Genomic DNA, 57,671 nt, shown 5'->3' with positions numbered 1-57,671 from the left:
TTCTGTATATTTTAAAAACAAGAAAACCTCCCGCCGTTCCAATAAAACCAATGCATATCAAGGAAGGCACTCCAATTATATACAGGGCAGCAAACAGAATCATAAGACCTACAACACCTCCGCCCAAATACCAGATGTACTGCGCTTTAAGTCCCTTAAATTCTATACTCTGATTGATTCCTTTATTGATCGAATAAACGCTGTTACTCATCTTCTCTATCGTTTAAACCCCGAAAAAGGATTTAATTACAGTAGCGACTACCACCAGAAACACACAGCTTCCAAACCATGCTGCCGCCACTTTTCCTGTATCAGGATCTCCGGCATTCCATTTCTGGTATACTTTTACTGCTCCTATCAGCCCGAGGATCGCTCCTACTGCATACATTAACTCAGTGCCGGCATCAAAGTAACTTCTCACTTTCTGGTTGGCTTCATTAATTCCCGCCACACCATCCTGGCTGTAAATAACATTACTAACCAGAATCATCAGGAGCGACGATCCCATAGTTCTAAATCTTCTAATAAGACTTTTTAATTTCCATCTGCATTTTTTCATCACAAATCATTTTTAAAGTTATTCTTTATAAAAAGAAGAGGAATACCACCGTTGCAGCTCTATTTTTCCTGTCACATAAAGCCATACCGCACCAGAGAGAACGGGGAATATTCCTCCTCTGAATTTTTTAAAATACCGGTCCTTCCCAAAGACTGTCTGCCTCACTGAGCGTTAAAAGCAGATCGGGATGCTTTTGAGATTCAAAGACCATTTGTTGGTTAATGTTTTCTTTGAGGGAGGAAATTTTGACATAAGGATATTCATCCAGAAGCATTCGCAGGTAGTTTTGAAACTGCTGTTTTGTTAGTCGTTTTTCTGCACTTTCTTTAACTGCTTCTTTGATACGCAGCGATAGATTTTCTGCATCTTCAAGGGTATCAAAAGATTTCGGAAATGAATCGGATATCGATTTTATTTCCTGTAAATTTTTAGAAGTTTTTTTTAGAAATGGTATTTGCAGTTTCTTTTCACCTGATAAGATTTTTTTTAAATCACGACTGTGAAATTTCAGTAAGATTATTAGATACCAGAAAAGTATAGCAATACCAGCCGCGGTCAGATAACTGCCCCATGAAATATTTGTAAACATAGCTCCTCATTTTATCGTTCAACATTTTATCCTCCTCTATGAAAATCACCATCCGTTAAATTTTGATGGGATTTATTCTACAGGTCAAAGGAACGATAAGAATAAATTTTCTACAAGTACAACTTTTCTGTACCCTTTTTGTACCCTTTCAAAATGCCCGAATTTAAAGGGTTGTCAGAATACACAAGACAATAAAATCTAGTACGTTTTTATCTTACGGATTATTTTTTCAAGACTTTCAATCGCAATTTCCTTATCACGCTCTTCTGCATTATATGATTTGCTTCTCACTGACTGGTAAGAAAGATTTCTTTTTACGGGAGTAGAAAGATAAGGCACTATACTTTTAAATAGGTAATTCATAGACTTGGCCTTAATAATTCTCGCCTCATCTGTAGCCCTTAAAATAAGTCCAATCTGATCTCCTGAAAGTATACATTCAAGTTTTGAATCGGCTTGCTCTACAAATTCACTCCCGACAGAAGCATCAATCTGTGCCTGTATTAGAATTGCAGCCTTTTTTTCAGCAAATCTGATTTCGCTGGAGAACCAGTATTCCAAAAATGAGATAAGATTCTGTTGAGATGGATTAAAGGTTAATTTTAAATCTGCGTTTATTTTAGACAGTTTCTTGCAGAAGTAGAGCAGCTTTTCAAGTCTTTCAGATAAATTCTCAAAACCTTCTAAATACATGCCTATTCTATTAACCAGTCTCTCGGTATATTCTCTGGAATTAAAATTCATTCTTATAAGCATACGATCAAGATTTGAAAAACCTTCAGATTCCGTAACTTGATCATTTAATTTTTCAAGTTCCATCATTATTTCTCGATAATACAAAATCTGGCGATAGGTATACTTGCTCTTTCTGCTGTTTTGAAGTGGCGCAGCAAGAAGATCGACAACAAACTCCAATTCTAAATCATTCTCCCCAGTATTTTCTTTTTTTTTAATCAGATTCTTTAAAACCTCGAGTGCTTCTTTTTTCCAAATTGAAAAATAGCTGTAAGACACCCTTTGGTCCAAACTCATAAAGGACGAATATCTGATTTCTACAAATGACAGCAAATCGTCCAGGGAACTAACGATCAGGTCAAATATTCTAAAAAATTCAGGAGAATTGAATTTTTCGATCATTCTTATTTCTACTACGCTGTCTATTAAAAAAACCAATGAAGAATGGTATTTTCTTACAAGAAGTCTAATCTGCCTTTTACTTTTCAGTTCGAAAAAAGAATCTTTAATATGAATTTTAATTTTTTTTGATTCAGATACTATTGTTTTTCTCAAATTCTCCAATTCATATTCCGATACTTTTACAGAAGAATTATCAGCATCAAATGAATTTATAATCAACGAATCAAACCATTCCAAAGGATACATTTTAATCATCGTCTTCTCGTTTTAATTAAACAATCTCTGGCAGAATAAGGAGCTGTGTTGGCAGTTTATTTTTTATTAGAACGAAATTCGGTTGGCAGCATACCAGTATGTCTTTTAAAAAATACGCCAAAGTTTTCAGCGCTGCTGAATTCTAATTCATCGGCAATATTAGCCACGGAATAGCTTGAGTCTGTAAGAAGATTTTTTGAAACATTGATAAGAGCTTCAATTATAAATGCTTTAGCTGTTTTACCTGTGCTTTCTTTTACCATCTTATTCAAATGTCCTGGAGTGATAAATAAAGCTCCTGCATAAAACTGAACATGATGTTGTTTTCTCAAATGTATTGATAATAGAGTCAGGAATTGTATTACAATGCTTTCCCTTCTTGAAAAGTCAAGATTTAAGTCGGGTTTATATTTCGAATGTATAAACCTGAGTTCATATATAAATAAATTAAAGCATATCCGGCGCAGCTTACTAATTACTTCCGGTTTGTCATTGCTGTTCTGCAATACATACATTAATTTGTAAATAAGTGACAAAACTTTAAAATCTGTTTCCTGAAGACTAATCTTTCGATCTGATTTTAACATTAGAAAACTAAAAGCATCCGAAAGCTCTTTCTCATAACAATTATTAAATGCAAAATCAAAATTTGTCCTTACAAGATATAGCTGGATATTATCCGTGGCTTCAAGTCTGGTGCAAATGGAATTAAATGGGATTATTAATAAATCTTTCCTATTAACTATATTAGTTTCGTCATGAAATCTGATATTCATTTTACCACTTTTGATTAAAAGCACTGAAAAATTTGAAACGGAAAATGGGACCGGTACAATATTTTTTGCCCTATAGTCTGTAATGTAGACTACATCAATACCATCATTTTCAATGCTTTTAATCTCAGTATTTAAGATTTCTCTAATCATTTTTGCTCTTTTAGTTTAGATCTCCTTTTAGATTTCATCCTTGAAAAAATATTCCATCCATGTAAAAAACTGGAAATATAAATTAGACAAACAGCAGACGTATAAGATATACGCCGTTAATCTCGGACTCTCAATTATATTGTCCTGGTAAAGTACGTACTGAACCAGCTGATCAGCAGCAAAAAGCTTCATTATAAAATAAAGGCTGCAAAGATTAAAAAGGAACAATAAAATATAAAACAAAGCTCTCTTTTTCATAAATCAGATAGATTAGAAAATTATTAATCAACTATATTAGTAGGAAGTAATTCAACTTCAATTACGTCGTTACGTCATTAATGTCTGGTACTCTTACTGGTGGTGGATGTCTCCCAATCTCTGTCCTTTCTGTCCTTTTCACTAAATAAAATTGCTTCCGAAATTGAGGAAATAGATAAAATGGATTCCTTTTCTCCTGTTAGAAGTGTTGAATCTTGTCGTTTTGAAATCTCATATTGAATTATAAAATCATCCACAATTTGGTACTGCTGGCCGCGAAGATTTCCAAGATTGACTATATACCCCTTCAGATCAAGTTTCAATGATGATCCCAGTATACTTTCATCAACAATAATAAATAATGTTGAGACAGGATCCTCCGTAGAAGAAATTGTATCTAAAGCAGAACTGCTTTTCTCAAAAGTCTTTAGTTCATTTCGCCCATGTTGGGCTTTTAATACTGAAATGATCCTTTCTTTTAATTGGGCAGGAACTAGAAGTACATAATCTCCGGCCGGAACTTCCTTAAAGTTTTCCTCTAAAGCAGACCCATTTTTAAAATCTGCAGTTTCCTCTTTGCTGATTGCTTGGCTGGAAACCAATCTTAAATCAGAATTGTCAAAATCGTCATTTGAACATGAACCTAAAAAAATAATTAAACCAGTTAATAGTAAATTTTTCATAATGCAAAATGGTTTGGTTAATTGAGAACTTGTCTCAGTCCATTTTACCCGGGCCAGCAGAACTTTTGCTCAGTACTTTACTGAATCTTTTGCTGTTGAATTCAAGGCAAATCTAAATTGCAAAAAATCATAAATCAAGAACATGTATGTGGATTTTCGGAAAATCCACTGTCGATTTCCATGAAATCAACAATGTATTTTTCTTACATTAAATATTGAAATTCAAATAATTACAGTATTTTTGAAAGCTGCTCTCCAATGGCCTCTACATTTTTTTTATTAATCTGATTTATGCTTTCATCAGAGCATAAACTCAAAATTTCTATGTATTATGAAATGTAATTTATCGGTACTGTTACTTCTATTTATAATTAAATCTTTAACTGCCCAGAATACTCAGAACAGAATTCCTGATTCCCTTATTTTTAAAAGTTATGGATATCTGGATGATAAAATTTATCAATACAAAAATGACAGCCTGAAAGCATCTCCATATTTATATGCCTATTTAAAAAAAGCGCGCAGGGAAAAGAATCATGAAGAGTTAGTTAATGCATATCAAAATATGCTGCATCAGTCACCTATGATTCTCCGTTTAAAATACGCAGACAGCATGATACAGACAGCTGTAAAGTCAAGAAGTAATGAACTGATCGGATCTGCTCAGCTATCCAAAGGAATAGTCTATTACAGCCAGAAAAACTATGTAAAAGCATATGATTGTTATATAACTGCAAATGAGAACATTTCTAAAACTGATAATGATTACCTGATCTATAAAACTAAATATCACATTGCCCAGATTAAATTTTACCTCGGATTTTATGATGAAGCCATTTCTCTTTTTAATGACTGCATTGAATATTTAAAAAAAAATCAGCCCCGCCCCTATTTAAATTCACTGCATTCACTTAGTGTTTGTTACAATAAGATTGGAGATTACAGTAAATGTTCCGAAACTAATGCATTTGGAATTAAAGAATGTGAACGGCTTAATATACCAGAAATGGAATTATTTTTTAAGCACTCCGAAGGAATCAACCAGTTCTTTCTAAATAATTATCATACTTCGATTCAATTGCTTCAGGAAGTCATGCCGCAGTTAAACAGCATGACAGAATTTGCAAATGAATCAATCGCTAATTTTTACATTGGAAAAAACTATTGGAAACTACAGCGTCAGGCAAAAGCAGTTCCTTACTTTAAAAAGGTGGAAAAAGTATTTATTGAGAAAGATTACATTCGTCCGGATTTAAGAGAAGTTTTTGAATTAATGATTAAATATTACAAGAAGGAAAATAACCTGAAATCCCAGCTTTATTACATAGACCAGCTTTTAAAAGCGGACTCTGTATTAACAGATGCAAATACGTATCTAATGGGAAAAATCCATAAGCAGTATGATACGAAGGAAATTCTCATTGAAAAAGAAAAAATACAGCAGCAGCTTGTAAAAGCGAAATATTATGATGTTATTTTGATCAGCGTTGTTGTCGTTCTATTCTCCGCTGTCATTTATGGGACCTATAACCACTTTGAAACTAAAAAGCGCAATAAGATCAAATTTGATCTGCTTCTGAAAAAAAATGAACAGAGCAGCTTACAGAAACAGGCAGCCGATAAATTCGAAATAACCGATATTTCGCCGGAAACTGTACAGCAGATAATAAGACACCTTGAAAGATTTGAAAGGGATAAAAAATTCCTGCAAAAAGAGGCAACACTAGCCACTTTAACCGTAAGGTTTAATACAAACAGCAAATACCTTTCAAAAGTGATATACCATCGCAGCGGCAAGCGTTTTGCCGATTATATCAATGACCTGAAAATTGATTATCTGGTGGAACTGCTGCGCAACTCAAGCATGCATAGAAATTACTCCATAGGATCTCTGGCGGAGGAAGCCGGTTTTACTTCCACTCCCCGATTCACAAATGCATTTCACTCCAAAACAGGAATTTCGTTCAGTTACTTTCTTAAAGAGCTGAAGAAAGAGAATTCATGAAAATATTTTTATAATAATACCGTTTTCATTTAAGGCAAAATTTTACTTTTGCCCGATTAATTTAAAAAAATTGTATAATGAAAGACCTAGTTGCAAAAATCAACGCTGAAATCGAAACATTTAAAACAGAATCTGAAGCTTTAGCGGAAAAAGGAGTTAAAGCTGCCGGTGCTAGAGCCAGAAAATCATCATTAGAAATTGAGAAACTTTTAAAAGAGTTTAGAAAAGTTTCTATTGAGGAGTCTAAGAAATAATTTTCGGCAGTCTTACTTACTTTTAAAAGAAGAGAATGGGGTTTTTAAGCCCCATTTTTTTAAGCTATTTTTTATAATGAATGCTAGTTTATACTTTGTAAAGGAACGATAGCATTGATTTTTTGAAGCAGGATCATGAGGCTTTTTCAGCAGGCAGCCTCTCCCGCTTTGCGCTGTAATCTTTTATGCCGAACCTTGGTAGAAAAGGATTTCCGCTTCAATCGGGGCGGGATAAAACATTCTGTTTTTTTTTATAGAATCTAAAAATAAGGATAATAGGACTGAACTTTACATAGTAAGCTGTAAACTTACCAGTACCGTTCTGGTAATCGGCGGGTGTCGTCATAGGTATACATCGCTGTTGCGATGAATTTGCATATAGATTTAACGTACGTTAAGTACTGGCGAGCATTTTAACCTTACATTTATTAATTCTGATGAAAGGTTAAGTTATAAGGACTTAATAGCTTAAATATGATCTATTATATCTATATTTATTTTTTAAAATAATCACAGTTTAATGACGACAACACAAATTATAGCAGCAATAATATCAAGTTCAGTTCTTTCGGCCGCATTGACTTCTTTTGTTAATTGGATACTGCATAATTCTAATTATAAAAAAGATTATTACAAGAAAATCTTGGAGAAAAGATTTAATGCATTTGAGAAAGTACAAGATCTAGCAGGAAAACTTAGCTTTCAAACTCAACTTGATAATAGTGTAATACCAACAATATTTTTTGATAAAGAATATTATGATCAATTTATAATTTCACTAGCAACAACAATCGACTCTTCATTTTGGTTGGACATTTCAACATCATCTAAACTAACAGAATTGAACGTTTTTCTTCTAAACAACATTACGAACAATATTAATTATGATTGGGATATTGATCAGATGAACCAAAAATATAATGAATTAGGTACTAATCATTTAGAAAACATTCGATTATTTCGGCAAGAGATACAAACCTTAGTTAATAAAGAACTAAAAAATCTTCATAAAGTAGAACGTTTCTTTAATAATAAAATCGAATTAGAAAAATCTTTCCCAGTTTTGAAATCAAAATTTACCAATAGTAATTAAAAGTTCTTTTTATATATAATAAAAAATCTTCTAATTGTGAAACCAACACAACATATTCAAGAAAGACTTAATAATTAATCTTTAAAGAAAGTTTTTGTAGAAAAACTACTTCAAGAAGAATTGGATGCTTTAAATCGTACATCTGCTACCGAGAAAGTTCCTAAAGCAGAGACAAGTTCGTTGGCAGATAAGACAATTAGCGGGAAACAAGAGAAAACATATTTAAATAGTAAAATAATCAGTTATTTCAATTGTAGAGAATGAAAAAATTGTGATTTTATATGGAAAATCCTTATGTTTGTGAACTAACAACTTTTCCATGAACGACTTTAAAACCGAATTAAATCAGTTTTTTGAATCAATTGAATCTATACCTGACAAGAAAAAGTATTGGTTAATAAGGACAGAAGGAGGTGAATATTTTGAAAGCTTTACAAATTTTAATTATGTAGCTTTAGGGTATGATGAAATATTGTATTCGAAAATATTCGATTTAAAGAAAACTGCTAAAAACCTAGAAGATTTTAAAGTTAAATTAAAAGCTCACATCGATACTATTCTTCCCGATCGAGCGCCCGGTTTAATAGCTAGTCAACTCACAAAATTTATATACGAAGTAAATAAGGGTGATTTAGTAATTGTTCCTTCCGAAAATTCAACGTACATTTCAATTGGGGAAGTTACAGATTCTAATTTAATGGAAGTTACAGATCTGATGGTCAATAGAACCGATTGTCCTTATAGAAAAAGAAAATCAGTGAGGTGGATAAAGACAATAGATAAAAAATCAACAGATTTATTACTTTATCGTGCTTTACAATCTCATCAAGCAATAACAGATGTTACAAAACATGCTAATATTATTGAAAGATCTATTGGAGATTTTTATAAGCTAGATGACGAAACTAACTTAATTATAAATGTCCAGAGGGAAACAAATGTTCCCGCTCCCGATTTAATGTTCTTCGGTAGCGATTTATTAAAGTTTACAAGAGACTTTATTGAGCACTACGATTTAGATTTTGACATTTCTGATATTGAGATTAAAATAAACGTTAATTCAAAGGGGAAAACACAATTTTTGTCGAAAAATGGAAGATTAATTCTTTTACTTGGTGTGATTTTTGTTGGTACATGTGGAGGTGGTTTCAAAGTAAAATGGGAAGGTTTCGATTTAGATTTATCCACTGATGGGATAATTTCTAAAGTGATTGATTATCAAAACAATTATCATGATAGAAAAGTTGTCGACGAATTTCTAAAAGCAAGAGACACATTAGAAATAGCAAATAACAAAGATTTGATTAGATATTTAAAACAATTTTCTACAAATAAGGACAAGCCTAAATAACAATTAATTAAATGAAATCATGAGCAATATTCTAAATGCAATGTCGGTTATTTCCACTTTCGCAATAGCACAGGTTCTAGTTTATTTATTTTTTAATATTTTTTTCTTCAAAATCTCAACGCTTAATAGATATGTAGTTTTTAATATTCAAATAAAACATATTTTATATTTTAGTATTACCTCTTTCTTATTATGGAAATATACTGAATTTTATCTTCCATACGGGAAATAACAAACTATGTAAAAATCCAGCTTATCAAGTTGGATTTTTTATTTTAATTTCTTCAATAAATTTTCTGTAGGCATAGACACGATGTATTCTACTAAGTTAATCATCGTAGACAATTCTTCTCGTGAATTAAATGTCATCTCTGAAACATTAATACAATTTGACATTAATATATTCAATTTTAACTAGCATAGTTGCGAATTCGTGAGTGATTTTATATTTAACAATATTTGGCTGTGTAGAATTTGCAATTAAGGAAATACTATAATCACTTTTATTTTCCAATTTTCCAATATAATCATTTTAATACCTATTCTAAATTTTTACTGAGTTAAAAAAGATGTCGAAGCATCTTTTATTTATTCCTTTTCTAAGTCAAACTTAAAATTGAACAATTCTTTAGGTTCAATATCAAGCCCCTTTGCTATTGATATTATTGTTCCTAAGGATGCTCCGTGTTCGCCGTTTAGAACTCTGTAAACCTGCTTAAGTTCAATTTTTCCAACAGAAGCAACAGTCATGACATCCTTTTTATTATCATCCATTACCCTTTGTAAATTCTGACCAAACGCTATATAATATTTTTTTCTAATCTCCTTCATAGAGTGAAATTGAGACAATTAGAACAAAAAAAATTGTCAAATTTGACAATTTTGTGATTTTTTTCATATATTTGAATTCTAAAAAATTATTTAAAGAAATTTTAAATAGGATTTTATTAATTTTGCGACTCTTCAATTAAAAATATTTGAAGCATTCGCTTTGAATCTCGAACAGAAAACTGGCGTTTTTTAAACCACGAGAGGATAAGTAAGATGCTCACGTCATTGGCGTGGGCTCACTTATTGTGGTTGGTGCCGCCAGTACCTCTGTTCGATAAGCTGAGTTCCATGCCTTTTTTATTACAGCAATCAGATAAAATTCATAGCAAATCTTTCCCTTATTATTTAAAGTCTCGCATTTAACGTCGAACCTTTAATCTATTTACACGTGAAGTAAAAACTGGTAATTATGACCATTAAGTCGTTTACTTGATGCAAAAAAATGGCCCTCTACCGCAGCGACTAAACTAGCATAGAGGGCCGTAGCTAATCAAATATCCATTTAACTAACCAATCCCAATATTATGAATTATTTTTCATTTTCTAAGGATGGAAGAGCACTTTATTGCCTGTTTTTTGCTGGCATTCTGTTGTCTTTTTCCACCGTTTATTCCAGAAATTTTCGAAATTATAAAATGCTATCCTACCAGCAACATGAGGTCCAGGGTATTATAAGTGATGGTTCTTCTCCTCTTCCAGGAGTCACGATCACGCTTAAAAGCAGAAAGAATACAACCGTAATCACAGATTACAATGGCCACTATTCTCTGCTAGCTTCCCCTATAGATACTTTGATAGTATCTTTTATTGGATTCAAAACTAAATTTATTCCAGTAAATGAGAGAGCTAAAATTGACATTAAGCTGGAATACGATACTACCACCCTGCAGGAGGTTCGGGTAAATGCTGGTTATTATTCCGTAAAAGAAAGTGACCGTACGGGGAGTATTGCCCGAATTACCTCTAAGGATATCGAAAATCAGCCTGTTACAAATGTACTCGCCACGATGCAGGGACGTATGGCTGGTGTAAATATTATTCAACGAACAGGTATTCCCGGGGGCAGTTTTGATATCAAAATCAGGGGACAGAACAGTATTCGGACCGATGGAAATTCACCGCTGTACATAGTAGATGGCGTTCCCTATTCGTCAGATGTCATTAGTTCAAGTCTCACGGCTACCGCTTTTCCTTCCGGTGTTAATCCACTTAACAATATTAATCCAGATAATATTGAAAGTATTGAAGTCCTCAAAGATGCTGATGCGACATCAATATACGGTTCTAGAGGAGCTAACGGTGTTGTGCTGATCACAACCAAAACAGGAAAAACAGGAAAAACATCCTTCAATTTGCAGACATCTACTGGTTTTGGAACAGTTACAAAACTTCCAAAACTGATGAATACAGAGCAATACCTTAAAATGAGAAAACAGGCATTCATAAATGACGGACTAACTGAGTATGGTCCTTATGATTATGATGTTAACGGGACTTGGGATCAGAACCGGTACACCGACTGGCAAAAAGAACTTCTTGGGCGCACATCCCAAACATCGGATTTTCAAGGAACAGTTAACGGAGGTTCTGAAAATACGCAATTCCTTATAAGCGGAAATTTTCACAGGGAAACAACCGTTTTTCCGGGTGATTTCTTATACAAAAGAGGCGGTGGCCATATTAACCTCAATCATCATTCAGACGACAATAAATTTAAGATACATTTTTCAGGATCATATAATGTCCAGGACAACAACCAGCCTTCTTTTGACTTTACTAATGAAGCTAGATATTTGGCACCAAATGCGCCTGCGCTATACACTGCAGATGGGCAGCTAAACTGGGAGAACTCTACATGGGATAATCCCCTTAGAAATCTTGATAGCAAATACGAGTCAAAGACTAATGATCTTCTGGCAAGTACCGTGATATCATATGAAATCTGGAAAGATTTTACAGTAAAGAGCAGTTTTGGTTGTACAAGTTTGGATACTAAAGAGACGAGAGTTATACCTTCAACTATGGCAGATCCTGCCTATGAAGCAACAAGCGATGATTCAGCGCTTTTTTTAAACAATACCAAACGAAGCTCATGGATTATCGAACCGCAGATAAACTGGTCAAAAAATCTTGGAGCTGGCAAAATAGATATTTTGACTGGAATGACTTTTCAAAGCCAGAAAACAGAGAGAATTAATCTATCAGGAATTGGATTTACCTCTAATAGTTTGATCTATAATATTGCTGCCGCAAAAAACATTAGAATATATACCGATGATGAGACAGTATATAAATATCAAGCATTCTTTGGTCGATTTAATTACAATTATAAACAGAGATATATTGTTAATCTCACAGGCCGTCGCGATGGTTCAAGCAGATTTGGACCTGGAAATCAATTTGCAAATTTTGGAGCTGCCGGTATTGCGTGGATTTTCTCTAAGGAAACTTTTCTGGAAAATAATCGATGGTTGAGTTATGGAAAAATAAGATCGAGCTATGGAGTAACTGGTAGTGATCAAATTGGCGATTATATGTATCTTGACACTTATACAACTTCAGGAAAAGTATATAATGGAGTAACAGGAGTTCAGCCCTCACGCCTCTTTAATAAAGATTTTGGATGGGAAACTAATAAAAAATTTGAACTTGCTCTTGAACTAGGTTTCTTACATGATAGAATATATGTTACAGGAGCCATTTATAAAAACCGTTCTTCAAATCAACTAGTAGGTATTCCGCTCCCAGCAACAACTGGCTTTACTTCATTGCAGTCTAATTTAGATGCTGTAGTAGAAAACACTGGACTTGAATTAACCTTTCGAACAGTAAATCTTAGAGGAAAAAACTTTAGCTGGTCTACAAATCTCAATTTGACATTTGCCCGAAATAAGTTGGTAGATTTTCCTGGTCTGCAAACGTCAACCTACAGTCAGCAGTATCGTATAGGCCAACCGCTAAATATTAATCTGCTTTACAATTTTAAAGGAGTCAATCCGCAGACTGGAATTTATGAATTTGAAGATCTAAATAATGATGGCAGAGTCACTTTTCCCGATGATAGACAAGCCGTAGTAGATTTAAATCCAAAATATTATGGGGGTATACAAAATCAAATCAGCTATAAAAATTTAACTCTGGATTTCCTGTTCCAGTTTTCAAAACAGAAAAACAGATCTTATCCTGTAAGCGGTGCCGGTCAGATGCTAAATCAGATAGACAGGCTTACTGACAGCTGGACACAGACGGGAGATAATTCACCCTATCAGATATATACCACTGGATATAATAACGATGCTCTAAATGCAGATTCCCTCTACTCACAAAGTACAGGTGCTATAACAGACGCATCTTTTGTTAGATTAAAAAATTTATCCCTCACCTATGATCTCCCATTAAGTCTAAAAGGGCTTAAATGTAAAATTATGCTGCAGGGCCAAAACCTGTTGACTTTTACAAAATATAAGGACGGAGATCCTGAATTTATTTCTTACGGTTATCTGCCACCATTAAAGATAATTAATACCGGAATTCAATTAACATTCTAAACTATCAAAGATGAAAACAACATATAAAGTACTTCCAAAGATATTTTACTTATTAATTATTGGTTTAGTATCATCATGCCAGTCATTTGTTGAGGTTGATCTGCCAAAATCACAATTGACCACAGAAAGTGTATTTGAGGATTATAATACCGCAGAAGCAGCCTTAACTAATATTTATACAAGTATTAGAGACAAAGGTATCTTAACAGGTGGCCAGCTTGGAATTTCAAATCAGCTCGGAAATTATGCCGATGAGATCACCTGTGTGGACAATCCTTCAAAGGCAAGCTATAATTTTTATCGCAACTCGCTCTTACCTACCAATACATATGTTACCGGATATTGGAATGCTGCCTACAATCAAATTTATGCCGCTAACCTTGTCATTCAGGGTGCCAAGTCTAGTAAAAATCTAACTGTTCAGCAAAAAGACCAACTCGAAGGAGAAGCATTATTTATTCGTGCTTTACTTCATTTTTATCTCACAAATATATTCGGAGATATTCCATATGCTACACAGACAGATTACAAACAAAACAGCATTATTTCTAAAACTTCAGTAGACCAAGTATATCGTTTAGTTGTTACTGATCTACAGGACGCTTCCGTACTTTTAAGCAGTAAAGATGACAATTCTGGTCGTTTACAGCCAAGTGTGAGCGCTGCGCAGGCATTGCTTTCAAGAGTCTATCTCTATCTAAAAGCTTATCCCGAAGCTTCAAATAGCGCATCTGCAGTTTTAAATCAGAGCAGCGAGTATAAATTAGAAAATATTTCAAATGTATTTTTAATTTCTTCCTCCGAGACTATTTGGCAATTACAATCTGAATTAACAGGACAAAACACAGAAGATGGAGCTTTTTTTATTTTTACTTCAGTGCCACCGCCATCTGTGTCATTGAATAGTCAGCTGGTAGGTTCATTTAACGCAGCTGATCTACGAAAAACAAACTGGATTAAATCCGTTACAAAAGGAAGCCAAACCTATTTTCATTCTTATAAATATAAAGAAAAAGATTTTACTGCGACATCTAAAGAATATGCAATAGTATTAAGACTTGCTGAACAATATCTTATCAGGGCAGAAGCTAGAGCCTACCAAGGCGACTTAATTGGGGCAAAAGAAGATCTAAACAAAATTAGAAACCGTGCAGGACTAAACAATGTCGCTGCTGTGACACAGCAGGAAATTTTAGACGCAATTCATTTAGAGCGTCGATGGGAACTCTTTACAGAATATGGACATCGCTTTTTCGATCTTAAGCGGTCAGGTAAATTAAATTCTTCACTAAACGGAATTAAGCCTGGCTGGAACAGCAGCGATGCTTTATTTCCGCTGCCACAAAATGAACTGACCGCTAACCCAAACTTAAGACCTCAAAATACTGGATACTAAATATTTTATTATGCCACTTATACATATGCACGTGTCAATCGGAAATTACAGCCAAAGACTAATACAGAAAAGATTTTTTTTAGTTTTATTTTTTATTTTGCCATTAGTGGCCTGTCCCTTATGGGGACAGGTGGTGCAAAAAAAGCAATTGGTTTCATCAGATTATTATGGTTGGGGGAAAATAATTATAGATAAAGTCTCCCCTGATGAGAAATGGGTTTGCTATAAAATGGAATATGAAAAAGGAGGTGACACTTTATTTATCCGTAATCATTTTTCGCACAAATCTTATAGTTTTCTTAAAGGCAGAAACGGCTTTTTTGCCGGAAATAAATTTATCTGTAAGATAGATAAAGGTATTACTATTGTAGACTTAAAAACAGCTTTCAGAGAAAATCTTTCCGACGTTGATCGCTATTCTTACAATCAACAAACAGAGCAGCTAATTTTTCTTCTTGCTGACAAAGAAGCAAAAAAGAAACTTGTAATACGCTCTTTTAAAAACAGCACAATAAGAGAAATTAAAGACGTAACTGATTTCAGTCTCAGTCCTTCTGGCAATCATCTTGCATATTTCAGCAACGATAACAATACATCTTTTGTTTCCCAAATTAACCTTAAAACACAAGAAGGACCTAAGCTGATTGCATTAAACAAAAAAGGGAATTTCATGGGGTTCACATGGAATAAAAACGGCAATGCATTGGCTTTCTATCAACAGGATCGAAATATGAAGATTAATGCTTTAATATATTATTTGTCCAAAGAGGATAAATTGTATAAACTCGACAGTGCTTCTGCTGTAGGCTTTCCAAAAAATACAGACATTATTTATGAAAATCTAAATGGAATTTTTATTTCTGATGATGCTGAAAAAGTTTTTTTTTCAATTAAAAATCAAGAAGAGATTATTTCTAAAAGCCATCAATCAGATGTGGAAATATGGAATGGAAATGACAAATGGACTTATTTACAGGAAAAAAACTTTGGCAACTTTGAAAATGGTCCTAAAACAGTAATGTGGATTCCTAAAACAAATTATTTTTCAGCAGTTACCTCAAATGAATTTCCAAAAGTAATACTCAGCGGTAATTATAAATATGCCATAATTTCTAATCCAAAGCAGTATGAACCGCAATTTGATTTCAACGGCCCTAGAGACTATTATCTTTTAGACCTCAGTACTTTTCAAAAGAGTCTTTTATTACAAAGACAGTCCTATGATCATAAAAACTTGATTGCTTCGCCAAAAGGAAAAAGCTTTGCTTACTTTAGCGAAAACAATTGGTGGGTTTACAATTTAGAAGAAAAAAAACACATCAATCTGACCACTTCTCTTGGAGTAAAATTCACAGCAAAGTTACATGACCTTAGAATAGAATCAATATGCGGCAGTCCCGGATGGACTGTTGACGATAATGAACTTGTAATCTATGATAAATATGATATCTGGGTGCTTTCAACCTCTGGTAATGAAGCGAGAAGATTAACACATGGTAAAGAAGAAAAAATCAGATTCCGTATTGCCGATATGGCTAGTAAAAATATTGATAATTATATTTATGACGGACTAACAAGCCGGGAAATTGATATCCGAAAAGACCTGATTCTTCAGGCCGAAGGAGAGGATGGAAAAACAGGATATTTCAGATGGAGTCCTGACGGTTCATTAAAACCTATAGTTTATAAGAACAGTTTTATTGATCAATTAAATTACGGTGTAGAAAAGAAGAATTTTTATTTCAGAGAGCAGAAATTTAATATATCTCCACAACTTGTTTTGAAGGAAAAAAATAAAGAATCGATAACAATTTTAAAAAGTAATCCTAAGCAGGAAAAGTTCTTTTGGGGTAAATCCGAATTAATTAACTACAGCATCAAAGGGCATTCTTTGAAAGCTGTTCTATATTACCCTGCACAGTATGACCCAAAAATAAAATACCCTATGATTGTAAAAATTTATGACAGGCAGTCTAATCAATTGCATAAATTTGAAAATCCAACTTATAAAAATGTAAACGGTTTTAATACAACTCTTTTTACATCTGAAAACTACTTTGTTTTGAAACCAGATTTATTGTTGGAGGCTAAAAATCCAGGGATCTCTGCATCATCCTGTGTCATATCGGCAGTAAACGAGGTAGTGGAAACAGGAATAGTTGATTCCTCTAAAATTGGTCTGGTGGGACATTCTTACGGAGGTTTTGAATCTTCTTTCATTATTACTCAAACTCAGCTGTTTTCTGCTGCAATAGCTAGTGGTGCAATTACGGATCTGAACAGCTACTATCATACTATAAATAGTAAATCTGGAAAACCTGAAATGTGGAGATTTGGAATTGAACAGTGGACAATGCTGGCAACACCTTATGAAGCACCAGAATCCTATTGGTCAAACTCACCTATTGCCCACATAAAGAATGTAAATACACCTGTATTGTTATGGACAGGTAAAGTCGACTCACAGGTAGATACGCACCAAAGTTTTGAATTTTATCTTGCACTTCGCAGACTTGGTAAAAAGTGTATCATGCTTCAGTATCCCGATGAGACACACCTATTAATAAATCCTTTAAATCAAAAAGACGTTACCGAGCGTACTATGGATTGGTTTCGTTATTTCTTAAAAAATGATCAATCTGCTCTTTGGGTCGAAAAGGGTACTAAATAAGAAATTAGAAAAAACAATGCAGTTCAAATTATGAACTGCATTGTCATTTTAATAATAGATTCAATTGTCATAACGATATAAAGGCGTTAGACAATTATTGTTTGTTGTTTTCTCATAGGCCAACGGTCCAGAGTCACCAGAAATATGACAGAAATTATCACTCTGAATATTGTCACAATCTACTGACACGTTACCACATTTGTTGTTTGACAAAGCATTATAGCCTTGTTGTAGAGAAGTTGTTTTTTTCGAAGCGCTCTGCATCGAAGTGGTTGCAAATGCACCACAGACTGCCAGAGCGATAACTCCTGCTGGCAGCAGATTTTTTAAACTTAAAGTTTTCATGATTTTAATTTTTAAATTATAGTGTGATCTACTTTTTTCTACAGGTTTTCGATCTTAATCCTGACACCGGCCGGTATATCTTAATGTTTTGATAAAATATTTAATGTAACAAGATTTCCTTTTTAATGATATCACTAAATTTATATACAACAAGAGTTTTGTCAATCAAAGCATATAAATTTTCTTCAGTTATAGTGAAAGAACGTAATCCTTTTTTTCCTGTATGATAAACTGGAAAGCTCAGGAGGTATTTGTTAGTTTTAATATCATACAAATCAATAACAGAGGAACGTTCCCAAAGCTTATCGATTTCATTTTTTCCTTTTATCTTTGAATTTACAAAAAGTAGATTTTGATAAACAGCAGAATGTGCATTTACAATATAAACAGGTGAAGAAATAGTTCTCTCTGTATCATTATTTAAAGATGCCGTTTTTATCTTGACATTCTTTATGGTATCGATAGTATGCCCTCTATAAGATAAATTTCCAAGTTTATCAGCAATTATAAATTCATTCCGGTAGTAATAGAGATACACGATTTTTTTCAGCTCTGAGCTGTATAATAACATCCCATCAGTATCAAAAATCCCATCTGTCTGTCGCTCTAATAAATCTCTTTTATATTTAATCCTGCCAGTCGTATCCGAAATGTTGTAAATTCCAAGTACGTTTGCTGCATTCTTTGCATTATTAGATCGAAATACTGCGCTAAAATCGTCTAGAGGCAATACTTTTGTAAAATAAGGAAATCCATTAAACTCATTATTAATTTTCCAATTTTTCAGACTTCCCTGAAAGTATTTTGGGACACTCCCGTCGAATAAATAAAACGAGGAATCACGCACCGCTATGATAACATTTTTAAATGGTATTTTGTTTGGAGTAAATGATATTCTAACGCTTTTAATCTGTTTGCTTTTATTATCAATTAATAAAACCTGTGAAGGATTGGTGTAATTACCGAGATATACTTTTTTCTCATCGGAACCAGCAAAATAATATGAATTGAATTTCAAATCAATCTCGTAAATAAATTCTGCTGCATGCACAGGATATCTTCTGATAAATGGATTGTTATAATGCATAATATTTTCTGAAGAAAGAAAAAGCAATGTGACGCTAGCTACACTAAAAACTAAGCAAAAGCAGATTAGTCTTATAGGTTTTAGATAACTTTTAAAAGTATACTTTCTTTCACCGCCATTGGAACTTAATAAAATTGTTAAAACCGCTAGAATAATAAATGTTAAATTGAAAACCAGGTGCACATTCCAGCTCATCTTTTCTAACACACCACCACACGAACAAGGAATAAAAGAACTAAAGTGAAGAATAATAAATATATAAACCGTAAACATTTCCATCAGTATAAGAGAAAAATAAAGTCCCCATAATCTAAATCTTGACGTAATTAACAATATAGCAGTAAGAAGTTCTGCAATTGGAACTAACACAGCTATCCATGATGAAAAAGCACTTAATAGAGGAGATTGTGACAACTGCACATGAAAGTTCTCAAAATCAAGCAGTTTACTTATTGCAGCATATACAAACAATAAAACATATAAATAAGAAACTAACTGTATTACAAGATTTTTTATCGATCGACGTGAATTCATAATCTGAAGATTTTAAGTTTATCTCATTTTTAAATCATATATTATTAGGTGATTATCTTATACAAATGTAAATACGAAATTTCGCATAAATACTTTAAAAATCAAGCCAAAAACTTTGAAAATCAGGCAGTTTTACATTTTAGCTGGCATAAAAAATAATGCCTGCACTTTGTAAGAATAGCGCAGGCATTAAATCATTGTAATTGTTTTTGAAATCAGCCTTTTATCGAGGCACTGATTCCGGCAAGTTTTTCATGCAGCTCTATAAGCCCTGCTTTTTGCAGGCACTCTTGAGAGAGACTCTCCAGTTCTGTCCTTCCCTGCTCACTTATGCTCTCCAATAGTACCGAAGATCCTTCTCTTATCTTCAGCCCGTCCTGTATCAAATGGCTTAAAAGCAGCACATTTTTTCGTGAAATTTTCAAATCCATTTTCACCGGCTCATTCATGCCAGGGATACTGAGCACCGTATCAAAAACCTTGGCCGCATCATTTGCTGTAATCATACTTCATCATTTTAAATTAATATTTCACTTACCGTAAAATTATAAAGTATCATCCCTATTTACCCTACTCAAAATTTGGGGAGGATTGCAGGGCTTGGAAGCCTTTTCTAATTTAGCCTTAGGCAAATACGCAGTACCTGTTCAATTGGTGCATTTAGATTTTTAAAGCAGATTCTGAAATGGATTTCCTTTAATTTTTAATAAGGATGACAGCTGCTTCTTAGCTGATTGCTGCAGCTGAAAAAAGTCTTTTAGAAGCTTTCGGACTGCGGTTTTTTTGGCAGTCAGCAAGATGTCTGGTTGTATCACAACCAAAAATCTTGCTGCCCCTCTGCTCGGAACTCGCTGGCAGTGAAACTTTTAATTTGAATGAAATTGAAACAATGAAAAAGAAAAGATCATGGAAGAAAAAAACAGCGGCAGAAACAGATGGCTGCACATCCGGCTGACCAAAGAAGAATTTGATTTTATTGATAAGAATTTCAAGGCATCAGCCTGCCGCAAACGCAGTGATTTCGTGCGTAGAAATCTGCTGAGAAAACCCATTGTTATGAGATATAGAAACGAGTCGCTGGATAAGCTGTTGCAGGAGCTTATCCAGCTCAGAACACAGCTTAATTTCATGGGAAATAATTTCAATCAGAGCGTTAAAAAACTCCACACCCTTTTTGAAATTTCTGATTTAAGAGTCTGGATTCTATCTTTTGCTTCCGACAGGAATAAATATTTTTCCCTGGTTGAAGAAATAAAAAAAAGCATTGAAAATCTCGCCCAAAAATGGTTGCAGTCATAAATACAGGGCACTCGATTAGAGGCATCTTCATGTACAATGAGAATAAAGTTTCTCAGGGTGCAGCTGTGTGTATCGGCGAGGGAAATTATCCCATCGATATTGAAAAAATGTCAGAATCTTTTAAGCTCGGCGTATTTCTAAAACAGCTCCATCTCAATGAAAATGTAAAGCGCGGCGCTGTGCACATCTCACTGAATTTTGACCGGTCCGATAAGGATTTATCAAAAGAGAAACTCATGGAGATTGCCTCTTCTTATATGGAGAAAATTGGATTCGGCGCACAGCCTTATCTGGTCTACCAGCACCACGATGCGGGACATCCACACCTTCATATCGCAGCCATAAATGTGAGGGCAGACGGATCCAGAATTAACATGCACAATATTGGAAGAAACCAGTCCGAAACTGCCCGCAAAGAATTGGAGATTCTTTTTAATCTGGTTCGGGCGGACTCGAGAAAAAAACAGAGTCCGGCGCTACTTAATGCCATTGATGCGGAAAAAATAAAATATGGAGCAATAGATTCCAAGAGAGCCATCGGCAGTGTACTCAATGCAGTTATTCCGCACTACAAATACACAACGCTGGGTGAGCTGAACGCAGTATTGAACCTGTATAACGTCAAGGCGGAAAGGGGAAAGGAAAATTCAAAAATGTTTCAGAATAAAGGCCTGATCTATCAGATTCTGGATGGGAATAAAAAGACTGTCGGGGTTCCTATAAAAGCCAGCAGTTTTTATTCCAAGCCTACCCTTTCCCGGCTTGAAATTAATTTTGCCGCCTCCAAAACTTCTCGCATGATAAACATGAAAAGAACCCGAAATGCGGTGGATCTGTTGCTTTTGAAATACCCATCCCTAACACTTTCGCAGCTTGAAACGCGGCTGGCGAACCAGGGCATTACGGCAGTTGTCAGAAAAAATGAACAGGGGCTGATATACGGCATGACCTACATAGATCATAACACTAAATGCGTTTTCAACGGAAGCAGTCTCGGACCTGAATATGCAGCCAAAGGGCTCCTGGAGCGTCTGGGCCATTCCTCCCATTATGAGAAGCAGTATACAGTTCCTGATGGTACCGCTCAGAAGCACGGCTCTTTAATTTCCGCAGGAGAAGTGCAGCGGATAATTGATGAAGTGCTTTACGCAGGAACGCCGTCAGATTACGTTCCCAGAGAGCTTAAAAACAAGCGAAAAAAAAGAAAAAGAAAAGGACAGTCCGATAATAATTAACACATAAAAATCAACAGTATGCAGACGGGAGAAAATGAACAGGCGCTTAGAAAAATTTTAGATATGACTAGACTGATGAGCATCGCACTGCTGCTCATCCATTTTTATTATTACTGCTTCGATTCCTTCAGGCATTGGAATCTTGCTCCGGATTTTGCCTGCAGGATACTGGAGAATATTTATCGTACGGGGCTTCTGGACAGCTTTCATAAATCTAAACTTTTTGCACTTGGACTCTTGGTTATTTCCCTTATGGGTGCCAGAGGAAGAAAAGATGAAAAGCTTCATTTTAGAACTGCTTTTAATTATATCTCATTGGGTCTCCTGCTTTACTTTGGATCCTATCTGGCTGTTCTAATCTTTTTGGATCCTGAGGTCTGCTCCGTACTATATATCTCACTGTGTTCTTTGGGCTATCTGATGACGCTTTCCGGGGGCACCCTGCTCTCCCGCATTATCCGCAGAAAGCTTAGTTCAGCAGATATTTTTAATAAGGAAAACGAAACTTTCCCTCAGGAGGAAAGGCTTATTGAAAACGAATATTCCGTTAACCTTCCTGCCCGTTATCACCTCAAAGACAAAGTGCGCAGCAGCTGGATTAACATTATAAATCCCTTCCGAGGCATTCTGGTTCCAGGCACGCCGGGTTCGGGAAAATCATACTTTGTAATCCGCCATATAATCACCCAGCATATTGCCAAGGGCTTTTCTATGTTCATTTATGATTTCAAGTTCGACGACCTCACTGTTATCGCCTATAATGCCTGGCTGAAATTCCGTCATCTTTATGCCGTGGAGCCAAAATTTTACATCATAAATTTTGACGACCTCTCCAGAACCCACCGTTGTAATCCTCTTGATCCTGCGGCAATGACAGACATTACCGATGCTGCGGAATCTGCCCGCACAATCCTTATGGGACTCAATCGGGAGTGGATTAAAAAACAGGGCGATTTCTTTGTGGAATCCCCTATAAATTTCCTGACAGCCGTCATCTGGTACCTTCGAAAATACAACGATGGCGAGTTCTGCACCCTGCCACATGTCATTGAAATGATACAGACCGATTATGAAAGCCTTTTCACGATTCTGAGAACAGAAAAAGAGATCGAAGTGCTTATCAATCCCTTTGTCAGTGCGTTCCTTCAAGAGGCAGTCGACCAGCTGGAGGGCCAGATCGCTTCTGCTAAAATCTCACTGGCAAAACTCTCCTCCCCGCAGCTTTACTACGTGCTATCGGGCAGTGATTTCACCCTTGACATTAATAATCCATCTGATCCGAAAATTGTTTCAATGGGAAATAATCCGCAGAAAATACAGACTTACGGAGCGGTGCTTTCCCTTTTTGTCAGCCGCCTTATAAAACAGGTAAACCAAAAGGGAAAACTTAAAAGTAGCCTTGTTTTTGATGAATTCCCCACTATCTATCTCAATAATATTGACAGTCTGATTGCAACGGCAAGAAGCAACAAAGTGAGTACCTGTCTGGGGATTCAAGACTTCAGCCAGCTCCGTAAGGACTACGGCCGCGAGCAGGCTGATGTGATCATTAATATAGTTGGAAATATTGTCTCCGGGCAGGTCAGCGGAGATACGGCAAAACAGCTCTCAGAACGTTTCGGAAAGATAATGCAGGATAGAGAAAGCCTTTCAATAAACAGCAGCGACACCTCCATCAGCCGTTCCCGACAGCTGGAATCCGCAGTGCCGCCTTCTAAGATTTCTTCGCTGAGTTCTGGTGAATTTGTTGGCATGACAGCCGATAATCCGGACTGCAGAATTGAGCTTAAAACCTTTCACTGCGAGATCATCAACGACCATGAAAAAATAAAAAAAGAAACAGATAATTACAAGGAAATTCCGATCATAAGGACAATTGATAATGTTATCATCCAGAAAAATTATCTGCAGATCAAAATTGAGATTCAGGAAATAATCCACAGCGAAATGGAACGGATAATCAAAAGCCCGGCACTTTCATCGCTGGTTCTCAAAAAAGAAAAATAACTTTTAATCCTAGATGTTTTCTTGAGGTAGTAAAAAAAGAAATGCTTTTTTTTAGTTGCCGGATTCTTTTATAAGCTGCAGTGTCCTTTCGTCCTGCTCTCCATTGTAATATTTCTCAAGCACCTGCCTGAAAAATTCAGGCGTTTCAGGCAGAAGTGCAAACAGGGTCATGCAGGATTTCAGTTTTCTTTCATCTGGCCTGCCCAGAATTTCCAGTGCCGTTTTATCTTCAATTTTTAGCATTGCCTGCGTAATTTCCACCAGACGTTTTCCCAGTATGGGGTGATTCAAATACAGTGAGGCTTCCGTTAGGTTTTCAATGCCGTAAAAGATGTTATAATCCGTGAATCCCAGTCCTCTGAGCTGCGGGAAAATAAACCACATCCAGTGGGTCTGTTTGCTGCCCTGTCTGATCTCGTGCAGTGCGTCCTCATACGTTTGTTGCTGTGCCTCTAAAAAACGGTCCAGATCATATTGCTTTTCCATTGCATTGCTTTTTTCTTACCTGAAATTACAAAATATTTCAATGCCGATCCCAAAACAGGCGTCTGAAATAGGGGTTCAGCCTGCTGCAAAGATTGATAAGGAAATTTTCAATAAAAACGGATTAAAAGAGCCGCGAAAATAGCACCCGCAGACTCCTGCATGCGCATAACGGCCTTGCCGCCCTTCGGGACTTATAGCACTCCGGATCCTTGATCGGGCGCTTGATTTTGTGCTTTCTTTTTTCCCGTTTTTTCTTTGAAAAATTTCATGCGGGCTTGAGGAAAAACAGAAAAAATACTCACTTAAAATTTTACATCATGGAAATCTCAGGACGAATTACAAAAGATGCCGTAACGGCAAAAGTTTCAAATGACAGGGAGGTGGTAAATTTCTCCATTGCCATAAACGACAGCTACAGGCCAAAAGGGGCTGACGAGCTTAAAAAGATTGTAACCTACATCGACTGTTCCTATTGGATGGGTTCAAAAATGGCGTTGTGGCTTAAAAAAGGCACTGTGGTTGAACTCTTCGGGCGTATAGGTCTGAATGTCTACAATAATGCCGAGGGCAAAGCGCTCGGTTCGCTGACCTTTCACACCAGTAATATTAAAATACTGGTTTTCCCGAAAGCAGAAAACACTGCTGAAGTTCCCGCAGTTCAAGAGAAAAATGCGTCAAAAGACGAACCCGACGACCTGCCTTTCTAATTGGAATAATACCGTTTCACATCAAAATTTATACGCCATGAAAGCCTTTGAAAAATCAGTCTACATAGAATATCCCGTATCCGCCCAGTTCAAAAAAATAGTCCGCTCCAATATGGAATCTTATGACGGGACAAAAAAACAGCAGTTAAAATCTTTTTTGGAAGACCTGCAGAAAAACGGATGCATCTGCGGGATGATTTCAGAGTTTGTCTACAACTCGGACTGCAGGAAATTCTATATACAGCATTTGGATGATTTGGAAAATATCCGATATGAAATTGAAGATTCCCTTGGGGAATCTGTCAAAAACCGCCACCGACTGCCCCATTACACATTTGTATGCTGGCTCTGCTTTGAAGAATACTGTTTTGACATTTACAGAAACAGTTTTGAATAACGCTTTTCAATCTTAAATCTTCCCTTATGAAAGCATCAGATAAATTTAAAACCGCTATAGAAAGCTACCTGAGCGAAAAAGCGCAGAACGATGCCGTTTTTTCAGCGGACTATAAAAAAGAGAGCAAAAACCTTGAAAGCTGTTTCCATTACATTTTCGGCGAGGTCAAAAAAACAGGGGAATGCGCCTTTGACAATCAGGAAATCTTTGACATGGCTGTAAAGTACTACACAGACGACACGATTGGAACGCCTGCCCCTGTTCAATGCAGAGTAGCAGTAAGCCCGCCTGTAAAACCTGATTTGTTCTCGACTGCTCCCGCAGTATCTCAAAGCACAGTTCAAAAAATAGAAAAAGTGCAACCCGTGAAGCCTGTACAAACCCTAACACTCTTTGACTTATGATACCCAAAACAGTTATAGAAAAAGAAATCAGCGCCTTAAGTACCTCCCTAGCCCCAATCACAGCGCAGATGCATCAGTGGGCAGAAAAAAATATTTTCCTGAAATGGGCGGTGCTCTCAAGGGGAAAGTTCCATTGTCTGGAATGCACCCATTCGTGGAAGCCTGACAGCGAAAGCCAGTCCTGCAAAAATTATATTAACTGCACCGCCTGTCAGGGGAAACTTAAAATGCATCAGCACAATCAGGTGCATTTCAAAGAAATCGAATATTTCGCCCTCACCGATACCTGCTCTGGGTATCAGGTGGTGCGCATCATCTGCTCGCATAAAAACATGAAAAAAAATGTTCTTCCCGCCTATTCGCACACGGAAGTCATGCAGCATTGGATAAATCCAAAAGGGGAAGTGCGCACCATCTCAAGAAGCACCAATGTTTTTTCCAATGCCTATGATGCATGGCAGTACTATTCCCCTTTAGAAATCCGTCCAAAGGATTTTCAGAACTCGCCAAAATACCGCATTAATCCCTACAAGGTATATACGCACATGAAAGTGATTCCGCTTTTGAAAAGAAACGGTTTTAAAACTTCCGTGCACGGCATTGCACCGCAGATACTCTTTACTGCTCTTCTAAAAGACCCCATTGCAGAAACCCTTTTTAAAAGTTCGCAGACCTCTCTGCTCAAGCATTATCTCACCTCCCATGAACAGCATCTGCGTGAAAACTGGCAGGCAGTAAAAACCTGCCTTAAACAGCGTTATCAGATTCAGGACATCAAAATTTGGGAGGATTATATTGCCCTGCTCCGATGGTTTAAAAAAGACCTCAGCTCCCCTGCTCTTGTCTGCCCTGAAAATTTAGACCAGGCGCATGACAGGCTTGTTGCCAAAAAAAGGGACATACAGCGCAGAAAGCATCTTGCGCAGATGCGTGCTGAAATACAGAAAGCAGAGCCGATTTATGAAAATGATAAAAAACAGTTCTTCGGACTTTCTTTTACCGATAATGACCTTACCGTAAAAGTCCTTGACCGTGTGCAGGATTTTCTCTATGAGGGCGACACGCTCCACCACTGCGTATTTACCAATGAGTATTATAAAAAGAAGGATTCCTTAATCCTTTCAGCGCAGATTGAAAACAGACCCGTGGAAACCATTGAAGTGTCCCTTTCAAGAATGGAAATTATCCAGTGCAGGGGACTTCGCAATAAAGCCACTAAATATCACAGCAGGATTCTTAGGATTATAAATAAAAACCTGCCTGAGATTGCCGGGCGGTTGAAAAAGCAGAAAAAGCAGACTGCTCCTGCTTAAACCATTTTACTATTGATACCGCAGATTTTACACTGCGGTATTTTTTTTGGCACGCAGACACTTTAAGGTTCACGGAGCAGTCCCGGCTTAGGGGCTATTGTGGAATGTTAAGTCAATTTCATCACAAAGTTCGGGCACGTCCTTCGGTTCTCCGCAAAAAATTCCCCCATAAATGCAGGGCTGCACTCCTGCTTTATTGCGTTGCTTTCTGCGTTCGCTCGTCCCTGCCCGGGCAGCGGTGCTGTAATTAATCTTAAAACTACAGCAATTATGAAAAATCAACATCAAAACACAGAATGGCAGAAAGTATCAGAAATAGAACTGATCTATAAAACCAAAGTAAAAAGCACTGAAAGACCGTGTATCACTTCTTCCAGAGATGCTTACCGCATACTGCTTGACAGCTGGGATCCCGGCAAAATAGAATTCTTTGAGCAGTTCAAAGTGCTGCTGCTCAGCCAGTCCAACAGGGTTCTGGGAATCTACGAGGTTTCCTCAGGAGGCATCTCGGGAACTGTGGTTGATATGCGCCTGCTTTTCGCGGCAGCCCTTAAAGCCGCCGCCGTCGGGATCATCATCACCCACAACCATCCATCAGGAAAAACATCACCTTCCGAGGCCGACAGAAATATGACCCGAAAAATCCGGGAAGCGGGAAAACTGCTGGATATTCCACTGCTCGACCACCTGATCGTAACACCCGAGACCTATTACTCTTTTGCAGATGAAGGCGCCCTTTAAGGGCGTTTTCATCTTTCATACCCTTGTGCTGTTCTGGTTTTTTAATTAATTTTTCCCTATGAATCATGAAGAAATAAAACGATATTTTGAGAACAATCCGCCGCCGAAGGAAGTAGTGTGGACCCAATGGGCGAAGATTACCGACACTCAGGTTTTCCTCAACAGCTGTTATACCACCATCAAAAATTTTAACGGCCCGATAGATCGGTGCCCGGCATGGTGGCATTTAAGGGATTTTTACATTCTGATGAAGAAAACAGCAGGCCAGCCGATCGGCGAAGAACCTGCTTCAGAATAATTCTGATCCTTCCGTAAATTCTTAATAAAGCAAAAAAGCACCGATTTGGGTGCTTTTTTTATACCCCGAAAAATAAGGCTTTTTTATTTTTGTTGTTATTTAGAACATTTTATTTTTAAAATTTATTACTGACTATGCTAATTTTGGTTTGTATAAAACGAAAATATATGGTATTAAATTAAAAAGTTTAACATTGCACCTGTTTGACTTTCCTTAGAATCTAAAATCAGGTGTTTATACGGACTTGTTTTTAATATTAAAAGTTGATTTTTGCTACAGTACGGAAATCCGTAATTTTTGCTTCCAAAAAGATACATATTCGCAACTAACTAATCTGCAATATGAAAATAGATGTAATCAAGAAAACAGAATATTTAGATCTTTCATCAGTCTGCAGTTGCGATATTAAATGTATTCACATAAAAATCAGTGATTACAAACCTATCATTAAGGAATTTGAAAAACAAATTACTGACACAAGCTCGTTGAAATTATTAAATACGAAAAAACGTAAAGAATGACAATAAACATATTTTATATTTGTAAGAACGATTTCATAAACCTAATTAAATTTAGATTCTAAAGTAGTAAGCTTCGCAACCTATTTTCTTATATTTACCATGTTTAAAAAAGATCAACAATAGCGGGATGTACTGGTATATCTAAATGACAAAATAGTATAGCAGTCACAACCAGTTAGCTACACTCAGTTCGATTTTTAAAAACATATCAAAAATTAATTGCCTATATTAATGAAATTACAATTTAAAGAGCAGGATTTTCAGATTGAAGCTGTAAAAGGTGTGGTAAAGTGTTTTGAAGGGCAGACTCTGAAAACAAATCGATTTACGCTCGAGAAAACAGCAGAGATTTTACGAAAAGCCAGAGAACAAGCAAAAGGTCTTGCAACATTAGAATATGATGTTGAAGAACTTATAGGTTATCGTAATAGTGCTATCCAAATTACAGCTTCTCAAGTTTTTGAAAATATCGTTGGCGTACAGCGTGAACATTACCTGATTGAAAATCAAAAAATTGATACTGTAAAAGGGGCAAATATTGGCTACAATTTTACGATTGAAATGGAAACAGGAACGGGTAAAACTTACACCTACGTCCGTACAATGTATGAATTGAATAAAAAATATGGCTGGAGCAAGTTTATTATTATCGTTCCAAGTATTGCCATCAGAGAAGGGGTTTTCAAAACTTTTGAACTGACGCAAGATCACTTTCAGGAAATTTATGGACATAAAATCAGTCCGTTTATATATAATTCTTCACGTCCGCAGGATATTGAAACTTTTGCATCTGACGGACGAATCAGCGTGATGGTCATCAATACTCAGGCTTTTGCCGCTAGAGGGGCTGATGCAAGACGTATTCATCAGGAATTGGATCACTTTGGTTCAAGACGACCAATTGATATCATTGCTCAAACCAGACCTATCATCATTATTGACGAACCTCAGTCTGTAGGTAAAGAAGGTTCTGTTACTTTAAAAAGTATGGAGGATTTTCAACCTCTTTTTACTTTGCGATATTCAGCTACACACGCTGAAGAGTACAATAAAATTTACCGATTGGATGCACTTGATGCGTACAATAAAAAACTTGTTAAGAAAATTCAAGTCAAAGGAATTAATCTAAAAGGCTCTACAGGAACGACCGGATATTTGTATCTGGAATATATTAGCCTTAGTGCCAACAAACCACCTTTGGCTTATTTAGAATATGAAAAACGCTCCAGCAATGGCTTGAAGCGTGTTCGTGAAAAAATTGCGCAAGGAACCGATTTGTATGAAATATCAGGAAACTTACCTGCGTATAAAAATTGTCTGGTAACTGAAGTCAATGGTTATCTAAACAAAATTATAGTTAATGGCCAAGATATTTATCCTGGAGATATTATTAATGATCAAGACGAATTGGTCTTTCGCAGAATTCAAATCAGAGAAACTATTCTTTCACATCTTCTGAAAGAAAAAGCATTGTTTGATAAAGGTATAAAAGTACTTTCTTTATTCTTCATTGACTCTGTTGAAAAGTACCGAAAGTATGATGAAATGGGTCAAGAAGTTTTGGGCGAATATTCTCAAATTTTTGAAGAAGAATATAAAAATGCTATCAACGATTTTGTTGACCTCTTTCATCAGGAATATACAGATTATGTGATTGAAACCGATGTAAACAAAACTTCCAAGGTATATGCCCCAGGAAGCTATTTGAATTATTTACAGCGTGATGATGCCGACCGTGTACATAATGGCTATTTTTCTATAGATAAAAAAGGGAAACCTGTTGACCCCAGCATCAAGCGTGGCAGTGAAGATTCTGATGATGTTTCTGCTTACGATTTGATTATGAAAGATAAAGAACGTTTGTTGAGTTTTGAAGAACCAACTCGTTTTATCTTTTCGCATTCGGCATTGAAGGAAGGATGGGATAATCCTAATGTTTTCCAGATTTGTGCTTTGAAAAATGCAGACGGTGGAAGCCAAACCCGAAGAAGACAAGAAGTAGGCCGTGGTATGCGTTTGTGTGTGGATAAAAATGGCGTTCGCCAAGATTTTGAACAAGTGGGTGAACAAGTTCATGACATTAATGTTTTGACGGTTATTGCTTCTGAGAGTTATGAAGATTTTGCGAAAGGATTGCAGACAGAAATTGCAAAATCACTGAAAGACCGTCCTGTAAAAGCAGATACCAAATTCTTCTTAGGAAAAATACTTAGTAATGAATTTGGAGATACGATTCGTTTGACAGAGGAAGATGCTAAAAAGCTGAACAAGTTTTTGTACAAACACGATATTCTGGATGAAGACGATAAAATTACAGATGAAGGAAAGAAACTCATTGAAAAAAATGCAGTTCCTGTTCCTGAGTATTTAGTTGCTTATGCTTCTGCTGTGAGTCAATTATTGGAGTCTGTTTACAATGGAGAAGGTGTCAAGCCTGAAAATGCAAATGACGTCGTTTCGCTTACAGTTAACACCAATTTTGCAAAAAAGGAATTTCAGGAACTGTGGAAAAAGATTAGCCTAAAAACCGTTTATGAAGTGAAATTTGACACGGATAAACTGATTGATGACAGTAAAATCCGTATCAATGCTGACTTGCATATTTCTGAACGACAATATGAAATCAAAACAGGTGAAATGCGTGAGGTTTCTAAAGAAGATTTGAAAGACGGCACTGCTTTCAACGTAACAAAAACTGATCCTAAGAAACTATCTTCTGACCTTTATACTGAAGTAGCTTATGATATTGTTGGAGAAATAGAAGCATTGACCAATTTGAAAAGAACGACCATCGTTGCTATTCTTAAAAAAATACACCAAGAGAAATTCTTCCTATTGAGAAAAAATCCGGAAGAGTTCATTGCCAAATGTGCCAAGCTGATCAATGAAACCAAAGCCTCGTTAATCATCAACAATATTGCGTATCACAAAACCCAAGAATCATTTGATGCAAAAACCGTTTTTACTAATGCAAGAAATGTATTGCGTACAGAAGAAATTCTGCAAAAACATATCTATGATTTCCTGGAAACGGATTCTAAAATAGAAAGAGATTTTACCAAAAATTTGGAGCAAGCCGTTGAGGTAGTAGTTTACGCAAAATTACCCAAAGGATTTTACATTGCAACACCTGTCGCCAATTACAGTCCCGACTGGGCAATTGTTTTGGATAACGAAAAAGTAAAACACATCTATTTTGTAGCCGAAACAAAAGGTTCTGAAAACGTAAATGACCTGAGAGGAATTGAACAATTAAAAATACATTGTGCACAGGAACACTTTAAAACCATCAGTAATGGCGAAGTGAAATTTGATGTCATTACCACTTACAGTAAACTCCTAGATATTGCCCAATTAAAATAAACCAAGATGAAAGATAATTTAGACCTACAATCTACCGATATAATCAGCCTGAATATAGAAAAAATCGCTACCCTTTTCCCCAATTGCCTTACCGAAACTGCAGAAGGTAAAAAGATAGATTTTGATTTGCTGAAACAGGAACTCTCTACCGAAATAGTAGAAGGCAACAAAGAACGCTACCGACTGGAATGGCCGGGAAAACGCGAATCTATTGTTACCGCCAATTTACCAACCAATAACACCTTGCGACCGGTGCGGGAAGATTCTGTAGATTTTGATACCACCGAAAACATCTATATAGAAGGTGACAACCTAGAAGTGCTAAAACTCTTGCAAGAAAGCTACCTGAACAAGATAAAAATGATATACATAGACCCGCCCTATAACACTGGGAAAGACTTTGTATATAAAGACAATTTTACCAAAGCTGGCGAAGAAGAACTTTTTGAAAGCGGACAAAAAGACGAATACAACCAACGTTTAGTAGCCAACCCCGAAACCAACGGACGTTACCATTCTGATTGGCTTTCTATGATGTACCCAAGATTAAAACTGGCAAGGAATCTTTTGACAGAAGATGGTATTTTATTTATTTCTATTGGTGATGATGAGGTTCATAATTTAAGAAAGATATGTGATGAAATTTTTGGTGAAGAAAATTTACTTAGTCAATTCATCTGGAAAACAGACGGCAATTTTGATAACCAAGCAAAGGTTAAATACTGTCACGAGTACATATTAGCTTATTGTAAATTTATCTCTTCTTTCCCATCTCCCCCAACAATTGATCCCAGTATTAAAAGAGATAGCAAACTTTACAGTGAGGAAATAAGGAATACGATTGTAAAAAATGGCGCTGCAAATCCAATAAGTACTATTACTTTACCAATTGGGTTTCCCGCTGATTTTGATAATGGAGTAATTGACGCTAGAGATAATTGTTGGCCAAGATATTTAAATGATGCTGAAATTTCCGAGAGTAAACTTATAAAAGAAGCGGTTGTTGAAAGCGGTTGGAGTTCAAAAGCATTAGTGCAAGAGTATATTAATAATAATTTTGAGTCAATTTTAGATGCTAAAGGACAAATAACAAGATTTGTATTAACAAAAACAGGAGCTATTGAAGTTATTAAAAAGCGAAGTGAACATCAAAGTCACGTAATATCTGTAATAAGTTCTGTTGGAAATACTCAAAGTACAAGTGCAAAATTAAAAACAGAAGGTATTCTATTTGATTATCCAAAGCCAGTTGGTCTTATAAAGTACCTCACATCTATGAATGAAGGGAATGATTTTACAGTATTAGATTTTTTTAGTGGGTCTGCAACGTCAGCTGAAGCTATTCTAGATTTGAATTCAGCAGAAAATGGAAAGCGCAAATACATTATGGTACAGCTACCCGAAGCCACCGATGAAAAAGGTGAAGCCTATAAAGCTGATTATAAAAACATTTGCGAAATAGGCAAAGAAAGAATTCGTCGTGCAGCCAATAAAATAAAAGAAGAGAAAATAGAAAAGGCCAAAAAAGACGGTCTGTTTTCAGATTTTAAAGATGCGCAGGATTATGGTTTCCGTGTATACCGCTTAGATTCTTCCAATATGCAGGATGTGTATTACAAACCGCAAGATTATAACCAAGGTACGCTAGACCTTTTTGCAGACAATGTAAAAGAAGGTCGCACCGCAGAAGATTTGCTCACTCAGGTAATGCTCGATTGGGGATTGCCGCTTTCCTTGCCTATTGAACGCAAAACCATTTCGGGTAAAGAAGTTTATGCTGTAGCCGGAGATTCTCTGTACTGCTGCTTTGATGATGGTATTGATGAAGCTTTTGCCAAAGAAATTGCCAAAGAAAAACCCTTGCGTATTGTTTTTAGAGATAAAGGTTTTAAAGATGATACGGCAAAGGAGAATGTGAAGCAGTTACTGAAGCAGTTGAGCGGTGGGACGGAGATGAGGGTGATATAATTCTTGTGATTCAAAATGCTGGATATAATTATTAAATCTATTAATGAAACTGCTAAAGGTATAAATGAACATATTGAATATCCGACTTGTCCCGGGATTTATGCCTTTATGTTAAAAGAAAAATCTAATTTGAATGAATTTGAGACATCAAACCAAGTACTTTATGTCGGCATTGCAAAGCAGAGCTTGAAGAAAAGGGATTTAGGAACTCATTTTAGGAATACGAAAACAGGAATTTCAACTTTAAGAAGGTCAATTGGAGCAATATTAAAACAAGAATTTAATCTAACAGCATTTTCTCGAAATGGAACAAATAGCAAGAAGGAAATTTTAAACTATAAGTTCAATTCAGACGGAGAGCAACTTTTGACAGATTGGATGACTGAAAATTTGATAGTTGGATATTGGAAAGATCAAGATTCAATTTCTTATTCAAAGTTGCGCAATTTGGAGGAAGAAGTGATTAAATTTTTGAAACCAACTTTAGATTTAGACAAACGGACAAAGAGATATAACATTTTTGCAGATAAACTTGATGGTTTAAGAATGATATGTAAAACTGAAGCTAGTAGCATATTTAAATAAAAAAACTAAAACTAATAACTTGGAGAAAATAACAGAAGCTCAAAGAAAAAGAGAATTACAGCGTAGTGATAGTGAGGCTAGAGATATCATTCATGACATTGATAAACTAAACACATTTCCTGAAAACAAAAAATCAAGGTGGGTATGGGAATTACTTCAAAATGCTAAAGATGTTGCTGCTGAAAATGGTGTTGACGTTATATATGAACTTAGGGATAATCAAATTATTTTTTCACACAATGGAACACCTTTCGAAACCGAACATCTGTTAGCAATATTATATAAAACATCAACAAAATCATTAGGTGGTGATGATGGAACGACTGGTAAATACGGTACCGGCTTTGTTACTACTCATATTTTAAGTAGAAAAATAGTGATAAACGGTGTACATAGAGGAGAAGATCTTTCTTTTCGGAGATTTTCACTAGATATTGATAGAACTGCTGCAGCATTAGACGAATCTGAGGCTTTAGAGGAAATGAGGAAGTCTTTATACAATGCATTTCAACAAATTGATAAAATTGCAGAGAATCCTTCACAACATATAAGCGATCTGTTTCACTCGTTTACATATTCCTTATCCATTTCCTCAAAAAAATATGCGATCAGCGGATTGGAAGAATTGGAAAAAAATATTCCATTTGTACTTTTAATAAATAAAAAGGAGAAAAAACATATCAACTCCGTAACAATTATTAGAGATGGAGTAAAGAATGTTTTTCAAATTAATCCTATCCAAAGCTCTATAGATGGATTAGATTACATTGAGATCGGAAATAATTCTGGTATTTTATACAAAGAATTAGAATCTATAATTTTTGGACTTCCTGTTATCAATCATAATGGAAGATATAGTTTAGAAAGTATTTATGGCAAGTCAGTATTGTACAAAGAGTTTCCGCTAATTGGTTCTGAAAACTTCCATTTACCTGTTTTTGTACAGCATAAAAAATTCAAGCCAACAGAAGAACGAGATGGTATCAGAACAAAAAAAGAGGATGAGAAAACTGCAGATTCGACAGCTGATAATAACCGTCGCCATCTGAAAGAATTTATTGATGAGTATTTGAAGTTTATTTCGATTTTAATTGAATCAAACTGTAATAATTTACATCACTTAGCGCTATCTGGATTACCTGAATTTATAGAGAAATATCATAATGAAGATTGGTATTTAGAAAATATACAGATGCCAATTAGAAGCTTAATATCAGAAAAAGCTATTGTTAAAAATGCAAACGGAAATTTCAGTCCAATTAAAGAAATTAGATTTCCAATAATTGACTTAGCGACTGACGGAGACTTTTTTGAATTATTAGAGGAATTAATGCCAAATAAAGTTCCATCTTCCGAAAGCTTAAACGACTGGAATAAAATTATCAATCAAGAGTATCATAATTGGAATGATGAAGTTACAATTTCATTAGAGCAATTGCTTGAAGGTTTACCTAATTCTATCGACTTGACAAATCCGGAAACGTATCGAAAACTAAAAAAAGTTTATCATTTTTTAGAAAGTAAGAATTCAAAATTAGGAGAATCTTATCCCATTTATCTAAATGAAAAAAATGAGTTTAAAACTAGACTTGATGTTTCTCAATATCCGGAGATTGATGATGAAATAAAGTTTGTTTCAAAGCAACTTGGAAAAGATTTAGATGATGAGTTTTTAAATAAACGATTAGGCAAAATAAATGATATTAAAGAATTTAATTTACCTGATTTTTATAAATCACTTAATTCAGATGTTATTAGTCCACTTAAAATTGAAGATGCGACCGACGAAAAGATTAAAGCGATTCTACACATCAATTCACTGTTTAAGACTGACAGGGCGACAAAAAGAGAAAACTGGTTAGATATAATAAAAGAACTAATTCCTGAAAAAATAAATGAAAAGAAAATAATTTCAATAGACTATGAAAACTATCATTATCCCGCAGAATTATGGACAGCAAAATATTTATGCTGGTTGATTGAGAAGGAAGTAACATTAAACTCATTTAATTCTACCTATTTCCAAGATGAAGATTCTGCGTATAATTGGTTAAATAAATTTATAAATTATATAAGTCAATCAAGAGATGATATTAAAGGGTTTTTGACTAAATATAAAATTATTCCTGTACAGGACGGTAATTTTGTAGCTGATTCAGAATCTATATTCAAAGAGGATGACTCCAGATATTTTGATGAAACCTTAAAGAGTATCGTTAAAGATAATTGTCAGTTTTCTGTGAAATCCTTTTTGATTTCCAATAAGTTAAATATTTTAAACTATAGAAAAGCTTCAGTTTCAATTATCACTGATAAAATAGATAACTTATTTCTTGATGTTAATATTCAAACAAAAGTTTCGAAAGATGGTGAGCTACATCAGGTTTTTTTAGAAATTAATAGCTGGTTTGAAAAACATTCAGACGCTTCATTTTACTTAAAAACATTTGCTTCAAAAAGAAATATGTTATATGTAATTTCTTTAGGAGATGGCTTTAGTAAGCAAATAATGGCTTTAAAAGAATCTGGTAAATCTATGGAAGATATTACTGAACTAGCTAAGATAAACCTGACCACAACAGAAATGCAAAATCTTGCTCATGTAGCAAACGAATTGGGAACTGCGGAGTTACTTCATAAGGCAAATGAACTTATAAAATTACGTGATCAAAGAGTAAGATGGAAGCAAATTGGCACATCAGCGGAAGTTGCATTCAAAAGTGTATTTGAAGGTTTAGAACTGAACATTGAACTTTCAAATCCAGATGTTGGAAAAGATTTTGAACTTATACTAAAAACTAATAATTATTCAATAGAGATTAAAAATGTGATTGAAGGTAAAGAAATTGTGAGAATGTCTATACTTCAAGGTAGAACTGCTGTTGAACAAAAGGAAAATTATGCTTTATGTGTCATGACAAGACCTAATGATGATATTGAAATAAGTCCAGAGTATTTTATTGAACATGCAATGTTTGTTACAGATATTGGAACACAGATCGGAGATAAAATTAAAAATTGGGATGAGGGCTTGATAAGTTTATTACAAAATGAAGATATCAAAGTAAACTTAGATAATAAAACAGAAACTGTTTATATTAACAGAAGTATTTGGAAAAAGGGAATTCCTTTTGGTGAATTTATTAAGATAATAGAAACTTTATTTGCAAATGAAACTCATTGACAACATCAACAATCGTCTCATAGATGACTTAAAAGAAAGCATCAAAAAGAAAAGCAAACTTTCAATTGCGGCTTCTTCGTTTTCGATCTATGCTTTTGAGGCTCTGCGAAAAGAATTGCAACACGTGGATGAACTGCGTTTTATTTTTACTTCGCCAACTTTCTTACAGGAAAATCTGAAAAAGGAAGTTCCGAAGTTTTTCATTCCGCATTTGTTTAAAGAAGCCGATTTGTGTGGAGGTGAGTTTGAATTGCGTTTGAGAAATCAATTGACCCAAAGAGCCATTGCCCAAGAGTGCAGCAAATGGGTAAAAGAAAAAGTAACTTTTAAATCTAATAAGCAGGCTGGTTATCCAATTCCCGGAATGATCCACACCCAAAATGATGGATCAGATTTTTCCTGGACCAATGTAAATAGTTTTACGACTGCTGATTTGGGTGTTACTCCCAAAAAAGGATTTCCAACATTGATTCAAAAAACAGATTTCCCAAACAGCCAAGAGTATCTGGATTGGTTTAACCAGATTTGGGAAAATAAAGAAGATTTGGAAGAAGTCACTAAAAAAGTGCAGGACTATTTTGAGAAAGCCTTTAAAGACAACAGTCCGGAATTCATTTATTTCATCACACTTTATAACATCTTCAGTGACTTTTTAGATGATCTGACTTTTGATAACTTGCCAGATGATAAAGTTGGTTTTAAAGATTCGGTGGTTTGGAACAAGCTTTTTAATTTTCAGAAAGATGCCGTCATTGGTGCTATCAACAAACTTGAAAAATACAAAGGCTGTATTTTGGCAGACAGTGTTGGGCTAGGAAAAACTTTTTCCGCATTGGGAGTGATTAAATATTATGAAATGCGTAACAAAGACGTACTTGTTTTGTGTCCCAAAAAGCTGGAAGCCAACTGGAATACCTACCGTCATAATGATAAAAATAACATTTTAGCAAAAGACCGCCTGAGGTATGATGTGCTGTTCCATACCGATTTATCTCGTGAAACGGGAAATAGCAACGGTCGAAATCTGGCAAATGTAAATTGGGGTGCATATAGTTTGGTTGTGATAGATGAGTCGCATAATTTCCGCAATGCAGGACTAACCTATTCGGAAAAAGAAAACCGTTATCAGGCCTTGTTAAGAAAAGTAATGCGCGAAGGTATTGAAACCAAAGTGCTGATGCTTTCAGCTACCCCAGTAAATAATAAGTTCAATGATCTGAAAAATCAATTGGCATTGGCGTATGAAGGCGATTCTGAGTTGATAGATGAAAAATTAGATACAGCTTTAGGAATCGACAGGATTTTTAAAAGGACTCAAAAAGCATTCAACGATTGGACAAAAATGGATTTGTCTGATAGAACCACAGAGAAATTATTGGATATGTTGGATTTTGATTTCTTCGAAATTTTAGATTCCTTGACCATAGCGCGTTCTCGAAAACATATTACTACCTATTATGATACCAGCGACATTGGTAAATTTCCAAAGCGAAATAAGCCTGTTTCAATTGAATGTCCCTTAACAGAAGATCAATCGTTGACTTATGTAGAAGTAGCTGAACTATTAAGCCGTTTAAATCTTTCTGTTTATACCCCGCTAAAATATATCTTGCCAAGTCAATTGCCAAAATATGAGGAACGATATGACAAAAAGACCAAAGGAGCAAAACTTACACAAATTGACCGAGAAAAAAGCTTAAAGATTTTGATGCGTATCAATATGCTCAAACGTATTGAAAGCTCTATTGATTCTTTTAGAATTACAACCAATGGTCTTGTGAATCAGATAGAACAAACCATAAAGGCTTTGTCAAAAGAAGGATTGGACGACCTTATTAGTCCGCAATTTGATACCCAGGATGAAAATTTTGATTGGGATTCTAATTGGGGCGATGAAGAAAATGTTTTTGGAAAAAAGGTAAAGGTTCACTTGGCTGATATTGATCGAAGACAATGGAAAGAAGATTTAGAAGAGGACTTACAAACACTCAATGAACTTCTAAAAAAAGTAAATACAATTACACCTGAAGTGGATTACAAACTTCAAACCATTATAAAAAATATTACCAATAAGATTGAAAAACCATTTAACCAAAACAATAGGAAAGTAATTGTTTTCACTGCATTTGCTGATACTGCTGATTATTTATACAAAAATTTAAGTACACTTTTTAAAGATAAATTCAGAATCAATACTGCTTTGATTTCAGGTTCTAGAAGAGTTACGACTGCTAAAACCATCCCTACAGAATTAAATACGCTTCTGAGTTGTTTTTCCCCGGTATCGAAGGATAAAGAATTATTATTTCCGACAATCAATGAAGAGATCGATATTTTAATTGCAACAGATTGTATTTCCGAAGGGCAAAATCTGCAAGATTGCGATTATCTTATTAACTATGATATACACTGGAATCCAGTTCGTATTATCCAGCGTTTTGGGAGGATTGACCGTATAGGCTCTAAAAATGACGCTATAACCTTGGTCAATTTCTGGCCTGATATGACTTTGGATAATTATATCAATTTGAAGCAACGTGTAGAAGATAGGATGCTAATTTCTGATATGGCCAGTACAGCAGACGATAACATCTTGAAAGAAAATCAAAAAGATTTAGAATATCGTAAAATTCAATTGCAAAAATTACAAGATGAGGTAACAGATTTGGAAGACCTGCGAGAGGGAATTGATATTACCGATTTAGGACTTAATGATTTTAGGATAGATTTATCTAATTTTATTAAAGAATATGGCGAAATGGTGGATATTCCTGAAGGTATTCACGCTGTTGTTCAATCAACTGAAACCTTAAAATCTGGAGTAATTTATGTTTTAAAGAATATCAACGAAAGTATTAATATTAATAAATTAAACCGATTACATCCTTTCTATTTGGTTTATATCAACAATGAAGGAAAGCTTTTATTCAATCATATTGATTCAAAGAAAATCCTCGATGCTATTCGAATGTTAAGCAAAGGAATTAAAGAACCTATAACTTCACTATGCGAGAAGCTAAATGTAGAAACTGATGAATATCACAATATGTCTGCCTATTCAGAATTGCTCAAGAAATCTATTTCAACAATTTTAGAAACTGAAGATGAGAAAGAAGTACTGAGCTTATTTAAATCAGGAGGTACAAGTGTAATGAAGGAAAAGTTTAAGGGAAGTGAGGATTTTAAATTGATCTCATTTTTAATAATAAAATAGATTTGTAGCTATGTTTAATTTACCTAAATCTACTTTTGTAAAAAAAATTATCCCGAAAAATGCTTTTGATTTTTATACCAATACGAAGCAAAAGAAAGTGTTTACGGAAAAGATATTACGGATTACTTGGACAAACAAAGTGTCATTAGATACTATTAATATTTCAGGTAAAGAAGTAAAAGAAATTTTGTTTTTTGAAGTCGAATTAAAAGATAAATTTGAAGCCAAGGATTTATTGACAATCATAGACAAAGCAATACCATATAACATAATATTTGTTGTTAAATATCTTGATGAATATTATATCTCAACTTCTGCAAAGCATATTCATCCGTCTAATGAAGATAGTGCTGTTATTGATTATACTTTTAAGTCATGTTGGCTAGGTTTAATTAATCAACCTTATACAATAGAATTAAAAAATAACTTGGATTGGGTATTTCAAAATTTTTGTGAGCAGTTAAAATCAACAAAAAGTAATTTTTCTTCAATTAAAGAACTAATTGAAAAAGAAAAAAGAATGGATTCAATGGCCAAGGAAATCGAGCAAATTAAGTCAGAAATTAAACGTTGCAACCAATTTAATAAAAAAGTTGAATTAAATATTCGGTTGAATGAATTGACCAAACTATTAGAATCAAGCAATTAAAACTTGAAAACAAATGAACGCAATCAAAGTTACCCATAAACCCACAAAATGCCAAACTGCGACAACACGACCGTGATAGAAATCGTGTGTATAGTCATTCCACCGAAGAAGCCTACCAGCTTTCTGAAGAAGGCAAGTTGATTTTGGATGGCTGTGTTATTTTAGGCAATACCCCAGATTGGGAATGTGTTCAATGCAAAACATATATGCAAACTAAAAAGAAGCAAAAATTGGAGCATCTTGTAATAGATTTATCACTCCTTTTCCTGCAAAAATATCTGATGGTTTTAATAGTTTTTTTTCCTTCTTAAGTTTTGTGGCAGAACAGTGGCACATGAGTATATTTAAAACTATAAATTTAGTCAAATCAAGTGCTGACGAGTTTAGGTTCTATATTACAAAGATTTTTTTACGCAGTAAAATATTTAAATTGACATATTTGAATCTAGGTGCAAAATCGGTGCATTCATTTATAACATACAACTTAAAACTCTGTAAAAAAAACAATTTAAAAGCTTAGGTTTCGAAACATTACTATACTAAGTGTAGCAAAAAAACATCTTAACATTTTCTGTCTTTTTTTTGCCATCCAGTTCGAACTATTGTTCTTTAATTTTCTCGCGATGATTTTTCCCCCATTGGATCACTTCCTCAACCAATGGTTTTAAGCTTTTACAGTAAGAAGAAACAGTATATTCTACAAATAAGGGCGAGGTTGCATTTTTACAAATGAATATTACAAAAAGAAAGATTCGTTGATATTTTCTGCGAGAATTGATAATACACCAGTTGAAACCATAGAGATTTCACCCTCAAAAATGGAAATAACCAAATGCCGTGGTTTGAAAAATAAATAATCACAGCATCATCAGCTCATTTTAAATCTTATGAACAAAAACCTTTACCAAATTCACTCACGAATGAAAAAGAAAGAAGTAGAAAAATCGTAAAAGCGGAAAAACCGAAGAAATTTTCGGTTTTTCCGCGTAGTATTCAACAAATTTAAAAAAATTAAATTAAAGACTAATTAGTCACTAAATAACCTTATCAGCAGTTACTAATAGACATTATCAATCTAAATATAGTACTAACTATGTATTGTGCTATTTGCTAACAAATTATATGTATTCAATCTTCAAGAGACAAATGACACTGATACATATAAGATGACAACAATTTTTATTTTGAAATACTTTTATGTACGTATTGGAATATCTATAATAGGCTGTAGCTGCTCCAGCTGTGTAGCATATCTCCTTACCACCTGATCATATAAATCCTTAACTTTTGGAGCCTCAACTGTTACGACTAATGCATAATCTAATTCCTGTACCCTTGTATCGTTATGTCCTTCTGCCCGAGCATTGTAGTGAATATCAAAAAGAGGCTCATCAAGTGAACTCCCCTGAAACCTACCTTCATAATGCATACAGTTTTCCCATTTAAAAGCATCTATTCTCAGATCTTCTTCGGTTTCAAAACCTTTCCTAGCTTTCGCAAAAAAAGGTTTAGTTAAAGCATGCATTGGCTCAGCTTCTCCCTCTTCCACTTTACGTTTCCTATTTTTATTTGGTCGAAAAAACGGTTCCAGACCGCTACGAGTATAATTGTCAGGACAATGAGGATCGACAGGTGTGGCGTAACATAGAGTGGCTTTTATTTTTACCATTCCAGAGATAGGTCCTGGCGGTAAAGGTATTGGCGCCCTTAAATATTTTGCCGCACTAATTCTACCCTGATAAACCACTCTCATTACATGATCCTCACATATCACTATACCTTCTAAATCTCTTGCAACTCGTCCCCATCCGACTTCAAATTTTGGAAGCTCAGAAGATTCAGAACTATGGATAAGCAATGTTCGAATTGCCAACGCATTCAATGAACCTCCAAAATGAGCTTTAATTCCAGATGCTAGTCTTAATGTACTAGGAGCTGCAAAACTAGTTCCTCCCGTCTGCAACAAGTTAATTCCATCTAAATCAGTTACGAGAAAAGGTCTGCCAACAGAACCACCGAAATCAACTAGATCTGGCTTAATAAGTCCTGGGCTTCTCCCTGGCCCGATTGAACTGTAGGATGCTCTCTCCCAAAATTGATCAGGTGTATCACATGCCCCTATTGCCAATGCATTTACACAATCTGAAGGAACTTGAACTCTATTAGCATTTATAGTAGGGTCCCCTTCACCATCATTACCAACAGCAACTGTAGCAAGAATTGAACCTTTTGAAAGAAATTCATCAAGTACAGCTGTCCACGCATGTACCTCATCATCATCGATTGGCAAACTTGGACCTAAACTTAAATTTACAAAATCATATTCCGAAGTTGATAAAACATCAATAATTCGATCCAGAACATCATAAAGTTCATAAGGATTTTGACCAGGAAGATTATCTAATACTCGATAATGATCAACATAAGAATATGGTCTAGGCAATACTTTTCCCGGAATAATGTGTCCAAAAAGAAAGGCAGAAGTAACACTCACACCGTGTTCTTCTAATTCAGGAGCAGAGGGACCACAACCGCTAGTATCATAAGGTGTAGCCCATTTACAAATAGGATGATCGTCAGGAATACCTCCATCAAAAATAGCAGTTTTTATATTCGAATCCAAAGGAGTCAAATCATGGTACAGTACTTTTCCACTACTGATGCCTGAGGATCTAAAAATGGGTTTTAACAACCTTAGAGAAGGCATTGTGCGCACAACTCTAACAAGGCTAAATTTTGCAATATCATTTGCTAATGAAGAAGGGGCTTTTAACTCGACAAAAATTAATTTCCCTGCAAAAAATCTTTTATCAAAAGAAGCTTCAACACCTAACGAATGTAGATATTTTTTGAATGCTATAAGATATGCATTTTCTAAATGATCTTCAACTCCATGTAGAACAATTTCAAAAACGGATTCGTTTTTATCCGAAGTAATACTTTTAAGTTTATCTTCAGAATCTAAAAAATTGATTTGCTCGATTTCTACAATTTGATTAGCCCCAGGCATTGTTTGATCCCAAGTATTAAATTGGTTTGCCCATCGTATAAAAGTTGCTTTTTGACCTACCACAAATAATTCGGTAGTACTTGCTGATAAAGGCTCTCTATTTTTACTTTTCTTTTCAGGAGTTATAGTCCTTTTTCTGCTACCAATTGACGTGAGACCTACCGAACGCAATAATTCAGTTGGATGGTAGGACTTAGCTATGTATTCGGGATTTAAAGTTATTGTCGCTACTGTCAGTCCTCCTGGACAAATATCATCTGGCAAAGATCTTACTTTATCAGCTAAATTATCAAGCATAGGCTGGAGGCGCTCTTTTGCTTCATAAAACGTGTAGGGACTTTCTTTTGCCCCTCCACCAGACGGTACAATTACAGGCTCCGTAAGTCGCTCACCTTTACCTAATAAAAAATTTCTTTTGCTCATGATTATTTATTTTAAGATAACTATTACTTTGTCATTTTCTTTCTTATTGTCTCTCTTGCGACACCTGTTAATTCATGAGCTTGTCTTTGCGAAAACCCACCTTTGGTTATTAGTTCTACTGCTAATGATAATTTTTTAGAATGGTTTAAATCACCAGAAAAAAGCTGTTTTTTAAGCTCATCAATCAATAACGAATCATTTATTGCCGAAGATTTCCTAGCAAGATTAATCAATCTCTCAACCTCACTAAACGATTTGCCTGTATAGGCTATTCCAAAAATCTTTGCCCATTCCGGCGATATACTAGAATCACTTTGCAATAAAATACCAACCATTGAAGCAATCTGCTCTTCGGTCGGGTTTTCAAAATTTAATATCATTTCGAAACGTCGCCAAACTGCCGGATCAAGTAAATCAGCATGATTCGTCGCAGCTATTAGCAATCCTGAAGATGGCCAATCATCAATTTCTTGCAATAGAACGGTAACTAACCTTTTTAACTCGCCTACTTCACTGTTATCATCCCTTCTTTTTGCAATTGCATCAACTTCATCTAATAATAATACACAGTCAGTATTCTTTGCATAATCTAAAACAAATCTAATGTTATTGCCAGTCCTACCTAAGAAGCTACTCATTACAGCGGTCAGATCAAGAATTAATAATGGTAAACCTAGCTGATCTGCAAGCCATCTGGCCGCCATTGTTTTACCTACACCAGGGGGACCAGTAAACAACATTGATTTTGTTGGCTGTAATCCATGTTTAAGCAAAGCTTTAACTTTTTTCCTTTCGCCAATAATCTGTCTTAAAGAATTCTCAAGAGTTTCCGTTAATATTATTTCATGATCCAGCTTACCTTTTTCAACTCGCAACAATTGTAATCTTGAATCCAAATCTACTGGCAAGGGGCTCTCAGATTTTTTTCTTAATGGTGTAGCTCTAGTCGGAGACTCATTCAACAACGAAACTAAGCCCTCTGCTAAATCAGGAAAATCCAATTTTAAATTCTTGGTTGCACGATGAATTAGCAAATGTATATCCTGAGTTCTTCCTGTCAAAGCAATCCTTGCCAACTGAAGAAAATCATTAGACAATCTATCTGTACTTTTTGCCATAATATTTTATATGTTTGTTTTTTTTTCTTCCACAAATATATAAAATCCAACAATATCAACAATATAAAATGGAAGATTTTTAAACATGTAAATAAAAAATCTTCCACTTACCGTTATTGCTTTGCGTTTAGCCTTTAAAATTTCTCCAATTAACTAAATTGCTTAAAATAGAAATAAAGTGATTTCAATTGAAACCGCTACGTTTTTAATAGTGCTTTAAAGTAATCTAATTTTTCATGTTTCTTTTTAATTATATCCACGCTAAGTACAATCATCTAACTATGATAGATTATTATCTTCTAGAAATCTATTAATAAAAAACCGACACATGCCTGCATACACAGCCTTACCATCTGCATATTCCATTAGCCTATTAAACTCTTCTGTAAAAATATCTTTTTGCACTTGATCATTAACGTCTCTATTTAGTCTTTCGAGCTCCCGCATTACGCATTTTATTTGACCAAATAACTTAAGCATTTGCACTTTGCGTTCTTTCACAAGTAGAGGTCGCTGTAATACATACACATTGACAGAAGCTATTGCTTTGTTTGTTAAAGGAATAATCACTGCTTCAGTATTTTCATAATTAAAATGAATACGAGGATCATCTTTACATGGATCAATAAGTAGCCTGGAATTTTCTTCAGTTGTGAATACCAAATCATGATCTTCATGATTTATAAGACGATCTGCTTCAGAAACCAGCGGAAATTGATCCAACTTGCCATAACCATTTTCGTCAGTTTCTCCATAAAGTATATGTTTCCTTCTCTGATTACAATGTTGACAAGCCAAAAACAAATTATCCCAATTATTAGCCAACCAATAATAGCCCGGTGTAGCAGGATTTTTTTCCTTGATACGTCCCTTTGGCCTGAAATGCTCTACATCACCATCATATACAGCTCCATAAGAACTTTCACAATAGGCACATTTTACAAAAATTTTCTTTAGTTCGTCCTTAACTTTTGTATCGTTATACAGCTTAAATTCAAAAGAACCTTCATTTTTATTAGTATAATGCTCAATAGCCCTCACAGTTTCCTTAAACCATTTCCCATTTTGGTCCACCAAAAAATCTGGTGCCGGTGTTCGTACAATATTAATCATAAAAGATCTTTATAGTCATTTTGAATTAAATTTTTAATAAAGGCAACAGTCTCTTCTTTAATGGTCTCCTTTGCTTTAAATCCTTCTTCTCTTATCTTTTTAGCAATAGTAGTATCAATTGCTTCAAAAAGCACCTGCTCTCGTAAGTTATTACCAAGAAGCCGTTTCCCATTTAGTTCTTTGCGCAACACTTCAATCTTTGCTTGATCGTCATAATTAATATTATCAGTTTGTTTACTTAACAAGTCATAATACTCCTCAAAACTTTTCTCAGCATCACTATCCATTACATCTATTAATCCGAATAAATCAGAAGTCAACAATTGCTCTACACTCATAGCACTATGATCTGGGAGCAATTTTTTATCTAGACATTGTACCTGAAATTTCTTATCTCTTACCATTACAACTACCTCACCATGGGACAGACCCCTAAGACATAAAGGCTCGTGCGAAGTAACAATAAACTGCAGATTGGGAAATGCATTTCGTAGCGAACTGGCAATTTTGGCTCGCCAACGAGGGTGCAGATGATTTCCAATCTCATCAATAAATACAATACCGTTTGCATTATGATAACCTGCCAAATCTGAAGATAAAGTTTGCATTATATCCGAAACGAGTGCCACCACAGTCTTATACCCATCACTACTATCTTCTAACTCATTATCATTTTTATAATGAATAATATTAATTGTACCTTCCTTACGATACAGTTTATCATCTCCTTTTAAAGCCAGAACATCATAAAACACTGGTACAACGCGATTTAAAAATTCATTCTCCTCTAGGTTACCAAGCCATAAATTGGGATCCTCAAGGGAGGTAGTATAATCAAATAGGTTCCTTACGTTGGTATAGGGTTCTTTCTCATAATCAGGAACAATACTTTTTTTTGGAAGTAGTCGTGTTGAGCCATATGACATGATATAAGTAGGTGGCTCATCAATATTGGAATCAAAACCGCTAATATTTAAATTAAGTTTAATAGGATCATCACTTTCATAACTATGAACAGTTATACTACCTTCGGATTCCCCTCTTCTTAAAAAATCAGCAACATCAAGATCTAGTTTTGATAGTTGTTTTCTACCACACAGTGCCAGTGTTAGAGCTTGAAGTATAGAACTTTTACCTATACCATTATCCCCCAAGACCAGAAGCCACGCTTCTCTCTGCAATTCTTCATTTTTATTGCCATTGGGCATAATATCTATAGTCAGTTCTTTTATAGATTTAAAATTTATAATAGTAAACGATTTTATTGAAAACCTTTTAAATTCATTAAACTTTTCAGTGATCTCAGCTAGTTGCTCATCACTGGCCGTTTTTTGATTTATAGATCGAGTCACTTGGGAACTATTATTTTCCACTTTTGCTTTTAAAGCTTCCCACTTTAAGATATTCTGCTCATACCACTTAGCAAAGACTGCCCTTTGGACAGCAGTATATTCAACGCTAGTACCTGAATATAAATCATTGACATATCCAATTAGGGATGACAACAATTTATAATTTACACTTTTAGATTCCAAAAGTTTAAGTTTAAAGAGTAGTTCTTGCGCTGCCTTATTCCTTTTATCCTGTAAAGGTTGTCGGTTAAGCCCTAAAACCTCTATTGTAACTTGTCCCTTAGGCGTCAAGGCAGAAACAACTCCATCGGCAGAAAATGCCAAGTGCTCTTCAGGATTTTCTAGACAAGGATCAATGAGCATCGCTCTTTCATTTAACAATTCAACTCCTTTAGCTCTAATTGGAGCTCTCAAGTTCTCATCTTCTAATGGAAAAAAATCTCTTTTATATTTTACCCCACAAGTACTGCAACTTAACATCATATTATCCCACTCATGATACAACCACCAATAATGTGTTGAAGCGTATTTTGCCTTATCTAGTCCTCTAGCACCGCTTCTAGGACGAAATGAATCCAATATACCTAAATCGGAAACTCCTAATTTTGTTTCACAATAAACACATTTTTCATGAAAACTGTACATTAGACATTCCTTTATTTCTCTATTAAATCTATCATCAAAACGCAGTCTTTCTTGCCTATTGTCATCTTTAAAACTTTCTTCTAGTTTTATTCCCGCCTCAATAAAGCGAGGATTTTCAAAAAAGTGAGGAATAGGACCTCTATTCAATTGTATCATTACTATATATTTTAATAAAAAACATGGATTGATTTCTTCTCAATCATTTAAATTTAGAATCCTTCCATTTTCGTAAACATTTCTACTCTTTTAAATTTTAAAAGACCTGGTTTATATTTTTCAAGCCAGCGATCATCATGATCCAAAAACGGACTTGCTGTATCTACTTGTTTTCTTTTTTTAGCATTATTATAAACAGCTCTAAAATAAAAATGATGAAAGAGACGATTGAACTCTGTAAAATAAATATCTGCAACTCTTTTATTACCTCTAATAATAATCATATTTTCATCATTGCTATTGGTGGAAGCATCACTAAAATTAGCTGATCCAGTCACCACTTTTGGATCATTGCTCAATGGATCTACCAACATAAATTTAGAGTGAATGTAGGCAACATGTTTATTGAGTCCAAGCCCTCTGTTTGAAGTTTCACGAGTCCATTGGTATAATTCATCCTGTAAATATGCTCCCCAGGATTTATAAACATTTTGTTTAGCTCCAATATATTTAAATGGTTCTTTAAGCGGTTTATCTCCTGGCCCATCTTCTTTTTCGAGCAATAGAAAAGATATTGGTCCCTCTGGGGTATGATTTAGAAGATTGTCCTTAAACAATTTATTAATACCAAAAGCCAATGTTACACAAGCCATATTTTCTGCGGCACATAACATTTTTACGTAAGTCTCTAATATTGTTTTTCCATTTCGCGGACTAAAAACAGGAGTGATTCCCACAGGAATGTCATCCCAGGAAACGAAAGCAATATTGGTCTGTAATTTTTCAACTTCTTTTTTGTATGCTGGATTTTTAGATTTGTCCTCTTCGCCCCTTTTTTGACCGGGATCAGTACTTAACAGGTTCCAGTACTGTTCAAACTTTTTTGCTGTCTTTTTATTACGAATCCAATGTCCCACGTTGGTCTGGCCATGAATACCTCCTTCAGATATGTTTGTTGAACCGGTCCAAACCTGTGATGATATTTTACTTTTATCAACAAACACTATAAATTTATTATGTTGGATGTTATTCGGATTCGCTTCCCGCTGAATTACAATTCCATCTTCAGGCAATACTGAAATACCGGAAGACCTTAGCGCTTCTAAATTTGCCTGTCGTGGAAAACTCTCAGTATAATCACCTTCAGCATCTGCTTTTCCATTTTCTTTAGCGTCTATTATAAGTTTTACATTCACACCAGTGTCTATTGCTTTTTTGAATGCATTTAAAACAGGTGCATAATGAAATTCATAAAAACATCCCAACAAGGTATCACCACTTTTTGCCTGACCAATAAATTTTATCAAAGCATCGTCTAGTTTACGACTAAGCCATTCCATAGCTGCCTTTTTCATGACTGGATCTTCTATTTTATTTGGAGGAAGATTGAAAAATTTTCTACTGTAAGCCTGACTGCTTGCAACACCACGATTAAAGAAAATATCGTGTTCTCCTTTACTAAAAAGAGCTTCTGTTTTAATTGTTAAAGAAACGGCAGCAGCAGATCTGTCCAGGTGTTCAGGTGTTCCTTTTATTGGATAAAAAAGATATTCATATTCGTTATCATCATAACAAGTAAAATCATCCCATACAAAACTCTGTACAGGCTGATTATAAGTACTTACGGTTGTATTGGAAACTCCAACCGCAGGAACGGAATCTTTGAATACTTTAAATCCGTCAACAAATTTCCTTTCGCCTGTTTTTTTATTAATTCGCTCTACGGAGAACCCCAAAAGACCTTTTGTCTTTGCGTTCCTGAAGTCTATAGCAAAAGATATTGTATTTGTTCCCGATACTCCATAAACTATATATCCGTCTGTAATATTCGATTTTGCACGCATAATTGTAGTTATTAATCATTATTAGTAAATTTTCCATTTTAGATTGTTAAGTCTTAACGATTTTCCCATTAGATGTAATCGTAAAATATCTCATTTTGGACTCTTTACTACCTAATTTTTCTTTATAAAAAATTACTTGTCCGGATATAAGTTGTTTATCACCTTCTTTATTTGTTCTATATCCTAAATTCCCTGTAATTTCAAATCCAGTACTTTTCACCTGATAAATTTGTGTTTCAGTAATAAATTTAAAACCTGATTTCTCAATAGTTTTCACTTTAACCTGTACATAAGAGTCTCCTATTGCAAGTGTGTCAGAAATTGTAGTTTCTGTTCCATCTTTAAAACGTTCCTTAAGATTATCTGGTATTTCGATTGTTTTTGTAGTAAGTAATTTCTCTCCCGAGACTTTGCTGCACTCAACTAATAGTACTAATAATAATATGCTGATTGAATAGTAGACTTTTTTCATAAAGGTTTGTTTTTTTTAGTTATAATTAAGGTTATTTTATTTTTTTTGAAACAATAGCATCTCTCCTATATTATTTACATGGTAAGAATAAAACTCAATGGGATCTACATCATCTTCTAAGCTATGATTTATTCTTATTAACTCAATAAGGTCATTAGGCAAGCTATCTTTTATAAGCATGAACTCTTTAAGATTTTCAATATTATCATCGATTAGACGTACTCTGCGATAATTACCTCCAGCAAGATATTTTAAAACTACTTGGGCCTTTTTCTGAGCTACGGTACCCTCTTTTATATTGCCGGAACGTTCGACATACATTCTCGATGAGTCGATGTCAATACCATATTTCCTGAAGGTATTAAGAAATTTCTCCTTATCATCAAAATCACTTCTAGCGGTTAAAAATACAATACGGCTACCTTCTGAATTGGTTGTGATGATTTTAAGTATTTTTTTTAACTCTTCAATAACAGTATTGATTGGAACAGATGTATTAAGAAATATTTCTGCATTTCTGAATTCACCAAAATCAAAGGTTTCTCCCTGCTGAATTTGATAGGTGTTAAATTCCTGGTTGTTTAAAGTGTGTACTACTATTCCAGCTTTCACTACATTAATAGAAGCAAAAGTCCTAAAAATTGTTTCATCAATATCTACAAAAGTAATTCCGTATCCGTAGATGTGTTTTGGAATTGCATAAGGCTTCTTTATATATTCTTTAAACAATCCTGATCCAATAAAATCATTTGAATCCTTGCGACTTGGAGGACAAAAATAATACCCGCCATCAATACTATTAAGAATACCTTTTGCATATAGCGCATCAATACCAGTACCTGCAACGGGAAAATTAGGATTCATTTGCCACATATTAGTCACATGTTCAAATTGTCGCTGAATACTTTTCATGAAAGCAATAAAATGGAGCCCATTAATTGAATTTCCTTTTTCATCTACTCCATCAAAAAAAGGATATGGTCTGCGTAAAAATCTTCTTTCTAAATCATTTACTCCAAACAAATCTAAATTCGGACGTCTAGGTTGTACTTTTCTTATATGTGCATTGAGCGGTCCGTCTTTGGGGTCTTTAGGATCAGGATAAACAGGTGTTAAATTATTTATTCCTTCCTTGGTACGAGATAATGGCAAACTGCTATCTTTTTCTCGACCAATAATATTCTCCTGATCTTTTTTTGCAAATGCTTCCCATACAGGCATCATCTCCCGTATTTTCTTATATACCATGTAAGATCCTCCTATACACCAATCAGGTTCTCCACAATTTTCATCTACATATACTAATTTTTCAAGATCGATATTAGCTCTTAAATTATCAATGCCATCATTGAATCTAAGAAATTCTCTTGCATCGGGGCGACCGAAACCCTGCTCTACAGATTTGACTATAAATACTTGTTTAACGTAGTCACTTTCCACAATTTTTGCGAATTTTTTATTAACATATTCCGCAAAATAGCGCGTTGTAGCCACATTTATATATGGATGATCACTGGCAACTAAAATTAAAATATCACAAATAGCAGTTTTGGCATCAAAAGAATCACCTGGGAACTTTGGAATAAGTTTTAAGTTTTTAGGTATTCTAAAACTCAGTCCAAATCGATCGTTACCGTTCGGATCTATAAACAAAGAATGTCCATAACCCATTGTAACGGTAACTCTCCATGATTCTGGTATTTTTGTAAGATCCAGAGCCATAACATGACTTTTCGAAGGTGTTTTTGTCATTTCTTCATAAGCCATATCTGACAAAAGCTTAAACAATATTTTTAATTCTTTATTACTTTCTACATCTATATTTGCTTTGAGAATAGCAATATAATTTTGTTTGTCTACCAATCCTTTATACAAATTATAATCTTCTTCATTCTCCAAACCTTCAGGTGGTAGTAGCGGAAATCTTGGATCTGAGATGCCACTTTGATAAGGAGGCTCTATTATAGGCAACGGTTTGGATATATGTAAATGTTTTTCCATAATATTTTCTATTTAAATAAAGGTCTTCTTTTATGCTGTTCCTGTAAGGCTGGAAATAGGGATATAAAAAATTCTGTCCATCCTCCCATTCTAACTCTTAGAAGGTTATAATCGTCCGGATTCTGTTGCGCATTTGCCATAGTTTCAGGATCACTTACTGTTATTGTGAGCATATTTCCTCCATGTCCTTTCGCAAATGCTTCGATAATATTGGTTAACTCATCTATGTTAAAATCCTCTTTTATATTAAAGTCCGGAGGTGCTCCATCTGAAAGTAAACTAATTGAGGGGTCACAGTAACTTTCAAGTCCATCCATAAATTTTATAACAGGTGTTTGAGGTATACTCTGATCAGAATGATAAGGAGCCGGCGATAAATCAGATCCTATAGCATTAAAAGCATAACGACCGTCAGGTGTAGCTCCCACAAAAGAACCTGAAAAGTTGTATTGTTCAAAAGTTCCTACACCAGGCGCAAGAAGAATTTCAAATTCATGTCCCAGCTCGTGGTAACGATCTTTAAGCCGCTTCCAATCTTGTAGATGTATTTTTGCTTCTCTAACTTCTTGAAGATTATTATAAAAAGAATTTATAAGCGAATAGGCTAGCTCATCTACCTCTTTATTACCTTGACCAAACTTAGGTTGCGCAATACAAAGATTTCTAATTACTGCGATCCTTTCAGGTGTTAATGCCAAACCTGTAACTTCGTTTGTTTTTCCCCAATTCGTTCTCAGGCATGAAACAAGTTCTTCCAGGGTAAAGTTTTTTTTATTAAAGACTAATTCTTTAATTACATATAAAGAGTCAGTGGTCGTACTGATACCAGTCATAAGTGGTGAGAATAAATGATATCGTGCACCACCCCCGGCAAGATCCCTTCCTTTTTCAATACATCCATTAATCATTGCTGATAATAAAGGCGACGGTGAGACCTGTTCCTTGATCCCATACGCAGTCAAAACACCATGCAGAAATTTATGGCATCCTAAAAGCATATGCTGTTCTAATACATCCCAAAATTCATTGAATGTAGTAATTTCAGCCGATTGCTTTGACCGATAACTTGATTTACTTCCTCTTGAATACGTAGAACCTGAAGAACCAAATCCTGCGCCACTGTTGAGTGCTTTCTCTAAAATATCTAGTGCTCCTACAAAACCAAAACTAAATTCAGTTTCTCCTGCAAATAAGGTTTCATAACAGCCATCGCAAGCATAATTTCTTGCGCTTTTTAATTCTACATATCCTCCAGTTTTATATTGAAGTGCTGGTATAATTTTATCATCATTCATTAATATAGGATGTGCTCCACCACTTAGAATTGTTTTTGCAGCTGCTTGGAACAATTTTCTGTCACTTTTTGCATGGACACGCAAATCAAGCGTAGGGCTGTTAAGTGGCAATCTTCGTGCTGATTCAAGGCACATAAAAGTAAGATCGTTTACAGCGCACATAGGTTCAGAATTATTATTCGCAATAACTCCGCCTATAGTTACTTGTTGCATCCATTGGTTTATTAAGGCTCCCTGATCAAAATTACTTGGCCCGCCTGCACCCAAAAGCGCACCATCAGAAGAGGTAAAGCGATCTTCGATAAACCTTCTGTTTAATACTACTTTTTCATCCAGTTTAATCCAGAAACAATCTAACGCTTCTTGAGCTTTTTCTTGGGTTATTGTTCCATTTTTAAGATCTGCTTCATAAAAATTATCCAAAAGTTGATCCAGACGACCAATAGGTACAATTTCTCCTGTAAAATGCAAAGCACAATGTATAATATATATAGATTGCAGTGCATCCATAAAAGTCTTAGCCGGTTTTGCAGGATGTTCTCTAAGTCTTGTAGATATTTCTATCAAATTAATAGCTCTTTCATCTGTTGGATGAAAACTACGTGCAATGTCTGAAGCGTAATCTGCGTAGGCATTTACAAAAAACAATACACCATTTAAGGAATCTATTACTGAGGTATAAAATTGTTTTTTTGAGATGTCAGGTACAACAGATTTCTTTTGCTGACAATCCTCGATAATTCCCAGTATCCCTTTTTGAAGAATAGCTTCGTGATCTGGTACAATATGGCCAAAAGGGGACCATTCGTTAAAATAGCGCAGTTCCCAATATAATGTTTCTTCCTCTGTCAGATAACGTAAAAGTTCTTTGCCCTGCCCCACAGAATAAGGTGGCAGCGTTCCTATCAGCAATTCGATAGGATTTATCTCCATAGTTCCGTGCAATTCACGATGCTCCGGATCACATATGATTTCAAACATTTTTTTTATGGCAAGACCTTTTCTTTCTGCTACGGATAAAGCCATTATTTTATTTAGTTCATCTTTTTTATAATAATCAAAAAGATGTCCCATTTCTCCAAAACGAAACCATTTTGGTTTTGTATGCCATTTTTCGAATGTCTCTAACAAAAGATTACAAACTCTTGGCGTTGGACGGTCAATGTGGCCCTCAGGTAATGATTCGAGATACTGCCAGAACGATAGAATATTTTTATGCATTTATACTTATTATTAGGGAGTTATTAATAATAATTTAGCTATATCTAAATAAATTGAAAGGTAAAATATTTCTTATATTTACAGACAGTAGATTTAATAAAAATTGGCACGTAGAAATACGCTATTTTTCACATAAAACTCAAATTATAAGCGATTTAAAAAACAATAATTCATTTTTTAGTAAATCTTGCTTTTATTTACTTAAGTCTTGTTAGAGTAATTTGAAAAATTTTGATGTGAAAGTTTCATAAACCGAATTTTCTTTCGAATATTATTCATTCTCCTCCTTTTTCCGATAAGATTGCTGCCTCAATCTAATAAAGAAATAGAAAATCAAATTTTATCACTAAAAGAACTAATTTAAATTATAGAATGAGCGTGAATGATATCCTCCTACTCAACAAAATAAACTAACAAAAAAAGTTTTAAAATTTGCACTTTATATTTTGTGGCAGAATCGTGGCGCATGGAGTTTTTGAAAACCACAAATCCAGCAAAAACGATGGCTAAAAAGTTTAGGTTCGAAACTTTTAGAGAACGATATTTGGCATAATAAAATATTCAAATTGATAAACTAGATACTGGGTGCAGAATCGGTGCACCCAGATTCAATAGACAACTTAAAACATTGTAAAAGAATTACTTGAAAGCTTAAGTTCGAAACATTACTACCTCAAAAACTATTATAACAATTAGCAATCTAAGATTTGTGGTAAAATCGTGACACTTGATATTTTTGAAAGATAGAACCTCAGAAAAATAAGCTCTAAGAAGTTTAGATTGGAAACTTTTAGAAAACATTTTCCTAAGTGCACCTTTTTTAAGGAATTTCCGAAAAGCATCATCCATATTAAAACAAGACTTCCTTAATCTAGTGGCCTTAAAATCTAACTGATTCATCGAAAACAATGGAGCGTCTATACGTCTTTAAAAACCTACAAATCAATATTTTATATTCTTTTTTTTTTGTAAATTGCTTACTTAATAAAGTAATAATATAAATTCTTAAATTTATGAAAGCAGTACGTTATTTTGGACATAAAGAGGTAAGGGTAGTCAATGATTTGGAAAAGCCAGTTCCTAAAGGGGACGAAGTTCTCTTAAAGATTGGAGGAGCGGGAGTCTGCC

The 57,671-nt window shown here is 34.9% G+C and carries 42 protein-coding genes (1 of these 42 running past the window's edge); 23 read left to right on the top strand and 19 right to left on the bottom strand.

Going from position 1 to position 57,671, the window contains the following annotated elements:
- The 6 genes from JC605_RS20125 to JC605_RS20100 all read right to left on the bottom strand — a co-directional run.
- Positions 1–211, bottom strand: the 5' portion of a protein-coding gene (locus JC605_RS20125) for a DUF4133 domain-containing protein (RefSeq protein WP_198857893.1). It extends 104 nt beyond the left edge of the window; the window shows 211 of its 315 coding nt (coding positions 1–211); its start codon is at positions 209–211; its stop codon lies beyond the left edge, outside the window.
- A gap of 12 nt (positions 212–223) precedes the next feature.
- The gene (locus JC605_RS20120) at positions 224–508 is read right to left on the bottom strand and encodes a DUF4134 domain-containing protein (protein ID WP_223704658.1); all 285 of its coding nucleotides are present in this window, start codon (positions 506–508) and stop codon (positions 224–226) included.
- A gap of 178 nt (positions 509–686) precedes the next feature.
- Entirely contained in the window at positions 687–1,148 is a 462-nt protein-coding gene (locus JC605_RS20115; RefSeq protein ID WP_198857891.1) for a hypothetical protein, read from the bottom strand.
- 198 nt (positions 1,149–1,346) lie between these two features.
- Positions 1,347–2,540, bottom strand: coding sequence for a hypothetical protein (locus JC605_RS20110; protein ID WP_198857890.1), 1,194 nt, complete (start codon positions 2,538–2,540; stop codon positions 1,347–1,349).
- A 56-nt stretch (positions 2,541–2,596) separates the two neighbouring features.
- The gene (locus tag JC605_RS20105; protein ID WP_198857889.1) at positions 2,597–3,466 is read right to left on the bottom strand and encodes an AraC family transcriptional regulator; all 870 of its coding nucleotides are present in this window, start codon (positions 3,464–3,466) and stop codon (positions 2,597–2,599) included.
- A gap of 335 nt (positions 3,467–3,801) precedes the next feature.
- Entirely contained in the window at positions 3,802–4,407 is a 606-nt protein-coding gene (locus JC605_RS20100) for a hypothetical protein (protein WP_198857888.1), read from the bottom strand.
- A gap of 331 nt (positions 4,408–4,738) precedes the next feature.
- On the opposite strand from JC605_RS20100, the gene JC605_RS20095 reads away from it, so the two are divergent.
- The 4 genes from JC605_RS20095 (at position 4,739) to JC605_RS20080 (ending at position 9,110) form a co-directional block, all read left to right on the top strand.
- The gene (locus JC605_RS20095; RefSeq protein WP_198857887.1) at positions 4,739–6,412 is read left to right on the top strand and encodes a helix-turn-helix domain-containing protein; all 1,674 of its coding nucleotides are present in this window, start codon (positions 4,739–4,741) and stop codon (positions 6,410–6,412) included.
- 77 nt (positions 6,413–6,489) lie between these two features.
- Complete coding sequence (locus JC605_RS20090) at positions 6,490–6,666, top strand: histone H1 (protein WP_035628595.1); 177 nt, start codon at positions 6,490–6,492, stop codon at positions 6,664–6,666.
- 520 nt (positions 6,667–7,186) lie between these two features.
- Positions 7,187–7,759, top strand: a complete 573-nt coding sequence (locus tag JC605_RS20085; RefSeq protein ID WP_198857886.1) for a hypothetical protein — start codon at positions 7,187–7,189, stop codon at positions 7,757–7,759.
- Between the two features lie 319 nt (positions 7,760–8,078).
- The gene (locus JC605_RS20080; RefSeq protein ID WP_198857885.1) at positions 8,079–9,110 is read left to right on the top strand and encodes a hypothetical protein; all 1,032 of its coding nucleotides are present in this window, start codon (positions 8,079–8,081) and stop codon (positions 9,108–9,110) included.
- 588 nt (positions 9,111–9,698) lie between these two features.
- Here the strand turns inward: JC605_RS20080 and JC605_RS20075 are convergent.
- Positions 9,699–9,941 carry a helix-turn-helix domain-containing protein gene (locus tag JC605_RS20075; protein WP_198857884.1) on the bottom strand — a complete coding sequence of 81 codons (243 nt, stop codon included), beginning with the start codon at positions 9,939–9,941 and terminating at the stop codon, positions 9,699–9,701.
- Positions 9,942–10,576: 635 nt separating this feature from the next.
- On the opposite strand from JC605_RS20075, the gene JC605_RS20070 reads away from it, so the two are divergent.
- From JC605_RS20070 to JC605_RS20060, 3 genes are read left to right on the top strand one after another with little or no spacing between them, the layout of a single operon-like run.
- A complete protein-coding gene (locus tag JC605_RS20070) occupies positions 10,577–13,489 on the top strand; it encodes a SusC/RagA family TonB-linked outer membrane protein (RefSeq protein WP_370569074.1) in 2,913 nt (970 codons plus the stop codon).
- A gap of 10 nt (positions 13,490–13,499) precedes the next feature.
- A complete protein-coding gene (locus JC605_RS20065) occupies positions 13,500–14,885 on the top strand; it encodes a RagB/SusD family nutrient uptake outer membrane protein (RefSeq protein ID WP_198857882.1) in 1,386 nt (461 codons plus the stop codon).
- A gap of 10 nt (positions 14,886–14,895) precedes the next feature.
- The gene (locus tag JC605_RS20060; RefSeq protein WP_198857881.1) at positions 14,896–17,556 is read left to right on the top strand and encodes a S9 family peptidase; all 2,661 of its coding nucleotides are present in this window, start codon (positions 14,896–14,898) and stop codon (positions 17,554–17,556) included.
- A gap of 60 nt (positions 17,557–17,616) precedes the next feature.
- Here the strand turns inward: JC605_RS20060 and JC605_RS20055 are convergent, their stop codons facing one another.
- From JC605_RS20055 to JC605_RS20045, 3 genes are all read right to left on the bottom strand, one after another.
- The gene (locus tag JC605_RS20055; protein WP_198857880.1) at positions 17,617–17,901 is read right to left on the bottom strand and encodes a DUF6520 family protein; all 285 of its coding nucleotides are present in this window, start codon (positions 17,899–17,901) and stop codon (positions 17,617–17,619) included.
- A gap of 100 nt (positions 17,902–18,001) precedes the next feature.
- Entirely contained in the window at positions 18,002–19,522 is a 1,521-nt protein-coding gene (locus JC605_RS20050) for a MauE/DoxX family redox-associated membrane protein (RefSeq protein ID WP_198857879.1), read from the bottom strand.
- A 215-nt stretch (positions 19,523–19,737) separates the two neighbouring features.
- Positions 19,738–20,028 (bottom strand): hypothetical protein, encoded by a 291-nt coding sequence (locus JC605_RS20045; RefSeq protein ID WP_099719111.1) that lies wholly within the window; start codon positions 20,026–20,028, stop codon positions 19,738–19,740.
- A 400-nt stretch (positions 20,029–20,428) separates the two neighbouring features.
- Here JC605_RS20045 and JC605_RS20040 point away from each other — a divergent pair, with 400 nt between their 5' ends.
- Genes JC605_RS20040 through mobC form a run of 3 tightly spaced genes read left to right on the top strand, consistent with a single transcriptional unit; the run spans position 20,429 to position 24,063 of the window.
- Entirely contained in the window at positions 20,429–20,821 is a 393-nt protein-coding gene (locus tag JC605_RS20040) for a plasmid mobilization relaxosome protein MobC (RefSeq protein ID WP_198857878.1), read from the top strand.
- Positions 20,806–22,056 (top strand): relaxase/mobilization nuclease domain-containing protein, encoded by a 1,251-nt coding sequence (locus tag JC605_RS20035; protein WP_198857877.1) that lies wholly within the window; start codon positions 20,806–20,808, stop codon positions 22,054–22,056. The genes JC605_RS20040 and JC605_RS20035 overlap by 16 nt, the downstream gene beginning before the upstream one ends.
- An 18-nt stretch (positions 22,057–22,074) precedes the next feature.
- Positions 22,075–24,063, top strand: coding sequence for a conjugal transfer protein MobC (gene mobC / locus JC605_RS20030; protein WP_198857876.1), 1,989 nt, complete (start codon positions 22,075–22,077; stop codon positions 24,061–24,063).
- A 51-nt stretch (positions 24,064–24,114) separates the two neighbouring features.
- Here the strand turns inward: mobC and JC605_RS20025 are convergent, their stop codons facing one another.
- The gene (locus tag JC605_RS20025; RefSeq protein ID WP_198857875.1) at positions 24,115–24,549 is read right to left on the bottom strand and encodes a DUF1810 domain-containing protein; all 435 of its coding nucleotides are present in this window, start codon (positions 24,547–24,549) and stop codon (positions 24,115–24,117) included.
- A gap of 317 nt (positions 24,550–24,866) precedes the next feature.
- On the opposite strand from JC605_RS20025, the gene JC605_RS20020 reads away from it, so the two are divergent.
- The 13 genes from JC605_RS20020 to JC605_RS23795 all read left to right on the top strand — a co-directional run bounded on the left by JC605_RS20020 (position 24,867) and on the right by JC605_RS23795 (position 42,750).
- Complete coding sequence (locus JC605_RS20020) at positions 24,867–25,256, top strand: single-stranded DNA-binding protein (protein ID WP_198857874.1); 390 nt, start codon at positions 24,867–24,869, stop codon at positions 25,254–25,256.
- A gap of 37 nt (positions 25,257–25,293) precedes the next feature.
- Entirely contained in the window at positions 25,294–25,653 is a 360-nt protein-coding gene (locus tag JC605_RS20015; protein WP_198857873.1) for a hypothetical protein, read from the top strand.
- A gap of 26 nt (positions 25,654–25,679) precedes the next feature.
- Positions 25,680–26,057, top strand: coding sequence for a Cas9 inhibitor AcrIIA9 family protein (locus JC605_RS20010; RefSeq protein WP_198857872.1), 378 nt, complete (start codon positions 25,680–25,682; stop codon positions 26,055–26,057).
- Positions 26,054–27,370: a PcfJ domain-containing protein gene (locus tag JC605_RS20005; protein WP_198857871.1), complete on the top strand. Its 1,317-nt coding sequence runs from the start codon at positions 26,054–26,056 to the stop codon at positions 27,368–27,370. The genes JC605_RS20010 and JC605_RS20005 overlap by 4 nt, the downstream gene beginning before the upstream one ends.
- 270 nt (positions 27,371–27,640) lie before the next feature.
- Positions 27,641–28,111, top strand: a complete 471-nt coding sequence (locus JC605_RS20000; RefSeq protein ID WP_198857870.1) for a RadC family protein — start codon at positions 27,641–27,643, stop codon at positions 28,109–28,111.
- Positions 28,112–28,169: 58 nt separating this feature from the next.
- On the top strand, positions 28,170–28,409 hold the full coding sequence (locus JC605_RS19995) for a hypothetical protein (RefSeq protein WP_198857869.1): 240 nt from the start codon (positions 28,170–28,172) through the stop codon (positions 28,407–28,409).
- A gap of 752 nt (positions 28,410–29,161) precedes the next feature.
- Positions 29,162–32,293, top strand: a complete 3,132-nt coding sequence (locus tag JC605_RS19990; RefSeq protein ID WP_198857868.1) for a type III restriction-modification system endonuclease — start codon at positions 29,162–29,164, stop codon at positions 32,291–32,293.
- Between the two features lie 6 nt (positions 32,294–32,299).
- On the top strand, positions 32,300–34,261 hold the full coding sequence (locus JC605_RS19985) for a site-specific DNA-methyltransferase (protein ID WP_198857867.1): 1,962 nt from the start codon (positions 32,300–32,302) through the stop codon (positions 34,259–34,261).
- 15 nt (positions 34,262–34,276) lie between these two features.
- The gene (locus JC605_RS19980) at positions 34,277–34,846 is read left to right on the top strand and encodes a GIY-YIG nuclease family protein (RefSeq protein WP_198857866.1); all 570 of its coding nucleotides are present in this window, start codon (positions 34,277–34,279) and stop codon (positions 34,844–34,846) included.
- A gap of 19 nt (positions 34,847–34,865) precedes the next feature.
- A complete protein-coding gene (locus JC605_RS19975) occupies positions 34,866–38,030 on the top strand; it encodes a sacsin N-terminal ATP-binding-like domain-containing protein (RefSeq protein ID WP_198857865.1) in 3,165 nt (1,054 codons plus the stop codon).
- Positions 38,017–41,244, top strand: a complete 3,228-nt coding sequence (locus JC605_RS19970; protein WP_198857864.1) for a helicase-related protein — start codon at positions 38,017–38,019, stop codon at positions 41,242–41,244. The genes JC605_RS19975 and JC605_RS19970 overlap by 14 nt, the downstream gene beginning before the upstream one ends.
- 10 nt (positions 41,245–41,254) lie before the next feature.
- Entirely contained in the window at positions 41,255–41,893 is a 639-nt protein-coding gene (locus JC605_RS19965) for a DUF4391 domain-containing protein (protein WP_198857863.1), read from the top strand.
- 719 nt (positions 41,894–42,612) lie between these two features.
- A complete protein-coding gene (locus JC605_RS23795) occupies positions 42,613–42,750 on the top strand; it encodes a PcfJ domain-containing protein (RefSeq protein WP_370569079.1) in 138 nt (45 codons plus the stop codon).
- Positions 42,751–43,088: 338 nt separating this feature from the next.
- Here JC605_RS23795 and JC605_RS19955 read toward each other — a convergent pair whose 3' ends face one another.
- The 8 genes from JC605_RS19955 to JC605_RS19920 form a co-directional block, all read right to left on the bottom strand.
- Positions 43,089–45,326, bottom strand: a complete 2,238-nt coding sequence (locus JC605_RS19955) for a S8 family peptidase (RefSeq protein ID WP_198857862.1) — start codon at positions 45,324–45,326, stop codon at positions 43,089–43,091.
- Positions 45,327–45,349: 23 nt separating this feature from the next.
- Positions 45,350–46,444 (bottom strand): AAA family ATPase, encoded by a 1,095-nt coding sequence (locus tag JC605_RS19950; RefSeq protein ID WP_198857861.1) that lies wholly within the window; start codon positions 46,442–46,444, stop codon positions 45,350–45,352.
- Positions 46,445–46,723: 279 nt separating this feature from the next.
- Positions 46,724–47,557 carry a hypothetical protein gene (locus tag JC605_RS19945; RefSeq protein WP_198857860.1) on the bottom strand — a complete coding sequence of 278 codons (834 nt, stop codon included), beginning with the start codon at positions 47,555–47,557 and terminating at the stop codon, positions 46,724–46,726.
- On the bottom strand, positions 47,554–49,710 hold the full coding sequence (locus tag JC605_RS19940; protein WP_198857859.1) for an AAA family ATPase: 2,157 nt from the start codon (positions 49,708–49,710) through the stop codon (positions 47,554–47,556). Before JC605_RS19940 ends, JC605_RS19945 begins: the two co-directional genes overlap by 4 nt.
- A gap of 53 nt (positions 49,711–49,763) precedes the next feature.
- Positions 49,764–51,554: a phospholipase D-like domain-containing protein gene (locus JC605_RS19935; protein WP_198857858.1), complete on the bottom strand. Its 1,791-nt coding sequence runs from the start codon at positions 51,552–51,554 to the stop codon at positions 49,764–49,766.
- Between the two features lie 46 nt (positions 51,555–51,600).
- Positions 51,601–52,026: a hypothetical protein gene (locus JC605_RS19930; RefSeq protein WP_198857857.1), complete on the bottom strand. Its 426-nt coding sequence runs from the start codon at positions 52,024–52,026 to the stop codon at positions 51,601–51,603.
- A 36-nt stretch (positions 52,027–52,062) separates the two neighbouring features.
- On the bottom strand, positions 52,063–54,027 hold the full coding sequence (locus tag JC605_RS19925; RefSeq protein WP_198857856.1) for a Dyp-type peroxidase: 1,965 nt from the start codon (positions 54,025–54,027) through the stop codon (positions 52,063–52,065).
- An 8-nt stretch (positions 54,028–54,035) separates the two neighbouring features.
- Positions 54,036–56,543, bottom strand: a complete 2,508-nt coding sequence (locus tag JC605_RS19920) for a pyruvate formate lyase family protein (protein ID WP_198857855.1) — start codon at positions 56,541–56,543, stop codon at positions 54,036–54,038.
- Positions 56,544–57,671 lie beyond the last annotated feature (1,128 nt).

This window comes from Flavobacterium sp. IB48 (genome assembly GCF_016405855.1).
In the GTDB taxonomy this organism is placed as follows: domain Bacteria; phylum Bacteroidota; class Bacteroidia; order Flavobacteriales; family Flavobacteriaceae; genus Flavobacterium; species Flavobacterium ginsengisoli.
This window is presented reverse-complemented; position numbering and strand designations above follow the sequence as displayed.

Bases quoted from the DNA above. Each gene is read 5' to 3' on its own strand.
- JC605_RS20120 (WP_223704658.1), bottom strand. From the start codon at position 508: ATGGGATCGTCGCTCCTGATGATTCTGGTTAGTAATGTTATTTACAGC.
- JC605_RS20115 (WP_198857891.1), bottom strand. From the start codon at position 1,148: ATGTTTACAAATATTTCATGGGGCAGTTATCTGACCGCGGCTGGTATT.
- JC605_RS20110 (WP_198857890.1), bottom strand. From the start codon at position 2,540: ATGATTAAAATGTATCCTTTGGAATGGTTTGATTCGTTGATTATAAAT.
- JC605_RS20105 (WP_198857889.1), bottom strand. From the start codon at position 3,466: ATGATTAGAGAAATCTTAAATACTGAGATTAAAAGCATTGAAAATGAT.
- JC605_RS20100 (WP_198857888.1), bottom strand. From the start codon at position 4,407: ATGAAAAATTTACTATTAACTGGTTTAATTATTTTTTTAGGTTCATGT.
- JC605_RS20095 (WP_198857887.1), top strand. From the start codon at position 4,739: ATGAAATGTAATTTATCGGTACTGTTACTTCTATTTATAATTAAATCT.
- JC605_RS20090 (WP_035628595.1), top strand. From the start codon at position 6,490: ATGAAAGACCTAGTTGCAAAAATCAACGCTGAAATCGAAACATTTAAA.
- JC605_RS20085 (WP_198857886.1), top strand. From the start codon at position 7,187: ATGACGACAACACAAATTATAGCAGCAATAATATCAAGTTCAGTTCTT.
- JC605_RS20080 (WP_198857885.1), top strand. From the start codon at position 8,079: ATGAACGACTTTAAAACCGAATTAAATCAGTTTTTTGAATCAATTGAA.
- JC605_RS20075 (WP_198857884.1), bottom strand. From the start codon at position 9,941: ATGAAGGAGATTAGAAAAAAATATTATATAGCGTTTGGTCAGAATTTA.
- JC605_RS20070 (WP_370569074.1), top strand. From the start codon at position 10,577: ATGCTATCCTACCAGCAACATGAGGTCCAGGGTATTATAAGTGATGGT.
- JC605_RS20065 (WP_198857882.1), top strand. From the start codon at position 13,500: ATGAAAACAACATATAAAGTACTTCCAAAGATATTTTACTTATTAATT.
- JC605_RS20060 (WP_198857881.1), top strand. From the start codon at position 14,896: ATGCCACTTATACATATGCACGTGTCAATCGGAAATTACAGCCAAAGA.
- JC605_RS20055 (WP_198857880.1), bottom strand. From the start codon at position 17,901: ATGAAAACTTTAAGTTTAAAAAATCTGCTGCCAGCAGGAGTTATCGCT.
- JC605_RS20050 (WP_198857879.1), bottom strand. From the start codon at position 19,522: ATGAATTCACGTCGATCGATAAAAAATCTTGTAATACAGTTAGTTTCT.
- JC605_RS20045 (WP_099719111.1), bottom strand. From the start codon at position 20,028: ATGATTACAGCAAATGATGCGGCCAAGGTTTTTGATACGGTGCTCAGT.
- JC605_RS20040 (WP_198857878.1), top strand. From the start codon at position 20,429: ATGGAAGAAAAAAACAGCGGCAGAAACAGATGGCTGCACATCCGGCTG.
- JC605_RS20035 (WP_198857877.1), top strand. From the start codon at position 20,806: ATGGTTGCAGTCATAAATACAGGGCACTCGATTAGAGGCATCTTCATG.
- mobC (WP_198857876.1), top strand. From the start codon at position 22,075: ATGCAGACGGGAGAAAATGAACAGGCGCTTAGAAAAATTTTAGATATG.
- JC605_RS20025 (WP_198857875.1), bottom strand. From the start codon at position 24,549: ATGGAAAAGCAATATGATCTGGACCGTTTTTTAGAGGCACAGCAACAA.
- JC605_RS20020 (WP_198857874.1), top strand. From the start codon at position 24,867: ATGGAAATCTCAGGACGAATTACAAAAGATGCCGTAACGGCAAAAGTT.
- JC605_RS20015 (WP_198857873.1), top strand. From the start codon at position 25,294: ATGAAAGCCTTTGAAAAATCAGTCTACATAGAATATCCCGTATCCGCC.
- JC605_RS20010 (WP_198857872.1), top strand. From the start codon at position 25,680: ATGAAAGCATCAGATAAATTTAAAACCGCTATAGAAAGCTACCTGAGC.
- JC605_RS20005 (WP_198857871.1), top strand. From the start codon at position 26,054: ATGATACCCAAAACAGTTATAGAAAAAGAAATCAGCGCCTTAAGTACC.
- JC605_RS20000 (WP_198857870.1), top strand. From the start codon at position 27,641: ATGAAAAATCAACATCAAAACACAGAATGGCAGAAAGTATCAGAAATA.
- JC605_RS19995 (WP_198857869.1), top strand. From the start codon at position 28,170: ATGAATCATGAAGAAATAAAACGATATTTTGAGAACAATCCGCCGCCG.
- JC605_RS19990 (WP_198857868.1), top strand. From the start codon at position 29,162: ATGAAATTACAATTTAAAGAGCAGGATTTTCAGATTGAAGCTGTAAAA.
- JC605_RS19985 (WP_198857867.1), top strand. From the start codon at position 32,300: ATGAAAGATAATTTAGACCTACAATCTACCGATATAATCAGCCTGAAT.
- JC605_RS19980 (WP_198857866.1), top strand. From the start codon at position 34,277: ATGCTGGATATAATTATTAAATCTATTAATGAAACTGCTAAAGGTATA.
- JC605_RS19970 (WP_198857864.1), top strand. From the start codon at position 38,017: ATGAAACTCATTGACAACATCAACAATCGTCTCATAGATGACTTAAAA.
- JC605_RS19965 (WP_198857863.1), top strand. From the start codon at position 41,255: ATGTTTAATTTACCTAAATCTACTTTTGTAAAAAAAATTATCCCGAAA.
- JC605_RS19955 (WP_198857862.1), bottom strand. From the start codon at position 45,326: ATGAGCAAAAGAAATTTTTTATTAGGTAAAGGTGAGCGACTTACGGAG.
- JC605_RS19950 (WP_198857861.1), bottom strand. From the start codon at position 46,444: ATGGCAAAAAGTACAGATAGATTGTCTAATGATTTTCTTCAGTTGGCA.
- JC605_RS19945 (WP_198857860.1), bottom strand. From the start codon at position 47,557: ATGATTAATATTGTACGAACACCGGCACCAGATTTTTTGGTGGACCAA.
- JC605_RS19940 (WP_198857859.1), bottom strand. From the start codon at position 49,710: ATGATACAATTGAATAGAGGTCCTATTCCTCACTTTTTTGAAAATCCT.
- JC605_RS19935 (WP_198857858.1), bottom strand. From the start codon at position 51,554: ATGCGTGCAAAATCGAATATTACAGACGGATATATAGTTTATGGAGTA.
- JC605_RS19930 (WP_198857857.1), bottom strand. From the start codon at position 52,026: ATGAAAAAAGTCTACTATTCAATCAGCATATTATTATTAGTACTATTA.
- JC605_RS19925 (WP_198857856.1), bottom strand. From the start codon at position 54,027: ATGGAAAAACATTTACATATATCCAAACCGTTGCCTATAATAGAGCCT.
- JC605_RS19920 (WP_198857855.1), bottom strand. From the start codon at position 56,543: ATGCATAAAAATATTCTATCGTTCTGGCAGTATCTCGAATCATTACCT.